This window comes from Paraburkholderia sp. EG287B (assembly GCF_040965595.1).
Classification (GTDB): Bacteria; Pseudomonadota; Gammaproteobacteria; order Burkholderiales; family Burkholderiaceae; genus Paraburkholderia.
Map to the genome: position 1 here is coordinate 283,232 of NZ_JBFRCG010000009.1, position 55,811 is coordinate 339,042.

The window sequence follows — 55,811 nt, forward strand, 5'->3', positions numbered from 1 at the left end:
AGGCCGTGCAGGCCATGCTGCCCGCCGCGAACGACATCGTGCGCACGCCGGTGCCCGTCAGCCATCTGAAGATCGGTCTCGAATGCGGCGGCTCGGACGGGTTCTCGGGCATCACCGCGAATCCGGCGCTGGGCGCGGCGATGGACCTGCTCGTGCGGCACGGCGGCACCGCGATCCTCTCCGAAACGCCCGAGATTCATGGCGTCGAATACATGCTCACGCGCCGCGCAGTGTCGCCCGAAGTCGGGCAGAAGCTGCTCGACCGGCTCGCGTGGTGGGAGCGCTATACGCGCGGCCAGAACGGCCAGTTCAACGGCGTGGTCGGGCCGGGCAACCAGCAGGGCGGTCTCGCCAACATCTTCGAAAAGTCGCTCGGTTCCGCGATGAAGGGCGGCACGACGCCGCTGCAGGCCGTGTATGAATACGCAGAGCCGATCGATCGCGCGGGCTTCGTGTTCATGGATTCGCCCGGCTACGATCCCGTCGCGGTGACGGGACAGATCGCGAGCGGCGCGAACCTGATTTGCTTCACGACGGGCCGCGGCTCCATGTTCGGCTCGAAGCCCGCGCCGACGCTCAAGCTCGCGAGCAATACGCCCATGTTCACGCGCCTCGAAGAGGACATGGACATCAACTGCGGTCTCGTGATCGACGGCGAACGCACGATCGAGGAAATGGGTCAGGACATCTTCGATCTGATCGTGCGCGCGGCTTCGGGCGAGCGCACGAAGAGCGAACTGCTCGGGCTCGGCGACAATGAGTTCGTGCCCTGGCACATGGGCATCGTAAGCTGAGGGCGCGTCACTGCGCGCCTTGAATCGACATCAATAGAACAGGTAGGGAGACAGCAGATGCTCGAATCTGCGCAACGGCATGGCCGCTCGAAGATGCGCTGGTGGGTCGCGGGCCTCATGTGGGCCGCGATCGCGATCAACTATATCGATCGCACGGTGCTCTCGGCGGCGGCGCCGAAAATTCAGTCGGAGTTTCATCTCGACGCGATGCAGATGGGCATCGTCATGTCCGCGTTCTTCTGGTCGTATGCGTTGCTGCAATTGCCTGCGGGCTTGCTCGCCGATCGCCTGGGCCAGAAGAAAGTGCTGGGTTTCGCGGTGCTCTGGTGGTCGCTGGCTACGGCGATGACGGGCCTCGCGAGCGGTTTTCGCTCGCTCGTCGGATTGCGCGTGGCGCTGGGCGTGGGCGAGGCGGGTGCGTACCCGAGCAACGCCGGGATCGCCACGCGCTGGTTTCCGCGCAAGGAACGCGCGACCGCCGCGGGCATTTTCGACAGCGGCTCGAAGCTGGGCGGCGCGATCGCCTTGCCGCTGATCGCGTGGATGCTGGCCGCGTTCGACTGGAAGATGACCTTCGTGCTCACGGGCCTGCTCGGCATCGTGTGGTTCGTCGTATGGCTCGCGAGCTTCACCGATTCGCCCGCCGATCATCCGCGCGTGAATGCGGCGGAACTCGCGCACATCGAAAGCGATAAAGGCGCGCAAAGCGCGCAGCCGCCCGTGCGTCCGCCGTGGCGCAAGCTGCTTGCGCACCGCAATGTGTGGGCGATGTGCATCGGCTTTTTCATGATCAATTACAACTCGTACTTCTTCATCACGTGGCTGCCGACGTATCTGATGAAGGAGCGCGGCATGAGCGTGCTGCAAATGGGCTGGATGGCCTCGCTACCGCTGCTCGTGTCGATCGTCGTCGAGATTTTCGCGGGCTGGGCCTCGGATCGCGTGTTCGCGAGCGGCAGGCTTTCGCTAACGGCAACGCGCAAGCTGTTTCTCGTGATCGGGCTCGTGATGGCGTCGAGCATCGGCTTCGCGGCGTTCGCGCATTCGGCGCTCGTGGCGGTGCTGCTGCTGTGCATCGCCAAGTCCGGCACCACGGTCGCGGCCTCGCAGGTGTGGGCGCTGCCCGGCGACGTCGCGCCGCCCAATGCGGTCTCGATGATCGCGGGCCTGCAAAACACGGTGTCGAATCTCGGCGGCGTGGTCGGCCCGATCGTCACGGGCGCCATCGTCGGCGCGACCGGCTCGTTCGTTGCCGCGCTGCTGTTCTCGGCGGCGCTGATCGGCATTGCGATCGTCAACTATCTGTTCCTCCTCGGGAAGGTGGAACCCATCCAATTCGGCGACCCCTCACAGGAGACACGCATTCATGAACCCGCAGACGTCAGGGCTTAATCCGTTCAAGGCGGCGCTCGCCGCGCGCAGGAAGCAGGTCGGCTTCTGGCTTTCCATGGCCAATCCGTATCTCGCCGAAGTGAGTGCGACGGCGGGCTTCGACTGGCTCCTCATCGACAGCGAGCACGCACCCAACGAGCTGCGCACGATCCTCGCGCAATTGCAGGCCGTGGCGGCGTACCCGGGCGAGCCGGTCGTGCGCCCCGTGAACGGCGATCCGGCGCTGCTCAAGCGGCTGCTCGATATCGGCGCGCGCAACCTGCTCGTGCCGATGGTCGATACCGCCGCCGAAGCGCGCGCGCTCGTTGCCGCCGTGCGCTATCCGCCGCATGGCATTCGCGGCGTGGGCAGCGCCGTGGGCCGTGCGTCGCGCTGGAGCCTGCGTACCGACTACCTCGATATTTCGGATGACGAAGTGTGCCTGCTCGTGCAAGCCGAAACGGCGACGGCGCTTGGCAACCTCGAATCGATCTGCGCGGTGGACGGCGTGGACGGCGTGTTCATCGGACCGGCCGATCTCGCGGCTTCAATGGGCCATCGCGGCAAGGCCACGCATCCCGAAGTGCAGCAGGCGATCGACGGCGCGATCCGCACGATCGTCGCGTCGGGCAAGGCGGCGGGCACCCTCACGTCCGACCCTGCGCTCGCGCGCCATTACCTCGAACTCGGCTGCACGTTCGTCGCGACGGGCGTGGACATCCTGATGTTCGCGAACGCGGCGCGCAAGCTCGCACGCGATTTCGCGGACGTGCGCACGGCGGACTAAGGCCGCGCGCGGTCGGTTCGCCGGTCACGCCCGTCGCGACGGTCTAACGCCGCACGATAACCCTTGTACCAAGGAGCACGCAGTGAGTTTGGAGTTGACGCGAGGCGAACTGCTTCGACAGGATAATTTCATCGACGGCAAGTGGAGCGCCGCCGCCGGTGGCAACCGTTACGCCGTGACGAATCCGGCGACGCAGGCCACACTCGCACAGGTGGCCAGCAGCAGCGCCGCCGACGCTCGCGCGGCGACGGACGCGGCGAGCCGCGCCTTGCCCGCCTGGCGCGACAGGCTGCCCCGCGAGCGGGCGCACGTGCTCAACCGTTGGCACGCGCTCATCATCGCGAACACCGAGGACCTGGCGCGCCTCATGTCGATGGAGCAGGGCAAGCCGCTCGCGGAGGCGCGCGGCGAGGTCGCGTATGGTGCGTCGTACGTCGCGTGGTTCGCCGAAGAGGCGACCAAGGTCTACGGCGACATCATCCCGCAGACGCAGCGCGGCAAGCGCATGAGCGCGATCAAGGAGCCGATCGGCGTGGTCGCCGCAATTACGCCGTGGAATTTCCCGCTCGCGATGATCGCGCGCAAGATCGCGCCGGCGCTAGCGGCCGGCTGCACGGTCGTGGCAAAGCCCGCCGAGGATACGCCGCTCACGGCGCTCGCGCTGGCCGCGCTCGCACAGGAAGCGGGCTTGCCCGACGGCGTGCTCAATATGATCTCGGCCGCGCGGGACGAAGGCATTGCCGCCGTGGCCGACTGGCTCGCCGACGATCGCGTGCGCAAGATCACCTTCACGGGCTCGACGGCAGTGGGCAAGCATCTGGCGCGCGAATCGGCGGGCACGCTCAAGAAGCTCTCGCTGGAACTGGGCGGCAACGCGCCGTTTATCGTGTTCGAGGACGCCGACCTCGACGCGGCCGTCAACGGCCTGATGGCGGCCAAGTTCCGCAACGGCGGGCAGACCTGCGTGTGTCCCAACCGCATCTACGTGCATGAATCGGTGTACGAACGATTCGGGGAGCTGCTGGCGCGGCGCGTCGCTGCGCTTCATGTGGGACCCGCAACGGACCCGAAGGCGCAGATCGGTCCGATGATCAACGAGCGTGCGATCGACAAGATCGCGAATCACGTCGACGACGCCGTGGCGAATGGCGCGCGCATGCTCACGGGTGGCAAGCGGCTCGCCGAGCTGGGGCCGAACTATTACGCGCCCACCGTGCTCGCCGATGCGACCGAAGCGATGGTGCTGTGCTGCGAGGAAACGTTCGGTCCTGTTGCGCCATTGTTCCGCTTCACGGACGAGAATGAGGTGATCAGGGTTGCCAACGATACGCCTTTCGGTCTCGCGGCTTACTTCTACACGAACGACGTACGCCGGATCGATCGCGTGGCGCGCAAACTGGAAGTCGGCATCGTCGGCATCAACGAAGGCGCCGTGGCCAGCGAAGCGGCGCCTTTCGGCGGCGTGAAGGAGTCTGGCTACGGGCGCGAAGGATCGAAGTACGGCCTCGACGACTACCTCAGCGTCAAGTATCTGTGTCAGGGCGGGCTCGACTGAAGCTGGCGGCGCGCGGTCCTTGAGGCGCCGATCGACGGAATACTTCTGGCGGGCGAGTGTTGTATTAAAGGGTAATGACGACGGTGGTGGCCGCCGCAGCGGATCAGGCCGCTGCGGAAAGCGACGCGAACCAATCCACGTCGTAGCTGCCAGTCTGGCATGCCGGGCGACGGAAGCCTTTGTGCGGTGCACGCTGACCGGCCCTAAGCGGCCGGTCGCGCGCCTCGCGCACGCTCATGGGCCGTTACACGGCTACGTGGGCAGAAGGCCGGCTTTTCGGTAGCTATCGATGAGTGCGTCATAGAGCGAGATATCGGAGCGGCTTCTCGCAATGAGCTGCGCGCCGGCGATCGCAGCGAAGATTGCGCGAGCCCGCGGTTTGCTCTCCCGGGGAGCGACAACTTCCGCTGCGGACAAAACCTTGCTCAGCCACGCCACATTCACGTCGGCAAAGGTCCGCACTTCTTTCATCACGACTTCCGGCAGGTCGTCGGTTTCGGCGGCCATGAAGCTGCACAGGCATATGCGATTGCCGGTCTCGAGCGCCTTGCGGAAGGTGTCTGGATAGTGACGAAGGCAGCGCAGCGGATCCTGCGATCTGGCCAGCATGTCATCCAGAGCCGCCGCCGTGTCCTCCCAGTAACGCCTCGCTACCGCTGCGCCGAGATCGGCCTTGCTGTCGAAATGGTGGTAGATGCTCGCGGCCTTGATACCAACCTCGTCCGCCAGATCGCGATAATTCAAACCGCCGTAGCCGTGCGCCTGCGCGAGCCTCGTGGCGGCCGCCAGGATTCTCTCCCTCGAGTTTGAGCTCGCGTCGTTGCTCACTGCATCAGCCTCCGTGAACGGGAAATAGGTGTTGACACCGCGTATTGTACCTTCTATGGTTAATCTAACGAACGTTAGGTAGGTTTGCAGGCGATGTGTCTTCACGCCGCCTGATCCGATGCAGCCGACTATGGAGCGCCCAGGCAATGACTTCGCATACCGTCAATTTCGACGCAACCCAGCTACCCGTGATGAAGATCCACGACTTCCCGACAGGGCCGTATCCGACCCGCGTGCGCATCGCACTGGCTGAAAAGAGGCTGCAGTCGCGCGTCCAGTTCGTAATGGTCGACCTCTACAAGGGGGAGCACAAACAGCCCGGCTTCATCGCCGGCAAGAACTATTCGGGGACGCTGCCGGTGCTCGAACTCGATGACGGAACCTGTATCGCCGAGTGCACCGCCATTACCGAATACCTCGACGCGCTCGATGGCGCGCCCACGCTCACCGGCAGCACGCCGCGCGAAAAGGGCGTGATCCACATGATGAGCAAGCGTGCCGAGCTGGAGTTGCTCGACGCCGTCAGCTTCTATTTCCATCACGGCACGCCGGGACTGGGCCCCGACGTCGAGACGTATCAAAACCCGGAGTGGGGGTTCCGTCAACGCGACAAGGCACTGAGGGGGATGCGCTACTTCGATGTCGTTCTGAAAGGCCAACCCTATGTCGCCGGCGAGGCTTTCTCGATGGCCGACATCACCGTCATCGGCGGTTTGGTCTTTGCGGCGCTTGTGAAGCTACCGGTGCCTGCGGAGTGCGAGGCGCTTCAAGCCTGGTACGCAAGCATGCTGGAGCGCGAGAGCGTAAGGAGCCAGCCGGTGTTTGCTGCCCTGGCCCGGGCGTGACGGTTGCTGACCGGGACGGACCAGTGATGGCCGCGCTGGTCCCGCGCGCTACGTGCGCCAACGCGAACGCCAGCCTTGCTCCGACCTCGGCATTGTGTTTTACGATCGCGATGTTCGTCGCCAGGCTGCGTCCACCGGTCAACGCATTGACGCGCGCTCCAGCAGGAAGGGAGTCACGCCTTACCCGTGATTCCTTTTGCAGTAGCCTCGTCGAGCGCCTGCCGAGTCAGCGCGTCGATCGGCCAGTATGGCCGGCAGGTCACGGCGGCTGACCTTATGCACCCGGTCCGAGCGGCCGATCGGTTCCAGTTCGTCGTCCGTCAGGCCGATGTGAATGCGCCCGTCGATCAGCGCGATAGCCGCGGGCTCAGCGCCCGCGTGACGGATCAAGGCCTCCACTTCGCGCGCAGTGCGAACGTTCTCCAGGTAGGGCATGCCGTGGGCAATGATGGTCAAAGTGCGCGTGGGCTGAAGCGGACCTGCTGGCCTGCGCGGAGTGCAGCATCGATCAAAGCCGCACAGGCCGGCGAGTCGGTCCGGGGAAACGCGTAGAAGCGGGCAACGGGCAACGCGGGCAGTCCTTCCTTACGACCCAGCAAGCGCAAGCCTTCGACTCGCTGACTATCGGCGATGACCGTCACTGCGAAGCCCGATCTCGCCGCCGACAGGCAGCCCGCCATGCTGCTGCTCTCGAACACGAGGCGCCACGCCCGACCGGCCTTGTTCAATGCGGTGATCGCCGACTCGCGATAGATGCAGGGATCGGGGAAAACGGCCAGCGGCAGCGGTTGGTCGAGATCCAGATCTGCATCTTCCGCGTAGGCCCAGACTAGCGGCTCTTCCCACAGCAGCGTGCCGCCTTTGCCGACACGGCTACATTGCTTGCCGAACACGAGATCGAGACGACCGCGCTCCTGCTGACGCACCAGATCGGCCGTGATGCCGACTCTCAGGTCGATTGTCGCTTCGGGATGCTGGCGGCGAAAACGCTGCAACACCTGGGGCAGCCATGCGCCCGCAAAATCTTCCGATGCACCGACTCGCAGCAGCCCGCGCAGCGGCGTGCCGCGTAGTTTCGCGCGGACCTCGCGTTCCAGATCCAGGATGTTTCGGCCGTAGGCGTACAGGGTGTCGCCGGCCTGCGTCAATTCCAGATGGCGAGTCGTGCGTGTCAGCAGGCCAACCCCGGCGATCTGTTCGAGGCGCTTGATATGTCCGCTCACGGCCGAAGGGGTCAGCGCCAGACGCTCGGCGGCCGTGGCAAAGCTGCCGCTGTCCACGACTTCGAAAAAGGTGCGCAGCAACACGGTATCGAGCGGAGCACCGTCGGTAGTGGGCAGCATGTCCATCAGTTCATTCGACACGAAAAATCATCAATGATTAGTAATTATTCACCAATCGGCACGAGGCGTCGAGCTATCGTGGGACTTCCCTGTTTGCACGAGGAACACCATGAACACCTACCAACACGTCGCCACCGGGCGGCTCGACATCGCCTGGCTCGAATGGAACCCGCAGGGGGCGCGCACCGCGGTGCTGGTGCACGGCTGGCCGGACAGCCCCCAGTGCTGGAAGACCGTCGCGCCCATTCTGGCCGATGCGGGTTACCGCGTGCTAGCGCCGGCGCTGCGGGGCTTCGCGCCCACCCGGTTCCGCGATACGGCCACGCCACGCAGCGGCCAGTTGTCGGCGCTCGGCCGCGATCTTCTGGATTTCCTCGACGTGCTGGGCGTTGAGCAGCCGGTACTGGTGGGCCACGATTGGGGCGCACGCGCGGTCGCGAATGCGTGCGGCCTGCGCGACGGCGTGGCGTCTCATCTGGTGATGCTATCGGTCGGATACGGCACCAATGATCCGAACCAGATCCTGACCCTGCAGCAGGTGCGCAATTACTGGTACCACTGGTTCATGGCCACGCCGCGAGGCGCTCGCGTGGTGCGGGACGAACGTGAGGCTTTCGCCCGGCAGATGTGGGATACCTGGGCGCCGGCTGGCTGGTACGCGCCGGCCGATTTCGACGAAGCGGCGCAGGCATTCGAGGGCGACGATTGGGCGGAGGTCGTGCTCCATAGCTACCGGCACCGTTGGGGCTTTGTCGACGGCGACCCCGCCTATGCCGAAGATGAGGCGCGTCTGAATCCGGCGCCGAGGCTGTCGGTCGCAACGTTGGTCGTGCACGGCGGAGCGGACACTTGCAACCATCCCGATAGTTCCGGCGGGCGGGAGTCGTTTTTCCTTGGGCGGTATGAGCGGGAGGTACTCGATGGCGTAGGCCATTTCCCGCAGCGCGAAGCGCCCCGCGACGTTGCCGATGCGATTTTGCGGTTTTGTCGATAGGCGTTGCGCGGAGGGGGCCTGGCGGCGGGCACTTGGCGGCCCGTAGTTGCCTTTCGGCAAGTCAGATAGCTGCCGCTCAACGCCAAGCTTAGCGGCAGCAGGTCGCTGCTGCAGGCTTCTCCCTCATGTCATCCCGATCGGCCAGTTTCTTGTATTTGGGAGGGCGTCCGGATATGAATTGTCAGGCCTCTTGCTCATGCAACCATGGCGCAAAGCTCAAACCGACCAGCAGGCCTTCGGGGCTGATGAATCTCGCTATTGTTTGCCCCCAGGGTTCTGTCCTTGCCTCATGAATAAAATCTTGACCCTTTGCTTTCATTTCCTGAACTGCTAACTCTACCGCCTTAGCATCCGCCAGTTCGAAGTCAATGGTTGCGGTTGGCTCTGGAATAGAGGTTGGCCACTCATCTTGCCCGAAGCATGACTGAGCGGCCATATTCAGAGGCCACACACCAAAGTGATTGGCCCCAGGAAACTTGTCCATGAAACGATAGTCGGGATGTCCGTCATACCGCTCAAGCGGTAAGCCAAGTTTCTCCTGATACAGGGATGCACTTGCATCCGGCTGCTTTGTGATCGCAGCGAACCCAGCAATGCATTTGATATCCATTGAAACTCCTGTGCCTCTGCCGAAGCCTGACTGTTCATCAAGCAGGACGGCTTGCGCCGTCCTGTGTCGCGGAGAGCCGTTACGCAAGGATAGTTATCCGGCCACAAGCCGCATATTTTCGAGAGGCCGACCGATTTAACAGGAAACGTAAGAACCGGCGGAGATGGGCGATCGCCCCGCAAACCCCTCTAGCGCTCAGTATAGGCGGCGATAAGTGGTAGCTCGACTGGCTTTTGCTCGTCTTGGGAAAGAAGGTCGGATAGTTCAGACGCGGAGAGGCGCTTCATCTTCTTTTCGAGCTTGCGATCGTATTGCCGGTCGTTGGGCTCTGTGGCCTGAGCGTTGCGGGCGTCACTATCCCTGCGCCATGACGGGAGAGGCGGGTATGCGACGCATACTGCGGCCCCGTTCAGGCGCGATGTCTGGATGCAACGTGCTGAAACGCTCGAGCGATTGTCGAGCCGCAGGGAGTTTGAAAGCGGCCTACTTCTCGCAAACAATGGCCGAGACCAGCATCGGTCTGGCCGGCCCGACAGCAGCCCGCCGTATCGAAGCTCAATTCAGCGCTTCGGCGGGGCCAAAGAACTCGTATCGACTTCTCTCCTCGGGTACGCCCAGTTCGTGCAGTGAGCGCTTGATGAAAGCCATGAACGGTTTCGGACCCAGGAAGTAGGCGTCGAGGTCGTCGGCGGGCGGAAGCCACTGTCGCAATTGCTCCAGGGTTGGCCGGCCCACTCCGTCGGGAACATGCTCGTTGGTGACCTGCCCGTCGGAGGCTAGCGCCCCCCGTGCTTCAGTCTCTTCATAGACGACGTAAGACTTCAGCCGTGGAAAGCGGGCATGCCACGCCTTGAGTACATCGGCGAAGGCATGCACCAGCGCGTTGCGCGCATAGTGGATGAAAACGACGTCCCGCTTGTTGCCGTCCAGAGCCGCTTGCGCCATGGCCAGCGTTGGTGTGATACCCACGCCCCCACTGATCAGTACAAGCGGCCGGTCACTATCGCGGAGGGTGAATTCGCCAGCAGGCGCAAAGAGCTGTAACACGCTTGCTTCGGGAACCTCGTCGTGCAGGTAGTTCGACGCGACGCCGTTGGGCTCGCGTTTGACGCTGATCCGGTAGCTATGTCCGTTGGGTGCTGCGGAGAGCGAATAATTCCGGCGGAGTTCTTCGCCGTTCACGTTCAGACGAAGCCCGATGTACTGGCCAGGCGCGAAATCGAGCAAGGCGCCGCCATCGATCGGCTCCAGATAGAACGAGGATATCTCTTCGCTCTCCTTGACTTTGCGGACCACGCGGAATGCGCGCTCGCCTCGCCATCCGCCCGGCGCGCTGGCCAGCGCGTCGTAAGCTTGACGCTCGGCGCTCATCAGCATATCGGCAAGCTGCTGGTACGCCACACCCCATGCCTCGCTGACTGCGTCGGTCGCAACGTCCGGACCCAGCACCTCCCGAATGGCGCGCAGCAGGCAGGTGCCCACGATCGGGTAGTGCTCGGGCTGGATTTGTAGCGCAACGTGCTTGCTGACGATACGAGTCGCAAGCGGGCCAAGCGCCTCGAGGTGGTCGATGTTGCGCGCGTATGTGAGGACGGCGTTGGCAAGCGCCCGTTGCTGGGAACCGCTGGCCTGGTGAGTCTGGTTGAACAGCGGGCGCACTTGCGGATACCCGTCGAGCATGAGCTTGTAGAAGTATCGTGTCAGGGCTTCGCCGCCCGATTCCAGCAGCGGAACGGTGGCCTTGATGATGTCGCGTTGGCTGTCGGTCAACATATGAATCTCGCTCAAAAGGGGGGGCGTTGGAGGCAAGGACTACTTGGCCACCGGTTGCTTTGGAATCTTTGTGAAATCAGGCGGACGTTTCTCGAGGAAAGCCGATAGCGCTTCCTTCGCCTCTGCCGAGCCAACCCGCACCATGAACTCCTGGTTTTCAGCGGTCACGGCCTCGTTGAGCGGGTCGATAGCAGCCTGCTTGATCAGCCGTTTGCTGGCCAGCAGCGCGCCACCCGGTTTTGCAGCGAGCTTCCGGGCCGTTGCTGTGGCGGTCGCGAGCAGATCGCCGTCGGGCACCACACGAGTCGCGAGGCCCAACTCCACCGCTCGCTGGGCAGTGAAGGGCTCACCCAGCAGGAACAACTCCGCCGCCCTGAGATGACCCACGCGAGCGGGTATCGAAAAGCTCGATCCAAATTCCGGAACCAGGCCGAGATTGATGAACGGCATCAAAAACTTTGCGCTTTCGCCCGCGTAGACGAAATCGCAGTGAGTCAGCATGGTCGTTCCGCTGCCGACCGCCGCGCCTTGCACAGCCACGACGATCGGCTTGTCGAACGCGATGAGCGCCTCCATCAGGCGGCCCTGTGGAAAGTCGCCCGGCTTGGGCGGACGATCGAGAAAGTCCCCGATGTCGTTTCCCGCGCAGAACGACTGTCCAATGCCGTGCCAGAGCACAACGCGGACTGCGTCGTTTCCGGAGGCTTCGTTGAGGATATCCGCGAGGCGCGAGTACATATCGCCCGTCATGGCGTTTTTCTTCTCGGGACGATTGAACGCGACGCGAAGAACGCCGTCGTCAGTCGATTCGGTAATGATGTCACTCATGGGTTGCTCCAAACTTTCTGCCGCGCTTGTGTCAAGCGACTTGCGTGTTGATGCTCGGCACCGTGCCGGTTTCGCGCAAGCTGTCAATGTCCTTCGCATCGAATCCCAACTCGCGGAGGATCGCTTCGTTATGCTCACCAAGATCGGGCGCGCGCCGCGCCGGCACCTTGGCAACGCCATGCACCTGAATCGGATTGCTGACCGTCGAAGTCAGCTTGCCGCCTGCACCTTCGAGCGGAACGATGACATCGTTTGCGCGCAACTGCGGATCGTCGATGACCTCCTGAGGTCCGCGCACCTCGCCATACGTGACGTGTGCGCCACTGAATACGTCGTGCCAGTGAGTCATCGGTTGCGCGCCGAACACATCGTCGAGAACCGCTGTGAGTTGCGGCATATTCGAAGCCAGCTGCGCCGGGTCGGAAAACCGTTCATCGTTCAGCAGATCCGGGCGGCCGATGGCGTTCGCGACTGCGGTCAGCTTGTCGGGCGTCACGACGAGAACGAACCAGGTGCCGTCGGCCGCGCGGTACACGTTGAGCGCCGCATTCGCGGGATGCTTGCGATCGTGTGGCGGAGCGAACTTCGCGCCGGCTAACGCGGCCTGGATCGCGACGCTCGCCGACCAGACACCTGAGGCAAGGAGGGAAGTCGTGACGTAAGAACCAGCACCTGTGCGCTCGCGCCGGAATAGCGCGGTGACGATCGCGGCATAGATTCCGAGCGCTGTTGCGTTGTCGCCGCTGCCGGCCACGGGCCAGGTCGGCGGTGCGCCGGCATCGCGCGTCATGGAGAGCAGCCCGCTACGGGCCCAGAACGCCGTGATATCGAAGCCGGGCATTTCCGCATCCGGCCCGCTTTCGCCAAAGCCGGTGAGATCCGCATAAATCAGACGCGGGTTCCAGCGCATCACGTCGTCGTATTCGAGCTTGAGTTTCTTGCGCGCGGGGTGGGGCGTATTGACGATGAACACATCCGCCCACGCGACAAGCTGCTGGAGGACCTGCTGCGCGCCGGGCGACTTCAGGTTCAGAGTCATGCTGCGCTTGTTGCGGTTGGCCAGATGCCATTGATACGGTTCGTCCGCCGCCGGCTGTGGCGCGATCTTGTGCCCATGTCGCCACGGGTCGCCGCCCGGTGGTTCGACTTTGATGACGTCGGCGCCGAAGTCCGACAGGATGACGGCGGCGCCCGGCGCCGCGACGAAGCTGGAAAAGTCAACCACTTTGAGTCCAGCAAAAATGTTGTCGCTTGCCATTGAATCTCTCCTGAATCGTGGCACTTGTTTCATCGTCCCAGGAACTGCGGGGCGCGTTTTTCGAGGAAGGCAGACGTGCCCTCCCTTTTGTCCTCTGTCCCGGCGCACAGTCCGAAGCAGGAGGCTTCGAGGGCGAGACCCTCGCTCTGACCCGCGTCCAGTCCCTTGTTCACCGCTTCGAGCGATAGCTTCACGGCGACGGGGGCGTTCGAGGCGATCGTCTTCAGGATGGCTTCAGCGCGTCCAATGAGATCGGCCGCCGGAACGACCTCGTTAACAAGCCCGATGCGCCAGGCTTCCTGTGCGCTGATCGGCTCCGCGGACAGAATGAGTTGAAGTGCGCGGCCCTTGCCGACGAGGCGCGGCAGCCGCTGCGTGCCGCCGCCGCCGGGCAGCAAGCCGAGCTTGACCTCGGGCTGGCCAAGCTTTGCGTGCTCCGCGGCAATGCGAAGGGTGCACGCCATGGCCGTTTCGCAGCCGCCGCCGAGTGCGAAGCCGTTGATCGCCGCGACCACGGGCTTGCCAAGGTTCTCGATCAAGTCGAGCACGGCTTGCCCAAAGCGGCTCGACTGCTCCGCTTCGATCGCGCTCGCGTGCGCCAACTCGCTGATGTCTGCGCCGGCGATGAATGCCTTGTCCCCCGCGCCGGTGAGAATCACGCCGCGCACGGCAGCGTCCTCGCGTGCCGCCTCGAAAGCCGTTCGCAGATCCCTCCATGTCTGCGTGCTCAGAGCATTGAGCACTTTGGGTCGGTTCACGCTTACATAAGCGATCGCATCGCGCTTTTCGTACAGGACATTTGCGAGCGTTACGACTTCTGCCGGTGAGGTATCAAGCACTGCTCGGGGTGAAGACGAGTCCGCAACGGTTGTCGATGACATGATTAGTTTTCCATATCGTTGGCGTGACGACGTGGATCTCACCGTCACGCCTGCGGTATTAAATGAACGCGCTGAACCCGGTGATCATCGTGAGACCGAACAGCAAGATGGGCGGCCCATCCGTCGTTTTCACGGGGGATGCGCAGCTAAATCTCACGATTGATATTTCTCCGGACTGCGAACATTACGACGCAGTTCGAGTAGACCGAGCAGAACTTCATCGCGCTGTGCCTCCAGCGTCTCGATGGAGCGCGACCCGGTCTCGGCGTGAACGCTGTCGACAAGCTTCTTTTGTACGTCGGGGCTCAGAACCGGCGTGCCGAGGGTCTTCCACCAGGCGGTCATGGGGCCGCTGAACTGCTGGAAGAAGTGCTCGATGCCGCCAGGGCCGCCGCCAAGATGGTTGAGCATCATGTTGCCCATTACGCCCCAGCGCAGACCCGGGCCCCAGGAGAGGGCCGTGTCCACATCGGCGGCGCTCACCACGCCCTCGGCAACGAGGTAGTACACCTCGCGTGCCAATGCGGCCTGAAGCCGGTTTGCGACGTGGCCGGGCATTTCCTTGTTGACCCGCACCGTGCGCTGCCCGATCGACGTATAGAAATCCGCTACGCGCTGGATGGTCGCTTCCGAGGTCTTTGCCCCGCCAACGATCTCGACGAGCGGGATCAAGTGGGGCGGGTTGAACGGATGCGCGATGACGCAGCGCTCGGGATGGGTCGCGGCGCCTTTCTGGATTTCGCTCATGGTGAGCCCCGACGAGCTGGATGCAATGATCACGTCGGGATGCAACAGCTCGTCGAGTTGCCCATAGAGCTTCTGCTTGAAATCAATTCGCTCGGGTCCGTTTTCCTGTACCAGATCCGCGCCGGCGAGTGCTTGATCGAGCAGGGGCGTGAACGTGAGGTTAGCGATCGCCGCCCCGGGCGTGAGGCCCAATCTCGTGAGCGCCGGCCATGCGGACTCCACGAATTTTCTCAACGACGCTTCCGCGTTCGGCGCGATGTCGGTAGCCACGACATGCAATCCTTTGGCGAGAAACAGCGCGGCCCAGCTCGCGCCGATCACGCCCGTGCCGATGATGGCGACGCGGCGAATGGGTTTGGTTTCAGTCATGTGATTTCTCCGATGTACGGGTCAGACTTCGGCGAAGGCAACGCCGGTGAGATTGCCTTGGGCATAGAGGAAGTTGCGCAGGTTGCTGCCGTCGAGCTGCGCGGAATAGACCGAGCCGCCCAGATCCGTAACGAACATGCGGTTACCGGCCACGTCGAGGGTGATGCCGATGCCTTCCAGCAGGTGGCTGATCACGATCTCGGGCGTCGTCGCTGCGTCGACCGGGGCGCGATTGACCGTGTTGCCGCGCGGGGGATCACCGCGGTCCGTCCAGTAAAGGACGCGGTTCGCGCTGTCGAACTCGAGGTCGATCGGTTCCGGCAGATGGTCGAACAGCACTTCGATGTCGGAGCGGGTGGCCGGATCTTCGCCATTCGGAATCTCCAGGTTCGCGCGGAAGATACGGCCCTGGTCGCCGTTGTCCGGGCCCTTTTGCGTCCAGTACAGCTTCCCTGCCTTGCGATCGACGGCGACGCCGACGCACCATTTGTTCTGGTCGCGCCGGTCGTTGTCGCCTCGGCCGGACTCGACCAGCGTTTCGACTTGCGAGCCGTCGCAGTTGGCGCGCATCACGCGCATGCCTTCGCGGTCGCACCAATAGAGCCTGGCGCCGTCCTTATCGAGCTGGAGCTGCTTCGGCGTGTGCGTGACGCCTTGCGCGACAATGACCACGCGGTTGCTGCCGTCGAGGTCGGCGCGTTCGATCGAGCCGTCATCGGCGCTCAGGGAACTGCCCATGTTGGTCCAGTAGATGTGACCGGCCTCCGCATCCACTGCGATGCCATCGGGTAGGCGGCAATCTGTGACGATCATCTTGCGGTCGCTGCCGTCCGGATTCATCGAATGAATCGAGTTGCTGCTCAATTCAAGGACAAACAATCGTCCCGAGGTAATCGTTCCCTGAGAACCGTTGCTTGAGATGGTGCGAGTCATAGTCATTTGGCATCCTTACCAGGTTTGAGCGATGTCGATTTTGGAAAGACCTTGCTCATGGACACCAACTTTATGAGGCATCGGCGCGCGGCTCAATTGCACGATGGTGTAACGACACCTTGGTGCAAGTGGAAAGGTTGGTTCAATCCTGCGCCCAAGGTGTAATTGCAGCTGATTGCTGCATACCCTAAGTTGCGCAGGTACCGATAGGTCTCATTGGCGCGGGCGCGATTGCCCAACCTGTGCGTTGCCATCGGCACGTATTGGAAATCGTTCTACATTCATTGAGTGCTTGCCATGAAAAAACCAGGTCGTATCGTTATCGTAGGTGGGGGAATCGCCGGGATTCTGCTTGCAACCAGGCTTGGCGACGGGCTGGGCCGTTCGGGTGCGGCGAGCGTCACGCTGATCGACCGAAGCCCCACGCATATCTGGAAACCGATGCTGCACACCATTGCGGCAGGCACGCGCGATGTGAATCAGCAGCGCGTGATCTATCTCTCTCATGCACGTGAACACGGCTTCACGTATCAACCGGGTGAGATGTGCGGACTGGACCGGCAAAGGCGTGAAGTCCAGCTTGCGGCGATCGAGGCGCACGAGGGCGGATTGATGCTCGAGCCGCGAACCGTGCCATACGACGTGCTGCTGCTGTGCATAGGCAGCCGTGCGAACGACTTTGGCGTGCCCGGAGTCATGGAGCATTGCCATCTGATCGACAGCCAGCAGCAGGCAGAGGCATTCAATGTGGCGTTGCGCGAGCGTTCTCTTCGTTCTGTGGTCAAGGATGAGGGACTCAGGGTGGCAATCGTGGGCGCCGGCGCGACCGGGGTGGAGTTGTCTGCCGAACTCAGTCACCTTTTCGAGCTTGCGGCCGGCTATGGCGATCCCGCGATCCGTGAGAGGCTGAGTTTGACGCTGCTCGAAGCCGGACCACGTGTGCTTCCCGCCTTCCCGCCGGAGATCTCGTCAGCGAGCCAGCAGCGACTCGAAAAGATTGGTTTTCGCGTCATGACCTCGACGGGCGTTTCCGCCGTTGAACCGGGCGGCCTGCGTTACGGAGACGGGAAGCTTGCGGGAGCGGATTTGATGGTGTGGGCTGCCGGTGTGAAGGCGCCTGATTTCATGAACCGGCTAGCGGGCCTCGAAACCAACCGGGCGAACCAGATCGTGGTGTCGGGCACGCTGCAGTCGCTACACGACGAAAATATTTTCGCGCTCGGCGATTGCGCTTCACTGACTCCGGAAGGTGCGCAGCGTCCGCTGCCTCCTACTGCGCAGGTCGCTGCTCAACAGGCGGAGCACCTGGCGCGCCATCTGCCGGAATGGATCCGTGACGACAAGCCGCTTCCGGGCTTCGCATTCCGGGATTTCGGTTCGCTCGTGTCGCTGAGCGAGTACGACTCCTTTGGCACGCTGGGGCGCTTTGGCTTGTTTCCCGGGGGGCTCATCCGGGGCAAACTCGCTCAGCTGAGCCACGCGATGCTGTACCGACGCCATCAGCAGGCGCTGCACGGTTTTCGCCGGGCGACGCTGCTCTGGACCGCCGAACAGATCAACGGGCTGGCTCAACCGGATATCCGGCTCGCTTGACGGGATTTCGTGGCACTACAGCCCTGCATATTTGCCGCTCTTTTGAGCGGCTTTTTATTCTTCGATGCAAGTTGTCTGGGGAAACGACGCTGCAGCGCAGCGTCGCTGATGAGGAGATGAATCCGGATTTCACGCAACGGCGCGCTCAATAGCCGAACGCTTCCACGGCGATCATCGCCGCTGCGTTCGAAGGGGCAGGGCGTTCGGCGGGACGAAAGACCGCATCGCCGCGACGGATTGTGCGTCGAGACACAACGCACACGCCAGACGCGCGCGCATGGCGGCGACGCCAGCGCTGCTCGCCATAATGGCATCGTCCGGGCTCTACCCAGCGAATGACGAGTATGTTTTCGGACCGTTCGAGGATTTCGATCTGGACTTGTGCGGTGTCTGCCGCGGCGTACTCTCTCGTCTTCATGGATTGCTCCTGGAATCGAGTCGTTTCGATGAATTCGCGTACCTTCACGCGCGGGTCGTGTCGATCACCTTGCCGCGGAAAACCGCGTACTGGTACAGGTTGTAGCCGATCATCACAGGGAACACGAGGCCAATCCCGATCAACATGAACGCAAGGGTCAGCGTGTCCGATGCCGCTTGCCAGATCGTCAGCCGACCGGGTATGAAGTCCGGATAGAGGCTGATGGCAAGGCCGGCGAACGACACCATGAAGAGCGTCACCGCCGCCCGGAAGGGCTGGCGCTCTCGTCCGCGATAGAGCGACGCGAGGAGCCACACGAACGAGAGGACCGCGAGCGCGCCAAGTACCGCAAGGGGGGCGAGGACGCCCGGCTGGAACCAGCGGGCATGGACCGCCACGCCGCCAAACCAGGTCGCTGCGGTGAGAACGATTGCGGCAGCCACGGTGAACTGCGCGCTCACCACGGCCAGCCGTCGCGCCCAACGCTGGATCGGGCCCGCCGCCTTCCTCGCGAGCCAGGTCGCGCCCAGCAGGGCATAGCCGCTGACAACCCCAACGGCTGTCACCGTGATGAACGCGGCGCTGGGGCCATCAGGCAGGAAGCCCGTGATTACCTTGCCGAGTACGATGCCCTGCGAGATGGCCGCGACGAGGCTGCCCACGCCGAACACGGTGTCCCAGAGCCTTCCGTGCTGCGAACTGTGGCGGAATTCAATGGCGGCGCCCCGCATGATCAGTCCGGCGATCATCGCCATGACGGGCAGATAAAGCGCTTGCATCAGGATCGCGTAGGCGGCGGGAAACGCGCCGAACAGGCCGCCGCCGACCACGACCAGCCATGTTTCGTTGGCGTCCCACACGTGACCGATGGTTTGAATCATCACGTCGTGGTCCTCGCGCTTTCTGCTCAGCAGCGTGAGCATGCCTACGCCGAGATCGAATCCGTCCGTCACGACGTAAAAGACCAGCATCAGGCCGATCAGGCCGAACCACGTGAGCGTAAGCAGGGTATGAGTCGTGCTGTCCATCGAACCATCTCCTTTCGGTTGGAGAACGAAGTTTCAGTATTCGGTCGCCGCCGGTTGAGGCGGGACGATGGTGGTCGCGGGCGGTGTGGCCGTGAGATCGGGGCCGTTCTTCAGCCAACGCCGCGCGAGAAGGAAGAATGTGATGAGCAACACGACGTCGAAAGCGAAGAACATCGCCATGCTGGCCGTGACGGATGAAGCGGGTACCGCCGATACAGCTTGACTCGTTCGCAGCAGGCCATACACGACCCATGGCTGGCGTCCTACCTCGCGCACGATCCATCCGGCCTCGACAGCGACGTAGGGCAGCGGGATGCACAGCACCCACGCGAGCAGGAGCTTGCGTTGCGCGACAAGGCGCTCGAGACTGCCGCGCGCCTTATGCAGTGCGTATGCGGTCCAGAACGCGAGCAGCATGAACGCGAAGCCGATGCCGGCCATCAAGCGGAACGCGTAGTAGAGAAGCGGCACCATGGGCGGCTGGTCGGTGCGGGGGAAGTCCGTGAGACCCGAAACGCGTCCGTGCAGCGTGTGCGTGCCGAGGATGCTCAGGAGTCCCGGTACTTCGATTGACCAGTCGTTACGCTGTTTTTGCTGATCGGGCCACGCAACGAGCGACCAGGCGGCGCCCGTGCCGGGCTTGTTGGTCTGCCAGTGACCTTCGATTGCGGCGCCTTTCGCGGGTTGCGTGGCGAACACGCTGGTGCCGCTCGAGTCTCCCAGCCAAACCTGAAGCGGCGTAATGAAGACGAGCACGGCCAGTGCGACCTTGAACGAACGCGCAAAGAATTCGGCGTGCCGTTGGCGGAACAGGTGGTACGCGGAGATGCCGGCGATCACGAACATGCCGGTTTCGATCGCGGCCGTCCACATGTGCGAGACGGCCCATACCATGTCGGGGTTGAAGATGGCCGCAAGATAGTCTGTCACGACGATCCTGCCGTTGACGACGGCGAAACCGGCGGGCGTTTGCATCCACGAATTGGCGACCATGATCCAGAATGCGGAAATGCTCGACCCAAGCGATACCATCGCTGTGGCAAACAGGTGGACGCCACGCGGCACGCGCCCCCAGCCGAGCATCATCACGCCGACGAATCCAGCTTCGAGCATGAACGCCATCGCGCCTTCGAAACCCAGGATGTTGCCGACGAACTGGCCACTGTACTGCGCAAAACCAGACCAGTTGGTGCCGAACTGAAATTCCAGCGGAATACCGGTGACCACGCCGACGGCGAAGTTCAGCGCGAGCAGCTTGCTCCAGTAGCGTGCATGGCGGTAGTACATCACGTCGCCGGTACGGATCCATAGTGTTTCGATGAGCAGCAGGAATGCAGAGAGACTGATGGTCAGGATCGGCCACACGATGTGGAAGATCGTCGTCATCGCGAACTGGGCTCGCGAAAGGTGGAGTACGTCAGTGAGCATGATGGCCTTTCCCGTTACGGTGTGCGAATGGCTGCATTTGAGCAACGCCAGCGTTGGCAGACGTTGCCCGTGCAGAGCCACTTTAGGCAGCGGGGGTGTGCGGCTCAATTGCACGATGGTGTAACGCAGTGGGCGCGGCGCGCGGCCTCCTGAACAGCGCGTACGAATGCGGCGGTGACCATACTCGTCACCAGTACTCCTTGCACGCCGATCAATACCGAATCGATCCGGCCGAGGAGCGTGGTGGGCACCACGTCGCCGTAACCGATCGTGAGTGCGGTGATCGTGCAGAAGTAGAGGGTGTCCCCAAACGCGGATGGCGTCCTGCTCCCCGTATCGATTGGGCCGCCGGCGTAGTACATGGCAGCCGATAGCAGTAGAAACAGCACAAATAGCGCTGCAAGCGGGGCACGCAGATACCAGAGGGTCCTCGCAAACTCTTCGAATACGTGGCTAGCCTTCAGTGGGGCATGCGTGGAATGCCTGACTCGCTCGTGCATGGATCAACTCCAGAAGGCTTCATCCGCAAAGTGAACGGTAGGCCGAAGGCGGTGCGGGGCGCCATTGCACGATGGTGTTAGCCGCACCCGCGCATGCCTGTAATGGCGCGGCCTGAACCCAAGGTGTAATTGCGGCTCGTCCGGGCACCCCCTAGATTGATTCGCATGCCGACACCCGCCGGAGCTGGAGCAAAGCCATGGACCGAGACCGCCGCCAATCAGGCAGTGAACGTGACCCACGATGCACGGCCGCTTGTACGCCTGCGGATGTCTCACTTGATGGATCGAATGGCGAACTCGCGCTCGGTGCCCACCTGGTCACGAAACGCCACGGCTACGAACATCACGGCATTTATGTCGGAAGCGGCAGGGTCATTCACTACGCGGGTTTCGCGAAGTTCGTGTATCGCGGCCCTGTCGAAGAAGTCCCAATCGAGCAGTTCGCCGATGGTCACACCGTTTCTGTGCGCTCGCGTGAGCTTACGAGATATACAGGCGCGCACGCCGTGTTGCGCGCCCGCTCGCGGCTCGGCGAAAACCGCTATCGCCTGTTGACCAATAACTGCGAGCACTTCTGCACCTGGTGCGTGCTCGGTGAGAGCCGCAGCGAACAGGTCAATGCATGCCTCAGACATCCGTTCGCGGGCGTTCACGCGCTGCTGTGTCTCGTGAGCACCTTCATCGGCAACCGGAGCAAAACCGGTCACGCCGTGGTCGCCGCGAATCCTGTTACCCAACCTTGATGTAGACAACGACGCGAAGGATGCCACCATGAGCCCGACCGAAATGACGCTGCACTGGGCCGTCGAGAAGTGGCTCGCGCCCACGCCTGCAACGCCCGCACATGTCGTGCGGGTTCGCCATACCCGGAGGGATCGGCGCTGCGTGTGTATCGAGGCGGTGCGCCCCGGCGGTCTGCTGTCGATCTTCCTTTTCCGTCACGACGATGGATCGTGGAATGTGTATCCGCCCGCGCAAGCTCGGCCGGCCATGTCCGTGTGGAGGACTGCGTGATGAACTACGGCTCTGGCAATCTGACGAAGCGTGCTCGCGGCAGGCATGGGATGTTGTCGGGATTCCGGGCGGATGCCGGCGACCTGGTGTCCGGAGCCGGGCGCCCATTCAAGCTGTCTGTCGTTGCGGTCTGCAGCTGGGTACTGTTCGAGACGCCGCTGGAACTCAGCGGATCGATCAGTTCCATCTCACTGCTCGCGGTGCTGGTTTCGAAGGCACTCGTGTGCCTCACCGGTTTTGCCGCCATCGTCCGCGTGCGCTTTACCCGTCACGTCTTCGTTTTCATTTGCGCGGCGAGTGTGTTGGCCGTAGCGCCGGCGTTGCCTCTCGAGTACGCGCACAGCGTTGCCATAGCGCTCGCCTCGTCGGTCGAGTGCATTGTCAAGACCGCATGCGTTGTCGCGTTCGCAATCGCGTCGGCTAACGACCCGAATCGGGCCTGACGAACGCTCTTGGGTGCGCTGACGCGGCACTCACGCGGATGCGTCCTCAACGTGCAGTTTTCCCGCAATGTTGACCAGTTCGGCGAGCGAGCGGGCGTCCATCTTGCGCATGACGTGACGGCGGTGCACCTTCACCGTGATCTCGCTGATGCCCAGCTCCGCGCCCACCTGCTTGTTCAGCAATCCCGAAACCACCAGCGCCATGACTTCCCGCTCGCGTCGGCTGAGCGACGTGTAGCGCTCACGGATCGACTGCATGCCCGCTTCCTTGCTCAATGCCGCGCGGCTGCGCTCGATGGCGTGCCGGATGGCATCGAGCAGGACCTGATCGTCAAACGGCTTGGTGAGAAATTCGGCTGCTCCGGCTTTCATGGCTCGTACCGTCATCGGTACGTCGCCGTAACCGGTGATGAAGATGATCGGCATGTCGGTGCGCTCGGATGCGATGAGATTCTGCAAGTCGAGGCCGCTCAGGTCGGGAAGGCTCACGTCCAGCACGAGGCAGTTCGGGACCATCGCGCGTGGGCGTCCGAGGAAGTCCTGAGCGCAAGCGTAGGTCTCCGCCCTGAGACCCGCAAAACGGATCATGGCTTCGAGCGACTCGCGCACCGAGACATCGTCGTCGACGACGAAGACGACCGGCGCGGCTTGCGACGACGACGATTTCGATGCGAATTCAACTGCATGTACGGGTGTCATTACGAACTCCATTCACAGGCCCCGAAAGGAATCACTCGACCTTGAGCGCGGCCTGGATCGCCCCGAGCAGGGCGGTGTCGCTAAAGGGTTTGAACAGACAGTCCACGGCGCCCTGTTCGAGCATGTGTGGGCGCAGTGCCTCGTCTCCATGCGCCGTGATGAAGACGACCGGAACGGCTTGCTGGCGCCGTGCGAGCTCGTGCTGCAGGTCCTGGCCGGACATGCCGGGCATGGCGACGTCGAGGATCAGGCAGTGCGCTTCGCCGGCACAGCCAGATGCCAGGAACTCCTCTCCCGACGCAAAAGCCCGTGCTCTGAAGCCGAACACGCGCAGCAGGTCGGGCAGCGATTCGCGCACTGATTGGTCATCGTCTACCACTGCGATTAGCGGGCGTTCGGCCATCACAGGTTCCTTTCGGTCTGCTCAGCGTCTGAACTCGCGGGCTGACCCGTCGGTACGGGCCGGCGGGCAGCGGCCGCGCTGTCCGTCGTAAGCGGGATGGAAAACGTAAATGTGGCGCCCGGGTCGGCGTTGGACGAGGCCCACAGGCGGCCGCCGTGACTCTCGATGATGCGGCGGCTCACGGACAAACCGATGCCCATGTCTTCGCGCGTCGTCGTAAAAAACGGATCGAAGAGCTTGGCCGCGTGTTGCGGGTCGATGCCCACGCCGGAATCGGTCACGGCGAGGCGCACGCAGCCGCCATCGTCGCGCTCGATGCTCACCCGCATCTGCCGTGGGCGTTCATCGACACCGCTCATCGCTTCCACGGCGTTGAGAAGCAGGCTCAGCACCACTTGCTGGAGCTGGATCCTGTCTCCGGCGACCGGCGGCAGGTCGTTGGCCGCCTTCACATGGAGCACGATCCGCTTGTTGCGAATCTCGCACTGCAGCAGTTCGATCACCTCGTGTGTGGCTTCGACCAGATCGACTGCCTCCGTCGCCACGGCTTTCTTGCTGAACAGCGCACGCAGGCGGGCCATCACCTCGGACGCCCGGTGCCCGTCACGGATCGTGCGCCGTACGGTCTCGAGCGCGCCTTCGACATTGGGCGGCTGCGCACTCAGCATGCGCAGTCCTGTGCTGGCGTTGGTTACGATGCCGGCCAGCGGCTGGTTGATTTCGTGCGCGATCGAAGCCGTCAAGGCGCCCTGGCTATTGACCCGGCTCAGATGCGCTAGTTCGGCGCGCAGCGCGACGAGCGCCCCCTCGGAGTCCCGGCGTTCTGTCATGTCCTGGGCGGCGCCGATGTAATCAAGGCCGCCTTGTGAGTCGCGCGTGGGGTGTGCCTGGATGTGAATGTGCCTGACCGAGCCGTCGGGCAGCAGCAGGCGGTGTTCGAACTCCAGATCCTTGCCTGCTTGCGCCCGCTCGATCATTTCATCGAGTATGAGACGGTCGCCGGGGTGGAAGCGCGCCGCGATCATGTCCAACGTAATCGGCACGCCGGGTTCGATGCCGAAGATGCCATACAGCTGCTCCGACCACGTGATCGAGCCGGTCTGCGGGCACCAGCAAAAGCTGCCGCTCGAGCTGAGCTGCTCCACTTTGGTCATCAGCGCCGCGCTTTGCCGTAAGCGCTCGTCGGCTTGTTGACGTGCCGCGATGCTGTGTGCCCGTTCAATGGCGATGCTCGCAATGTGCGTGAGCTGTGCGATCAGCTCATGCTGCAGAGGTGTGGGATTGCCGGTATCAGACCGAAACAGGGTGAATGTTCCGAGCACTTCGTTGGTACGCGACAGGACCGGTGTCGCCCAGCAGGACCGCAGTCCGTGCGCGAGGCTGCGCTCCCGCCACGCCCTGGTCCAGCGTACGTCTGATGCGACATCGGGCACGATCACCTGTGCCTTGAGGGACACCGCCATGCCGAGTGGGCCAGAGTCATGCGAGGCGGCACGTGCACCAGGACGTGGGAGCAAGCGCTTAGGCAGGCCGGGGGACCCCAGGTGCCGGCACGCCGTGCCGTGGGCATCCTGAAAGGTGACTCTGCAAACGCAATCACTCGCGATCTCTTCGACGAGCCGGCACAAAGCATCGAGCACGGTTGGCAATGCCTGCCCCGTGGCGATCATTTCGAGCAGGCGATTCTCGCCCGCAAGCAGCGCCTCCGCTCGCTTGCGGTCGTCGATATCCGTCTGAAGGAAATACCAGAGGGCGATTCGCCTCTCGCTGTCACGCAACGGAAAGCCCTGCACGCGAAACCATCGGTAGCCGCCATCGGCGCCGCGATGGCGCGACTCCGCGTCATAGGGATCGCCGGTGCTGATCGACGCATGAAACCGCGCGATCACAGCGTCCCGATCGTCCGGGTGGGTCAGGCCATTGGTCTTCCACGCTCGCAACTCGTCGAGGGTCACACCGGCGTATTCGAGCGTATGGCGGTTGGCGTGCAACACGTCACCGTCGGGTGCAAAAAGGACGACCCGGGTGGGGAGGCTATCGACGATCAACTCAAAGCGCTGCTCTTGCGCGCGCAGTGCCGCTTCGGTCTGCTTACGGTCCTCGATGTCCGAGTTGATCCCGCACCACTTTACGACATTGCCGGCCGCATCGGTAATCGGACTGGCCCGGCATGCAAACCAGCGATACGTGCCATCGAAGCGGCGCATTCGCGCTTCCGCCTCGCCTTGCTCGCCGGAGGCGACGACGGTCCGCCATGCTTCGAGCAGCGCGGGCTGGTCGTCGGGGTGGAACGCCGTCTGCCAGCCTTCGCCCGCCGCCTGGCTCACGGAAAGCCCGGTATATTCGCACCAGCGGCGATTGACGAACTCGATGCGGCCATCGGGAAAGGCAGTCCATACCAGCCCCGGGAGCGCATCCACAGTCTGACTGAGTTCGTTGTCCATCTCCGTCCCTTTGCGGCGCGCCTGACGCTTCAACAATCGGCTTTTGGGAACGGGGAGTCAATATACCTTGGTGTCGGTTTGGGGGCGGCTTACGAAGAATCGGCGAGGTTGACCGGCAACGTGAACCGAAAGAGCGCGCCGCGGGGGACGTTGGCGCTCGCCCACAACCGGCCGCCATGCGCCTTGACGATCGAGTGGCATATCGAGAGCCCCATACCCATCCCGCTAGCCTTCGTCGTATAAAACGGCTCAAAGAGGCGCTCGATGTTCTCCGGAGCGATACCCGGGCCGCAATCGCGCACCGCCACGAGGACGGCGTCCGGCTCATTCATGGCGGTGCTGATCGTCAATTCCCGCGGCCCGTCTTCAACCGCGCTCATCGCGTCGATTGCATTGATAATAAGGTTCAGCATCACCTGCTGGATTTGCACCCGGTCGCCTTTGATGGGCGGTAACGCTTCCGTAAGCTGCAGCCGCACGGAAACGCCGTTCCGGTTCGCTTCGCTGGACGCGAGCGCGAGGACCTCGCGAATCGCCTCGTTGATCTGCAGGATCTCGCTGGTCGTCGGGGCCTTGACGACGAGGCCATGAATCCGCTTGATCACTTCGCTTGCCCGCCTCGTGTCACGAACGATACGATCGAACGCCTGGCGGGCCTCGCCGACGTTGGGCGGATCGATCTCGAGGCAGCGCAAACCCGTTGACGCATTGACTGCCGTCGCTGCGATCGGTTGCTTCATTTCGTGGCTAATCGACGCCGCGAGCTGCCCAATGGCCGTGACGCGGTTTGCATGGGCCAGCTCGAGCTGCATTTGGCGCGCCTGCGCTTCCGCCCGTTTCAGCTCGCTCAGATCGAGCACAAACGCGATAGCTTGAGCCGCGCTCTCGCCCAGCATGGCAATGCCGATCAGTACCGGCACGCGGCTGCCATCCTTGCGGAAGTATTCTTTCTCGTAGGGCTGCAAGATCCCGGTTTTCTCCAGTTCCTCCCACGCTGATTTGCTGCGCTCGACCCACTCGGGTGGTGTGAGGTCCCTCCAGCTGGGTTTCCCACGCTGCAGATCGTGACGGTCGTATCCCAGCATACGGAGGAACGCGTCGTTGGCTTCGAGGATGCGACCCTCGACATTCCCAATCAGGATGCCGACGATGTTGGCGTCGACGAGGCGCCGGATCTTCGCTTCACGTTCGGCGAGATCGCGGTACAGGCCGGCGTTTTCCAGTGCAATCGCCGCCTGCGAGGCGAGCAGCTTCAACATGGCGATGCGCTTCGGGGCAAAAACGCCCGACGCGAGGTTGTTCTCGAGGTAGAGGACGCCGATCAGCCTGGCCTGCTTGAGCAACGGCAGGCAAAGGACGGAACGCGCGCGTATCTGGCGGATATAGGGATCGGCGGAAAAGCGGTTTTCGGCAGAGGCGTCGTCGATGATGACGGGCTCGCGCGTGCTCGCGACGTAGTGCAGGAGCGACTCGGGCAGCGTGGCCGAGCCCGGCGACTGTCGCGGCAACTGCACGACGACCTGGGCGCCTCGTATCGTGGCTTCGGCCTCGATGCGCAGGTGGGCGCCCTGCGGAAGGATCAACAAGCCGCGTTCGGCACCGGCGTGCTCGACCGCGGTCACCATCAGGGACTTGATCAGATTCTCGAGCACCATTTCGCCTGTAATTGCCTGAGCCGTCTTCACGATTGTCGCGACATCCAGTTGCTCGGCGTACTCCTCGATAGTCACGCGCGAGACAGACATCGCTTCGGGCTTGTTCAAGGGATAGCGCTGCTCCAGCTGTTCGATTTTGCGGTGTGCGCCCCATTGCGAATAACAGTCCCGCGCCTCGCGCAAATAGGCGTGCGCGGCGCGCTCGAGGCCGGCGGCGAGGCAGCACTGCCCGGCTAACTCGTTGGCCAGCGCCTGATCCTGAACGAAGCCTCGCTCGCCTGACAGGCGCGCGGCATCCTCGTAAAGCCGCATGGCCTGCAGGGCGTCTCCTTTCAGACGGGCCAGTTCCGCGCGCAGCAGCAGATGCTTGTGCGCGAACGTGACCGGACCGCTTTGCGCCCATCTTTCGAATGCCTGAATGTTTGCGGCGATATCGGCTTCGATCGCGGCTTGTCGCTCGCTCGACGACGTGTTGTGAACGGCAGCGAGTGCAAGCGAATAGTAAAGGCAGTAGTTGGAGAACTGGAGGTGGCAGCGTGCGGACCAAAGAATCGGCTTGACCCGGGCGGCACACGCGAGCGCTTTCTCGTGCTCGCCCAACAGATAGTGGCGCTGCACCCGCAAAATCCAGTAGAAGCAGTTGACCACGGCAATACCGCTTTCCGTGATTTGCGCTTCAATCGTCGCGTCTTCGATGACCGTCTGGTCGCCCGAGCGCCCACGAAGCCGCTGAATGAATTGCTGGATGCCCGTGAGAATATCGTGCACGTGCCGGAAATTGATTCGCTCGACGAACGCAACGGCCTTGATCGATTCGAGCCACGCCTCGTCGAGGTGCACACCGTGCGCCAGAAGATCCGTTAGCCGATGTTCGAGACTGAAGCTGGCATAGATGACCTCTCCTGTCTCTTGCGCATACCGAATGGCAGTATCGACGCACCCTAATGCGGCCTCGATCGGTTGCGTCCAGAGAACCGCCATTTGCATGAAGAAATGTGCGGCCACATTTTGAGTGGAGAAGCGGTGCTTCTCCGCCACTGCGACTGCCAGTCGGGCGAACGCTTCGCCCTCCTGGTATCGATGGAAGAACGGGCCCAGCAGGATGGAAATGAACGCATAGGCGATGACAGCCGAATCGGTTGTGCCGTATTGCAGCGTGATGGCGACCATTCGGCACGCAATTGTCTGGGCGAGGTTGATGTCGGTGAAGTAGGCCGTCTGCCCGAGCATGTGGAAGATGTTCATGACCTCCCGCATCTCCGGGTCTTCCATCATCGCGAGGTCAACAAGGCTTTCGATCGGGCGCGCGCCGAGATGCGCCCAGACGGCTTCATACTCCGCCGATACTTCGTTATCCGCAGGATGATCGGGCAAGTCGATATCGAACATGCCCAGGCATTCGCGGGCGGTCCTGACTGCGGACGCATTATCGCCGGTCACCAGCTGCAGGACCATCCTGAGCCGGTAAGCTTCGGCGCAGTGGATCTTTGATCGCGCTCGAAGCAATATTTCATCGATCCATTCAGTAGCCTCGTCGAGGTGGGAGAGAAGAAACTCGCAGTCAGCCCGCTCGAACCAGACGCTGAAGGTTAGCTCGTAACAATCGTTCCATCCTTGCTGCGAAAGCAGTGTCGCAGCGGTCGCCAGGTAATTGCAGGCCGAGCGGTAAGCGGTGGAGGCTTTCGCCTTTTTCGCGGCTTCGAGGTTGAGGGCGGCTACGCGATGTCGTTCAGGCCGCTCGATCATCAGCTCGCAGCCAGGATTCAGCTGGTTCACGAGATCGAAAATCCTGGCCGAAATGTCCGCGTCGTCGAGACGCGACAACAGCAGGCGGCCGATGCGCAAGTGATGCCCGGCGCGCGCAGCGGGCGGGATCAGCGCATACGCGGCTTCTTGCACCCGGTCATGCACGAACCTGAAGCTGCGCTCCATTGAGATGATCGCGCCGGCCCGGACGGCGTCGGCGAAATCCGCATGGACCTTGGCCTCGGAGCCGCCCCAGACGCTCGCGAGAGTGCCGACGTCGGCCTGGCTGCCGAGACAGGCAAGCAGCATCAACGCGTCCTGTGCGGTGGGCGAAAGCCGCTGCAGCCTGCGGATCATCAGATCCACGACGTTTTCGGTGAAGCCTTTTGCCTCGATGTGTTCGAGATTCCAGCGCCACGAGGCCGAATTCGACTCGAACTCGAGGAGACCTTCCTCCGCGAGATTCGTCAGAAACTGGCCCGCAAAGAATGGATTGCCGCCGGTTTTCCGGTGAACCAGCGTAGCCAGAGGCAAGGCTTGCTCGCGCGTGCATCTGAAAGCGTCGCAAAGCAACTCGCTGAAATCATGCGGCGAGAGCGGCCCGAGTGCGATCTTGTTCACCGCCGTTCCGGCCTTGCGAATCGAACCGAGCGTACTCAACAAGGGATGCCCGGGCGCGACTTCGTTGTCGCGATACGCGCCGATCAATAGCAGGTGGCGCGTCTGGGCATGCGTGATCAGATATTCGACCACGGTCAAGGTGGCCGGATCGAGCCACTGGAGGTCGTCGACGAAAATGACGAGCGGATGCTCCGCGCGCGCGAACACGCCAACGAACTTTTGAAAGACGGATTGAAACCGCAACTGGGTTTCGAGCGGCGAGAGGGCGGGAACAGGGGGCTGTGGTCCGATCAGGCTGGCGAGTTCGGGGATCAGATCGGTTAGCAATCTTCCGTGCTGGCCAACGGCTTCTTCGATCGCGTCGCGCCAACGCGCGACGTTGGCATTCTGGTCGTTCAGGATTTGTCGGATCAACTCGGCAAATGCCTGAGCCAGGGTGGAGTAGGGAACGTCCCGCAGGCGCAGGTCGAACTTTCCCGAGATGAAGATCCCGCGGGGCAGCACGATAACCTTGTGCAATTCGTTGACGACGGACGACTTGCCAATGCCCGAATAGCCGGACACGAGGACCAGTTCCCGCGTGCCTTGCGTGGCGACGCGCTCGAAGGCATCCAGTAGCGTCGCGATTTCCAGGCGGCGCCCATAGAGCTTTTCGGGAATCAGGAGCTGTCGGGTCGTATCGTGCGTTCCGAGTGGGAAAGGCGCGATTTGACGGGCGGCTTCCCATTCCGCCAGGCACCTCCTGAGGTCCCACTCCAGGCCGCTCGCAGTTTGATAGCGATCCTCGGCGGGTTTCGACAACAGCTTCATAACAATGGCCGAGAGCGGGGCAGGGATGCCTTTGGCGCGCTCGTCCGGCGCAGCGGGCTGCCGCGCGATGTGGCAATGCACCCATTCCAGCGGGTCCAGCGCAGTGAAAGGAAGGGTTCCGGTCAACAACTCGTACAACGTGACTCCGAGCGCGTAAAGATCGCTGCGCGAATCGATCGACCGGTTCATCCGGCCGGTCTGCTCCGGCGCCATGTAGGCGAGGGTTCCCGCGATCAATTCCGGGTGTTCCGGGCCCTGGCGTTCGCGCGGAAGTCGCGACGCGATACCGAAGCCGGTGAGCCTGACCTCGCCTGTTGCGTCGTTCACCAGGATATGCGTCGGCTTGATGTCCTTGTGAATGAGACCGCGCTGATGAGCCTTGCCCAGCGCAGCAACGATATGGATGGCGAGTTGCAGGAAGCGTTCTAGCCGAAGCGGCGAGCCAATCAGCCGGTCGAGCGGAGCGGCGCCCGAATCCTCGAGCACCAGTACGATTTGACTGCCATCCTGCACGAGTTCGAGCGGCTGCACGGCCCAATCGGCGGAAAGCTCGTCTTTCAACTGGTATTCGTGCGCGAGGCGTTCGAGGCTCGCGGGTGTGTGGCCGGCGGCGGAAAGCCGCAACTCCATGACCGAAGTCTGCGCGCCGTCCAGGCTCAAGCGCCACGCACGGGAAAAGACCCGGTCGCCATCCTCCCATAACACCTGGCTGCTATCTGCAATCGAGTTGGACCGAGTCTCAGATGACATGCTCTGAATGAGTCGCTTATGGATTCAGATTCCGCTTCTGCGCGCTACGCAACGCCATGTCATAGTCCATATTTTTTTGAAGTTATGCCGCAGGACTGTCGATTCGAATGGTAGCAGATGCGTCAATGCACTTGAGCACGGGAAAACTCGAAAACTCGCGAGGCGAAGCGCCGAGCTGTTCCTTCAATGCTGCGGCAACGCGTGCATTTATAGTGAGGGGAGTCGATCGTGCGAGCTGTGCGCAACGCCCTTGAGTGCTACCGGATGCAGTCAAAGCTTACATAAATATTCTCAGCCGTTGAGCATTTATCTCGCCGGGTGGGATGAGGCGGCGCCACCCGCCGCAATGACTCACCGCTTCATGTACTTGCGAATGGCCTCAGGGGTGACCGGTGTAAACAAGTTGACCAGATTGCCGTCCGGATCCTGAACAAGCAGCGAGCGATTGCCCCATGGCTGGGTGGTAGGTGCCTGTACAACGTCTTCGAGCCACCCGCCGAGCCGGCTGTAAACCTCATCCACATCGTGCACATGAAATTCGAGAATCATCGAGTGATTGCTTGCCGGTATCGCGGCCCCTGACCCGAACAGGTCCATGGTGCGCTTGCTGCCAATCGCCAGCGTGCAGGTCGCGGTCGACAGTTCTGCGAATTCCTCCGTGTACCAGATAGCCTTGAGCCCGATGTCCTCGTAGAATCGGACCAGCCGTTTGATGTCATCGGTGATAATGCGAGCGGAGACGAAGTCCATTTTCTTGTCCTTTATTAGGCAAACCAGTATCCGGACCCGCGTTGGCAAGCGCGAGGTCCGTCGATAAAGTCGCCGCTAACGCGGTAGACGACTTTCCAGCATCCTACAAAAGGCCTGCTGCCACCATTCTGGCAGCAGCGAAACTCCGTCATGCGCCGAGCCGACCGACTCTTCCAGATCATCCAGATTCTGCGACGCGCAAAGCGTCCAGTGACCGCGCGCGCTCTGTCCGAAGAACTGGAAATCTCCATGCGGACTGTTTATCGCGACATCGCCGATCTGATGGGACAACGCGTGCCCATTTCTGGCGAGGCAGGCATTGGTTACGTGCTCGACCGTCACTACGACATGCCGCCTCTCATGCTGACGCCCGATGAGCTGGAAGCCGCCGTGCTCGGCGCACAATGGGTCGCCCACCGAAGCGATCCGGTGCTGGCAAGAGCCGCTCGGGATCTGATCGCCAAGATCACGGCGGCGGTGCCGGACTCGTTGAGACCATTCATCGCGGAGCCGACAGTCAGCACGCCCCCGCCACAATCGCTGCCGGCCGATATGCTGAATATCGCGCAGGTTCGCGAGTGGATTCGCGTGGGTCGCAAGCTTCGAATCCGTTACCGCGACGAACGCGGACGCGCGAGCAAACGCACAATCTGGCCGCTGCTCATTGGTTACGCGGATGCGGTCCGGTTACTTGTTGCGTGGTGCGAATTGCGTCAGGATTTTCGTCACTTCAGGACCGATCGAATCGTCGACGCCACGTTTCTTGATGAGCCGCACGAGATGCGGAGAGGAACACTGATGGCACGATGGAAACAGCATATGAAGCAATCGCGCGGGATCGATCTGCCGGAATAAATTGGGTTCGCGCCGTGCTCGCGACGGCGCTGCCTGCTGCCATGAAGGCAAAGCGCCTCCTGACTGCGAAAGCAGTCAATCCGGCGTTGGGAACGAGTGACGGCTCCTTGCCGCCTGCCGTCCGACGCGCTCGCCTGCAGGCACTGTTCAGGCGTTGATCCAGGCGCGCGCCTGTTCCAGCTCGCTGACGTGGAACGCCTTGATTTCGGCCTTGGTAAAGAATCGCGCCAAATGCATCGAGGCGCGAATCCAGCCCGCGTCGGCCACCACCGCGGCGCGTGTGACCTTGCGGGCGAGGGGGACGCCGAGCGTCATGTCGGTCCACAGCGCCTTTGGCTCGATACCGCTGAAATGCTCGATGCGTTCGAGCACACGGGTCTTACCGTTGAGTTCGAGATCGCCACGCATGCGCTCGATGGCTTCGCGCAGATCGTGGTCGGTGATTTTGCCTTCGACGGTGATTTCGACGACCGGCGAATCGGGCGTGGAGTGATACTGGATCATGGCGGGCCCCCTGGGTACGGAGACGTTACACGCTCAGGCCCGGATAGGCCTGGCGTTCGATTGTTTTCTCATGGTACCCCTTTTCACGTGCTACGGTGTTCCGTCCACGGCGTTTTGCAAAGCGCCTCAAATGTTTGCAGTGCAAAAAAAGGCCGCATACAGGGACGCGGCCGAGGGGTGCACCTGACGGGGGCTATTCCGTCTTTAGGCGCATCGCCAGATTACTCAAGGCGTGTGACATTCATCTAGCCGACAAAAATAGCGGTGCGTCGTGTCTGCACGGCACAACAACAAAATTGGGGAATCTTGCGGTGCGCTGCCGTCTGGGCTAGATCGGGCGCGTCGCCTTTAGCGAAGCTTCCTGCTGGTCAGCCGTTGCTGGTGTGCACCGCAAAACGTAAGGTCGTGGCGCCCATCGGTCAGTGGAATCGCCTGAAAGCCGTCTTCATGGCAGTACGACGATCTTCCCTCCGGCCTTGTTCTCTTCCATGCATCGGTGCGCTTCCACGATATCGTCGAGTCGAAACACCTTCCCAACCGGGATGCGAAGTGTTCCGGCCTTCACCTGCGCCAGCAGTTCGTCGTACGGGGTCGCCATGAATTCATTGACGCCGCCGTCGTAAATGGTGAGTTTCACCGTGCTCGGTATCACTTCCATCGGGCTGAAGGTATCGAACGACCACTGGTTGCCGACAATGCCCGTCATGCACACCACGCCGCCTTGTTTCGCACAGCGCAACGAGTCCTTCAGTGTCGTGGTTCCGATGAGTTCCAGCACTTTATCCACGCCGCCGGGCGACACTTCGCCGATCTCTTGCGCGATTGCGCCCGAGTCGATGACGACACGGTCGGCGCCGTTGGCACGCAGCGCGTCGCCTTTCTGCGCATTGCGCGTCGTCGCTATCACAAACGCACCGTGCGCTTTGGCGATTGCCGCAGCGGCAAGTCCAACCGATGTCGTTCCGCCGCGAACCAGCAGCCGGTCCCGCTGTTGCAGCGCGAGGGCCTTGAACAGCGAGCCCCATGCGGTTTGCAGCATTTCCGGCATTGCGCCGAGCGTTTCCCAAGGCAAGCCGGTGACCAGTTTTTGCACCTGCCGGGCAGGTACGCAGGTGTACTCCGCATAGCTGCCGTCGAATTCACGCCCCAGGCCTCCCATCGCGGTGGCAACCGTATCGCCCTTGGCGAACTCCATTCCCGGTGCGTCTTCCACGGTGCCGACCGCCTCGATTCCCAGCACGCGCGGAAACTTCACGCTCTGAGAGAATCCCTGCCGCGTGAACATTTCGGACCGGTTGAGTCCGAACGCCTTCACGCGGATCAGCACCTCGCCGCGCTGCGGCGTCGGTATCGGACGCTGTTCGAGCTTGAGCACCTCAGGGCCGCCCGGCTCGTGGATCACTGCTGCTTTCATGGTCGTCATCGACGCCTCCTTTGCGGCTCGCAGGTGTACATGCAAAACCATAGAGCAGCTGCGATTTTCCGGTAGGCGGTAAAGCAGAAAATCGTTTTCCAGTTCCGGGAAGATCGGCGTGCCATGACATGTCGCGTGCGCGCTCGTGCTCCGGGTTCGCGCTCGTCCTTGCGACGCCGCCGACGATTGGCGCACAATGGTTTTCCAATGATGGAAAAGCGATGGCGAACCTCAACTCGCTGGTGATATTCGCAAGGGTGGTCGAAGCGGGCAGCCTTTCCGGAGCGGCACGCCGGCTTGGCATGCCGGTCTCCACGGTCAGCCGGCACATCGCGGAGTTCGAGCAGGCACTGGGCGTTCGGCTCCTCGAACGCTCCACGCGTAATCTCGCGCTCACCGACCTCGGCAAGGAGGTGTACGAGCAAGCCGTGCGAGGCGTCGAGCTGGGTGAGGCCATCGACAGCGTCGCTTCCAACCATCTCTCGGACATGTCCGGGCTCTTGCGCCTTTCGGCGCCGCCGAGCGTTTCGGATACCTTGCTGACGCCGCTCGTCATGGAATTCCAGAAGCACTATCCGAACGTGCGTTTTCAGATTCTCGTCACCGAGCGCTACGTCGAACATATCGCGGACGGCGTCGACCTCGTGTTCCGGGTGGGTGCACTGCGCGATTCGTCGCTGGTCGCGCGGCGCCTTCTGGCCTATCGGCATCGCATCGTGGCAACGCCCGCCTGCCTCAGGCGCTGCGGGGCGATCCGCAAGCCGCAGGATCTGCTCGAGCATCGCCTCCTTGCGTTTTCGCACTGGAAGCCGGATTGCAGCTGGTGCTTCATGCACGAGAATGGAGGCGAAAAGCAGACGCTCACGTTCCAGCCGTTATTCGCCATGAACGATTTTTCCGGCCTCGCTTCCATGTTGCTGGCGGGTGCCGGCATTGGTGAGTTACCCCCTGTGGTTCGGCCCGATCTCGTCCGCGAGGGCAAGCTGGTGGAGGTGATGCCGCAGTGGCGCCTTCCGACATACGACCTCTCACTCGTCTACCTGGGCAACCGGCACATTTCAAAACCGTGCAGACTCTTCAAGGAGTTCGCGATCGAAATGGCACCGGTGTTGTTTCCGGATCTTCCGGATTAGGGAGTCGAAACATTTGAACTCCTTACAGAGATTGAGAATGGTTGAAACAGGTTCGTTGGCATCGCCTGTGTTCGCCTTTCAGGAAGGTAAGGTGCCAAAGATCCCGGGCACCATCTTCGACGCGAAGTCCCTGAAGATGCGAACCTGCCGGGGCAGATAGCGGTCGCGCCGGTTGGCGAGGGTCAGGTCGAACACGGGCAGATGCCAGTCCGGCAAGACCTCGACGAGCTGCCCGCTGCGCACGAGGTCCGGCTGGACGATGGGCGGCAGCTCCCCGATGCCGCAGCCTTCGAGCAGCGCCACGATGAGCCCGGTGTAATCGTTCATGGCGATTGCCGGCTGGAAGGAAACCGTTTCGGTATCCCGGCCGTTGACGTGAACGAAGCTCCAGCGATAGTCCGGCTTCCAGAAAGAGAATGCGAAAAGCCGGTGAGCGGGAAGGTCCTGCGGCGATTCCGGAGGGGGGCATCGGACAAGGTACTTCGGACTGGCAACGACCTGATGCCGATAGGTCAAGAGCGTGCGGGCTTCGAGCGTCGGGTCGGTGAAGGTTCCGACCTTGAACGCGATATCGACGTCCTCGGCTATCTGGTCGACGATGCGTTCGGTAATGAATGCCTTGACTTCCACGTTCGGGTAAGACTGCTGAAAGGCTTCGACGACAGGCACGATGAGCGAGTCGGAGAGGTTTGGCGGCGCACAGAGCCGCACGGCGCCGGACACCTCGGGCAGACGGTTCGAGATGACGTTGTCGACGGCTTCGCTGACCTCCGTAGCCTGTTTTGCGAGCTCGAATACTTCGGCGCCGAAGTCCGTGAGCCTCAGGTGATGCGTGGATCGATCGAGCAAGCGAACGCCCAGCTGATTTTCGAGTTCGGCGATACGGCGGCTCACCGAGGAAATGGGCATCTTGAGTCGCCGCGCGCCTTCCGAGAAGCTGCTCGCCTCGACGACCTTCGCAAAAATCAGCAGCGTATTCAGATCTTTCATTACCGTTACGCTCCGTCCGACCGGCATCTTGCTGGCGATCTGCGGCCTCCATCGTCTGACGCAGATTACTGCCGCAACCGGGCGGCAGCAAGGCAGCAGTGCGCCCGTGGCGACGTGAAGGAGCCGGTCGCGAAGGTGTCCTCCATGAACTGGCGATACGCATAGCGGCCGCTCGCGTGAGCTTTCCAGAAATGGAAATCCAATTTCCGGAATGTCCGTTAGCGGTCAGCCGAACGCTTGGCTACCATCCAGAACACATTGCGGTTCACGAGTCCGCGAAACGGTCGCCTGAGCGGCCGTGCTGTTCTATGCAGCGGACGAAGCGCAGGCCGGCAATGTCGTGGCAAAACGCATTGCCGTTAGCGGGTTTTCGCCCGTGCGCACCGTGCATCAGCTCATGGAGGAACGACCCATCGTGAACACCGAAACGCGCAACGTCTCCACGCTCGCCGAATTGCAGACGGCGGTCGACGACGACCAGGTTCTGCATATTGTCGTTTCAGCGCAGATCGATGGGGTGGCGGCCTTTCGCCTGCGGCCCGGTCTGGCCTTGACCGGCATCGACGCGCAAGCCGCCCTGCGCTTCGCGCCCGGCAGCGACGGGCTGGAGCTTTCGGCAGACAATCGGGTCGAGGGCTTGCGGCTTTCCACGGACCCCGATCGGCGCGCCATTTTCAACGACACCCGTGTCGACGGATTCGGTCGGCTCGTGCTGCATGATCTGAGCATTGCGGGCGTCGTGCAGCTGCTGGCCCGCGACAGCGTGACTGGCGGCCATGTCGAAGCACACGATATCGACATTTGGTCTGCGGACGCTCGTGGCTATGAAGAGCGCCCGAAGGGATACGGCGTCGAAGTCGTTCCGGGTGTCTTCACGCTCTGGAATCAGCGCGAAGACCGCGGCGTGGTCATCACGGCGGACCTCAGCGGGCTTTCGGCGGGCCGTGCCGGTGCGCCGGTTCGCGGCAGCGGCATCTTCGTTGGCGGCGCCGGAGAGACGGGCGGACGTGTCGTCGCGCATCGGCTGGAGACGGGCGCCGTCCACAGCGATGGCGGCATCGCGCCCGGCACGCCGGATCGCATCACCGGCGGCGTGTTCGTCGTGTCGGGCGCATGCGTCGCCAGCGTGCATAACCACGGCCCGGTGACGACCTACGGTCCGAATGACATGGTGCTCGACAACTGGGGCGCCGTCGATCGCTGGATCGTCGACGGGAAAGTCACGTCCTATGGGCCGAGCGGCATCGGCTTCGTGAATTTCGGCTCCCTCGAGCGGCTCGAAGTCAACGCGTTGATCGAGACGTTCGGCCAGGGATCGCGCGGCTTCAATGTCTACACGGGCACCGTGCGGTCTGCGCAATTCGAGCGCGTCGTCACGCATGCCGATGGCGCAGTGGGCATCCAGATCAGCCAGCCCGTCGGCGAGATCGCCGTCCGCCGCGGCATCGAGACGTGGGGCGGGACGGGCGACTCACTGGTCAAGGGCGTCGTTGTCCGGCTTGCGGCGACGGCGCTCAGCATCAAGCCCGGAGGATCGGCGCGCAGGATCGCGATCGCCGGCGGCCTGATCACGCATGGCGAAGGCGTCAATCCGCTGGAGCTGCATGGCGCAATCGATGCGCTCGAGGTCAGCGGTGGATTGACGGCGGCCGGCGGCGGATTCGCCACCATCTAGCACTGAACGTTGACGCGACAACCAGGGAACGCAATGGACCACACGACAACATCCGGTATGGCGGACGATGTCCGTTCGCGGCGCGAGTTTCTGCGGGCTGGCTCGGCCTCGGCACTCATGCTTGCCTTGTCCGGCCCGGCGCTGGCCGGGGGTGAAAAGACCAGGGCCGAAGTGGAGGAGGCCGGCTCGCCACGGCCGGGCGGTCCGCTCCAGTCCGCGGGGGCCCTCGAGTTCGGGCCCGGCAATGTCCTCTTCGTCGGCGACATCACGGGCGCGGCCGTTCATGCGTTTGCGCTGAGGGAGTCGGACGTAACCTCTCAGGCCGACGTGGAGATGGGGAATTTTCATAACTTCGAAGGCCGCGATCTGGTCGTGGGTGTGGATCAGAAGCTTGCTGCGCTCTTCGGCACGACGGTCGGCAATATTGTCATTAACGATATGGCGGTCCATCAGCCGTCGCGGCAGATCTTCATGTCGGTCGAACGCGGCAGTGGACCAGGCGCCATGGCGGCGATCGTGAAGGTCGATCACGGCAAGCTCGAGTTGCTCGAACTCGACGGGATTGCGCACTCGAAAATGGCCATTCCAAACGAGCCGGACCAGAAGGCGATGCTGGAGTTCGAGCCCCAACAGGTCTATGCGATCACGGACGTCAAGTACTACAACGGCGAGGTTTTCGTGACGGGAATCTCGAATCAGCGCTTTGCATCGACGCTGTATCGCATCCCATACCCGTTCAGTTCCCGGCTGTCGACGAGCACCGTCGAAATCTGGCACCCGACGCACGGAGAGTTCGAAACGCGCGCCCCGATCGTGCGGCAACTGATCCGGGAGATGGATGGAAAACCGTACCTGTTTGCGGTGTACGGTTGCACGCCGCTCGTTCGCTTCCGCCTGGATGATTTGAAGGATGGCGCGCATGTGCGTGGGGACACGATCGGCGAGCTGGGCTATGGGTCGAATCCGCTGGATATGCTGACTTATACCGATCCGACCGACCATAAGGACTACTTGCTGGTGACCATCGATGTGCGCAGCGCGTCGCGTATCGAAGCTGCGGAGTTGACGACCGCGAAACCCGAGCCGACCGGTGGCCCCATCGACTTCGGGCCGGGCGGCCTCGGGCGCACGCAGCGCGATCTGCCGATCCGGGCGGAACATATCGCGATTCTCGATCCACGGTGGGCAGCCGTCATCTGGCGGCATCCGAAGACGTCCTGGCGACTGGACATCGGTACGCTGATGGTTCCGTACTTCTTCGACCGCAGATTGGGAATGGCGGAAATGAATTGGCCGAATGGTCCCGATCCGTTCCACTACCGCGAACATCGCAACGAGATCGACCACGCGTAGCCGGTGGGCAGATCGCACAACGAGACTGCGTGAGGATACCGATGACGCTCCAGCCAACATTGCGGGTCGAGCACGAGACACGGCCGGGCGGGGTAGCTTGCGTCGGCGTGCGCAACCTCGATGCGGATCTCGTCGAGTTTCTCGTCGAACACCAGGGAACGGCCCGCCAGTTGCGATCCGTGCTGCGTGTGAACGTCATCGATGCAGCCATGCCGGGCGGCGACGAACTTCCCGACGTGGCCGGAGGCCGGGGTGCGATTCATTCCGCGTTTTCCGTTCGAACCGGGCCGTCGCTATCGGGCAAGCTTCGATCCGCGGCCGCTCGGCCGACCTGAGTACGCGGACGTGCTGACGCTCGAATTCTCGCTACCGAACCCGATCGGCGCCGACCCGGCTTCGGTGACGGGTGTCTTTCCCTCCGCTGATGTGCTGCCGGAAAACCTGCTTCGCTTCTACGTTTGCTTTTCCAGCCCGATGCGGCGTGGCGGTGCCGAGGCGCAGATCCGCCTCATCGGCCCCGATGGACGGCCTGCACGCGACGTGCTCTATCGGCCAGCGGTAGAGCTTTGGGACAGGAGCATGCGATGCCTGACGGTTCTGCTTGATCCGGGCAGGCTGAAACGCTGGGTAGGCCCCAATCGGGAACTGGGCCCGCCGCTGACGATGGGGCAACGCTACGCACTGGCCATCGGCTCGGCAATGCTCGACTCGTCCGGTCGTCCTCTACGGCAGAATTTCTACAAGCCTTTCGTTGTCGGGCAGGCGGTTCGCGAGCCCATTGCGGTCGTGCATTGGACGGTGCTGCCGCCTGCGGTGCAGAGTTGTCAACCGCTGGAGATCGTGTTTCCCAGGCCGCTGGACTGGGCGTTGCTCCGGCGTGCGATTACGGTCGTGGGGGACGACGAACGGCCGCTATCAGGGCGCGTCGCGATCGAGCGGGGCGAAAGGCGCTGGACCTTTACGCCGGATTCGCCCTGGACGGCGACGCGGCCCGTCATTCGTGTCGCGCCGGACCTTGAAGACGTCTGCGGCAACAACCTGTTCGAGGCGTTTGACGGGCCGCTGCGAGCGCAGCGCGAATCGAGCGTCGAACGCACCCACCGCACGATTCGCTTGGAACTCGCACAAGCGGCGAGTTCCGCGTAACGAGCGTGGAGACAACCGTTCGCCTTCGGCGGCCCCTCGCTCACCACGGAATCGTCTGATTTTCCCAGCGGGTGAATGTCCCCGACGGGCCGTTCGGTCCCAGCAGAATGACGCGTACCGCTTCGCGCGCACCTTCCTCGACGGTCTCCGTGCCCGTATAGCCGTTCAGGTTCGTGCGGGTGTAGCCCGGCGAGACGGCGTTGACCCTGATGCCCTCCGGCTCCAGCTCGATCGCCATCGCAACGGTCAATGCGTTGAGCGCCGTCTTGGACGCGGGGTAGACCGGGCCGAAGATCGAGCGCCATTGGAACGCAGGGTCCGAGTTCGTCGTGAGCGACCCAACGCCACTCGACACGTTGAGGATGCAAGCGGCCGCCGATTTGCGCAGGAGCGGCAGCATCGCCTGATAAACGGCCAGCACGCCGAACACGTTGGTGTCCCACACCGCGCGCATTTCATCGATAGAGAGATTGCTCGGGCGGGTAGTTTTCGCGAAGTCCTCGACGGACTGGCCGGGCTGCCGGTTCGTGCTCGAAATCGCGGCGTTGTTGACGAGCACGTCGAGGCGGCCATGCTCGTCGCGAATACGCTGCGCGGCGGCAGCGATCGAAGCCTGGTCCGTCACATCGAGCTGGAGCGCACGCGCGTTCGGCCCAATCTCCTTCGCCGCGGCCTCACCGCGTTCGAGATTGCGCGATCCGACGAGCACCGTGAGGCCGTGTGACGCGAGATCCTTCGCGATCTGCAGACCGATTCCCTGATTGGCCCCGGTGATGAGGGCGATGGCATTGTCCTGCATGCAAATCTCCTGATGTTGATTAGCTCACCTCGGCTGCCCATGCTTCGGCATCGGCGCCGGCGGGAATGCGCATCGGAGTCGAAGGGTCGGTCGCCGCGCGCCATACGGCCTCGGCGACGTCCTGGGCCCGGGTGAGGGGGGACGCCGTGTCCTCCAGATGCGCGAGGACTTGTTTGACGAGACCGGCGTAGGCCTCGTTGTCGAAGCCGTGGATGTGGGCACGCGCGTTATCGCCAAAGCGTGTCTCCAGTGAGCGGCCCGGCAGCACGAGGCGTACCCGCACGCCGAACGGCTCGAGTTCCAGCGCCATCGACTCGGTGAACGCGTTCACCGCCGCCTTGCTGGCGCGGTACGCGCCGATCAGCGGCAGCGCCTTCAACGTCACACTCGACGTCACGTTCACGACGACGCCCGCCTTGCGCTCGCGGAACTGGGGCAGCACGGCCTGCGTCACCGCGATCGTGCCGAACGTGTTGGTCTCGAAGACCTCGCGCACGGCCTCGATCGGAACCAGTTCAGCCGGGGAAGCCGCGCCGTAGCCCGCATTGTTGACGAGGACGTCGATCGGGCCCGCGGCCATGACGGCCTCGCGTATGCTCTCCGGCTTCGTGACGTCGAGCGCGAGCACGCGCAGGCGTTCCGAAGGCGGCAGCACGTCGTCACGTGGCGTGCGCATCGTGGCGACGACCCGCCAGTCACGGGCCAGAAAGTAGCGGGCGATCTCGAGCCCGAATCCGGAAGAGCAGCCGGTGATCAGCACGGTTTGCATGGAATCTCCTTTGGCAAGGTTTGCGTGTGTCCATACGATAGATCGCGCAGACCGTACTTGCTACAATCAAAGATCCGAATTTCGTTTGCAGGAGTCCGGCCATGATCGATCCGTTGGCTGAAGTCGTGACGCTGCTGCAGCCGAGCGCGCGGTTCTCCAAACTCGTCCTCGGCGCCGGCCCCTGGCGCATCAGTCGTTCGGGTGCGGGCGAGCCGTTCTATTGCGTCATCCTCGACGGCGGGTGCTGCATCACGATCGACGATCACGCGCCGCTCGAACTCGTGGCCGGCGACTTCGTCCTGATTCCCGCGTCCTATGGCATCGAGGTGAGCAGCCTCGAGCCTCCGCCGCCGGACGTCGAGCCCGTGACGCCCGTCGCGCTGGGCAACAACGAATTCAGGATCGGCGCTGCGGACCACCCGGTCGACTCGCGCATGGTGGCGGGCCACTGCAGCTTCGGATCGCCGGATTCGTCCCTGCTGGTTTCGCTGCTGCCGCAACTCGTGCATGTCCGCGGCGAGGAGCGGCTGGCCACACTCGTCAAACTCGTGCGCGAGGAGTCGAGAGCGCAGCGGCCTGCGCGCGAAGTCGTGCTCTCCCGCCTGCTGGAAGTGCTCCTCATCGAAGCACTGCGATCCACGGCGGGAACGTATGCGCCACCGGGGCTCGTGCGCGGGCTCTCCGACAGCCGCCTCGCGGCCGCTATCCGGGAGATGCACGAGCACCCGACGAAGCCATGGACGGTTGCGGCGCTCGCGAAGCAGGCCGCGCTCTCGCGTTCGACGTTTTTCGAGCGCTTCAGCCGCGCGGTCGGCGTCGCGCCGATGGAATACCTGCTGACCTGGCGCATGGCGCTCGCGAAGGATCTGTTGCGTCGCAATCACGGCCGCATCGCCGAGATTGCGCAACTTGTGGGCTACAGTTCGGCCAGCACGTTCAGCGTTGCCTTTACGCGGCACGTCGGCCGGCCGCCCACGCAGTACGCGCGTGAGGAGCAGATGGCCCCGGATGGCGCGTAAGCAGGCGCAAGCGGGTTGCCGGCAGGGCTTGGGGCGCGCGCACTGCGAAGATCAACCCGGTCGCCTCTCGGAAGCCGGATCGGTAATGAGTCGCGTGCTGCGTCGGTAGGTGACGTAGGCCCAGAGCCAATCCAGCATGACCTTCGCCCTGTTCGGCCCTCCGGTGAGAAACGCGATATGTGCGGCGCCCCAGAACCACCAAGCCGGCGCACCCCACATGCGGATGGGGCCGATTTCTGCTACCGCGGCCTGACGCCCGATCGTTGCCAGGCTGCCGAAATGTCGATATCGAAACGGCGGCGGAGGACGGCGACCCGCAAGCTGTGCGTCGATCACGCGCGCGGCATATCTTCCCTGCTGTTTGGCGGCAGGCGCCAACCCCGGCACCGCTGCTCCGTTCCAGCCCAGACTCGCAGCGGCGTCGCCAATCGCATAGATGCCTTCAGCTGCCGCAACGGAGAGGTCGTCGTTCACCTTGATACGTCCGGACGCGTCTTCTGGCTGGTTTAGCCATCTGGCGACCGGAGACGCTGCCACTCCGGCAGCCCACAGGATGGTGCGGGAGGCAATGCGATCCTTGCCGAGGTCGGCGCCCTCCTGATCGACGCCCAGCACCCGGGTATCGAGGTAGATCGTGACCCCCAGCTTGCGAAGGGAACGTTCCGCGGCGGCAGACAAGGAAGGCGGGAACGTCGGCAGAACGCGGGGACCGGCATGAACCAGAATGACGCGCGAGGTCGACGGATCGATCGTGCGATATTCCTGATCCATCCCATGGTGCGCCAGTTCCGCGATGGCGCCGGCTAGCTCGATGCCCGTCGGTCCTCCGCCGACGATGATGAACGTCAGCCACGCGGCACGGGCTGCTTCGTCGGCGGCCGTTTCCGCTTCTTCAAATGCACGTAGCAGACGGCTCCTGATCGAGGTCGCGTCCTCGATGCTCTTGAGCCCGGGCGCGTACGGTGCCCAGTGATCGTTGCCGAAGTAACTGTGACGCGCGCCGGTCGCGAGTACGAGATAGTCGAATTTCAGGCTGGCTGCGCCGATCAGCACTTCGCGGGTGGCGGTGTCGATGCCTGTGACGCTTCCCAGACGGACCTGGACGTTTCGCTGTCCACGAAAGAGGCTTCGGATCGGCGTCGCGATTTCGCCGGGCGACAATGCCGCTGTGGCGATCTGATAGAGCAGAGGCTGAAACAGATGATGATTGCGCTGGTCGATGAGGGTGATGCGGCAGCGCGAATTGCGCAGGCCGCGAACGGTCTCGATCCCGCCAAAGCCACCGCCGACCACGACGACATGTGGACATTCATTGAGCGTGCCTTCTTCTTTCTCCGGGCGGTCGAGCACCCAGCGAGCGAGCCAATGATCCACCGAGATGACGCCGGGCCCCGTGGCGACGAACATCAGCAGCAGAAGCAGCATGGCCAGCCGGTCGTCCATGGACATGGCGATGCCGGCGAGCGGAACCATGGCGGCATAGATGAGCATCGCGGGCCGCGTCATGCAGCCGAAGGCGATGCTCAATGCGAGCAGCGCAGCGATCCATGAGGGGTACGCGAACAGTGCCGCGAGATCTTGATGGGCAGCCTGCCCGAAAAGGGAAGGCGTCAATGCGGAAGCGAGACTGAGCGACGCCGCTATGCCTGCGCGCGAGACGAGCAGGAGCACAGGGGACACATACCGTTCGATCAGCGCATAGCATTTCCTGACCTGTCGGGCCGGGCCAAGTGGCGCCCACGCCAGGCCTCGCGCCAACATCGCGTCGAGGGAGAAGGTTCCCGGACCCAGCACGACCAGCCACGCGAGCAAAACAAGCGTTGTGCCGCCCGGACCGAGGGCGATCGATCCGTAGCCGCCAACGAGCAACACGAGCGCGATGGGCCGGGTCAGCAGGCCAGCGGTGAGCAGGAGCGGCACGATACCGTGCAGTGCTGCCTCCACGCTGGACGGCGCATGTAATCCGGCGCCGGTTGAGCCGCCCGGATTGCCTTGCGCCATGGCCATGATCTGATGCACGAGCACGACCTGCCCGAACCAGACGCGAGTGGCAAGCAGCAGCCACGGCATGCAAAGCGCGCGTACTGTGGGCGCGAAGCGGACCAGGGGTTTGAAGGCGTTCCAGAACATACGGCACCCTTTCGAGCGAACCATCACGGCGCATGCGGCGTCGACGCGAATCTCACCAGCGCAGACAACGCGGCGCCACGGCCGAGCCGACTACGGTCGTGATGACGATGGCGAGCACGTACCAGACTCCCCAGAACGGGACCGCCATCTCCGAGCAATACAGCGAGTACACGAGCAATCCCTGCGCGCCGGCCAGCAGACCCGCGCCTGCGCCGGCCAGGGCGAGGCGCGTCGGCGCGAGTTGCTTCATCGCGCGCAATATCGCAGCGAGCGAGGGCAGCGAGAGCAGCACGACGTTCGCCGTCGCCGTGCGCCATGTCGTCCCGAGCATCAACTCGAGCCGGTAGCCCGGCGGCGTCGCCAGCAGAACGCAGCCGGCGGCGAGCAGCATGGAGGCCACCGGCAGCGCCGCCGCGAGCCCGGCGAGCCTCAGGCGCGCGCCGGGGCGGCCCAGCCGCTCGGCGAGCGCCACGGCCGCGGCGATGATCGCGAGCGGGAACGCGAGGCGCACCCAGAACATCGTCGTGAGGATCAGCTCGGGCATGTCGCTGCGCACGCCGTACAGCGCAACCAGCAGGGCCGCGCTGCCGGCGAGACCGTGCAGCAGCGCGCGCGTGAGCAGCCTCGGAACGGCGTTGCGCTCGATGGGCGACACGTCGCTCGCGAGCCGGGTGACCAGCTCTCGCGTTTTCATGACCGGTACGCGCGGTCTCCGAGCAGGTAGTCGATCGATATCACGCCGGGGCCCCAGGCGGCGATGCCGAGCGCCATGGCGGCCCATGTGATGTGGATCGGCCAGCCGTCCGGCACCGTCAGCTCGATGATGCAGGTCATCAGCAGCAATCCGGCGGCTGCGAAGCGCGTGCCGAACCCGAGCACGAGCAGCACCGGGAAACCGACCTCGCCGCACGCGGAGAGGAACGCGAAGAGGGCCGGCGCCGGAAACGGATACGGACCGCCGGGCAGATGGAGCTTGAATTCGTCGGTGAAGAGATCGATGGCCGTGTCGTTGAGCTGCAGGAAACCGTGCCACTTGAGAATGCCCGATTTCCAGAAAGGCACGGCCAGCGCAATGCGCAGCACGAGCTGCACGAACGACGGTTGGGCGAGCCGTTCGATGAAGCGCCGGGCGCGGCCGATCGCGTGCGCGACGTTGCCCGCGAAAGACGGTCTGGAGTCCTGTCGAGTTTGCATGATGGTTACGCTCCTGGTTGAACGGCGGCGAACACGCCGGCCGAAATCATCGCGGCCAGGCTGGCCGGCAGGTCGAAGGCCTCGCTCTCCTCGAAGGCTGCCTGCGCGGCGGCGCCGAGCGGCATGCCCTCGATGAGAGCGAGCAGAAACGCAGCGCCGCCCGCAGGCAGGCGCGAGACGATCACGTCGTAATCGGGCCGCGTGACGAGCGCGTCTTCCGCATCGCTCGAATGCAGCGCGGTGACCGGGCCGGGCGCCCGGTTCATCGCGAAGATCGCGACGGCAGGGTAGCGCGAGCGCACGATGCGCGCGGCCGGATGCGGGACAAAGCGCAGCTGCGCGAGCGAATCCGCATCGATGCCCGCGAATGCGTCGGCCGCAAGCGGTGCGGCGTCCCGGGCGTGCCAGGCGTCGAGCCACGCGCGCTCGATGCGTGCCGTATCCGCAAGCCACGGCATGTCACGCGCGTACTCCCAGCTTTCGATGAACGACGGAAAGTCGCGTCCGTACTCGAACAGGAGCGGCGAAGCCGGCGGCGCGGCGCGCACGTGACAGCGCGCCATCGCACGGAAGAACTCGACGCCCGTGATGCGCTGCACGGCGGGATAGATCGCGGCCAGCGCATCGATGAGGCTGACCGTGACGTTGTTGCGATAGACGTTGTAGCGCTTGACGACACCCTTGCCGTGCGCCGCCACGACACCGTTCGGTGCGGCGAGGTCGGGGTTCGTCAGTCCCGGCGCGAAGGCCGTCGCGTAGTCGCTCGTGGCTTGTTCAGGCTTCATGGCCGGTGCGCTCCAGGAGGGATGTATCGGACTCCGATGCATTGTCGAGAAAAAGTTCGGAGACGATGCGACGGGCCGCCAACGCTTGCGCGCGCAGTTCGGGCCACGCAGGCAACTGGCTGTCCCATTCGATCAGTGTCGGTATGGGCCCGGTGCGCGCGACCACGTCGCGGTAGAGCGCCCAGACCGGATCGGAGACGGCGCGGTCGTGGCTGTCGATCAGCAGTGGCGCGTGCTCGTCGTCGTGCTGCTCGCTGTAGCCGGCCAGGTGAATCTCGCCGACGTATTCGAGAGGAAAATCCGCGAGATACGCGCGTGCCGCATAACCGTGATTGGTCGCCGAAACGAAAACGTTGTTGACGTCGAGCAGCAGCCCGCAGCCCGTGCGCTGCGCGACCGCATGGATGAATTCCGTTTCGCTCATCGTCGACGCGGCGAACGCCACGTACGTCGACGGATTCTCGAGCAGCATCGGACGTCCAATGGCTGCCTGCATCTCATCGATGTGTTCGCAGACCTTATCGAGGGTCGCCTTCGTATAAGGCAGGGGCAGCAGATCGTTGAAGAACGTGCCGCCGTGCGAAGACCACGCGAGGTGTTCGGAAACGACTGCGGGTTCGTAGCGCGCGACCAGCTCGCCAAAGCGCGCGAGATGGCCGGCGTCGAGGCGGTCCGGTCCGCCGATCGACATGCACACACCGTGCAGCGAGACCGGATAGCGCTCGCGGATCGCGTGCAATGCGCGGTGCGGCGGCCCGCCAGCGCCCATATAGTTCTCGGCGTGCACCTCGAAGAAGCCGTCCTGCAGTCCGTCTTCGAGAATCGCCGCGAGATGCTCATGCCTGAAGCTCGTGCCTACGAGCGCAGCCGCGCCGGGCGCCGTGCGAAAGGGGCGGCCGGACCTCGCCGCTGATTGCATGGAAGTGTTCATGACCGTCCCCTCTCGTGGTCGTAGCGATCAGGACTTGATCGGCGTGAGCGAGCCGTGGCCACCGCTGGGCACGACGATGCTCGCGCAGGTGCCGCCCTGAACGAACTTCCACGAGTTGCCCTGGAAGTCGACCGTCGAGGTCCCCTGACAGGTCGTGCCGGGACCGGCGGCGCAGTCGTTTTGCCCCTTCAGCGCGACGCCGAAGCACTTCTCCTTGTGAGCGGCGACGGCGGCGCTCATCTCTTCCTTCGTGAGCGGTGCGGCATGCGCGACTGAAGCCAGCAGGCTGGCAACGGCACCTGCAAGCAGGGCGGAACTAACAGTGGTCTTTGCGGACATGGACGTTCTCCAGTGATTGAGATTTGAGGTATCCGTCGCGGATACACCAGCTAATTCGCGCGACGCTGGAGGCCGGTTACACCGGTCGATTTTTTTTGCGTGAAGATATTCGAAGGGAGAGGGGGGAGCTTGCGAGCGCAAAAAAAAGCGCTTCCGGCTGTAACCGGAAGGCCTGAACGAACGAACTAACGCGCGATGTCGATCGCGGCGGTAAAACTTCTATGCGCTAGCGCGACGACTACTGTCCGAGCATGGAGAGCGCCTCACGCACCGGCGCGAGGGAGACGGCAACGATTCCGCCGAGCGGCGTGTTCATTTCCAGGATCAGAAAGATGGCGATGGAGGTGGATATCGCGCCCAGAAAGAACGTGACGACGACAGTCGCGTTGGGTGAGGTGAACAGCCCGAACGAGCCGAAGATGATGCACAGCCACAACACGAGCGTCAGCAGTAGCGGCATCGGGGTCGAGCCTGCCGCCTGCAGCAGCGCAAGTTCGCGCATCGCCAGCACGTCGCCGGCGATCTGAATGGCGCGCGACTGTAGCCGGCGTTGCGTTTCGCTGGTCGGCGACAGTTCCGCCAGCTTGCGTTGAATATTTTCCCCGCGTTTGAGCTCCTCGGGGCTGCGCATGCCCGACAGCTGAGCCGGATCGCCGGAACTGATCTTCTGGATGCCGGTGGCGAGGCCCTGCTTCAGCAAGGCCCGGATCTCCTGCGTCTCCGGACCGTACTGGGCCAGTGTGCGATCGAGCAGAATGATGTCGGTGGCGTCGCGTACGACCGCGGCGTTCGCGGCATCGAACGAGCTTTTCGCCGACGAGATCAGCAGCCCGAGCACCAATGCGGCCATGGTGGCGATCAATCCAATCGTCAGCTTAATGACGCTGACCGATTCGTCGCCGAGATGGCGTTCCGGCAGCCTGGTGTGCAGATACAGGCCGAGCAGGGCGCTGGTGAACACGCAGGCAAACACAATGACCGCAATGCCGAGATGGTGCATTGTTCGACTCTCCGTTTTCGCGTGCAGGCGCGGTTGCTTTCGCTGGATGCCTGAACGACTATCTTCTATTACACGCCATGTAATTGGCGAGGCTGCGGCGCATCACTACTCTTCGCTTGTCGTGTCATCGCCCCTTGATGCACGTGTCCACCTCCCAAGGAAATATCATGGCTAACTTCCCCGTATATACACTCGAATCGGCACCGGAAGGCTCGAAACCGGCATTTCGAGGTCTTGCCGAAGCATTCGGCATGGTCCCCAACATTGCCGGCGCAATTGCCGGTTCGCCAAAGCTGATCAATGGCCTGACCGCCGTGTTTCAGCAGGTTCACGGCGGCAGCTTTACGGAGGCACAGGTTCAGACCCTGTTGCTCACGAATGCCGTCACCAATGGCAGCACCTGGCCCGTCGCCTTCCACACCTTCCTCGCACTCAAGGAAGGGCTCAGCGAAGCCGACGTGCATGCCATTCGCGCCCGTCGTCTGCCGGCCGACGCGAAGCTGGCGGCGCTTTCGCATCTCGCGCGCACGTTGATCGACAAGCGTGGCCGTCTCGACGACGAGGATGTTGCGTCCTTCACTGCCGCCGGCTTTGCTCCGGCTCTGGTGCTCGAGGTCATCCTGGTTGTCGCTGCGTCGACGATGACGAACTATACCGGCAGCGTTGCCAACCCGCCGCTCGAGGAGATGTTCCAGCAGTACGCGTGGCAGGGTTAAGGACCGGGCGTTGATGCGCCAGAGAGGGGGCGGTAGTCGACCGTTCGCCTCCTCGATGGTCACGCCCGGTGTTCTGCATTCCAAACGGAGACGGTTATGACGATTCCTCTGGACGTTCACCTGAAACTTGGCGGGATCATCTTCCCGAACATGGACCAGTGCGATTTCACGGGACCTTTCGAGGCGCTGGCGCGAGTGCCGAATTCGTCGTTCATGACGCTCTGGAAGGACAAGAACCCGGTTCGCGATCTGGCGGGCATGCAGTTGCTCGCCGACACCACGTTCGAAGAGGCGCCGCAGCTCGATGTCCTCCTCGTGCCGGGCGGACACGGCCAGGAGGCCTTGATGCACGACGAAACCGTTCTGTCGTTCATTCGCAGCCAGGCAGCCGGCGCGCGCTACGTCTTTTCGGTCTGTACCGGCGCGCTGCTCTGCGGTGCGGCTGGCCTGCTGCATGGCAAGCATGCCACGACGCACTGGACGGCAATGGACGTCCTCCCGCTCTATGGCGCGATTCCCAGCGGCGAGCGTGTGGTGATCGACGGGCAGATGATCAGCGCGGGCGGCGTGACGTCGGGAATCGATGGCTCCCTGATCGTGGTCTCGCTGCTGCGGGGAGAGACGGTCGCCCAGGAGCTGCAACTGTATATGGCTTATGACCCGCAGCCACCGTTCCAGTCCGGCTCTCCTGAAAAGGCACCGGCGCACATCCTGGCAACGGTGACCGAACGGGCGCAAGCCATTACCGAAAAGCGGATGGCTACCGGACGCGTCTACCAGGACCGAATGCGCATGTCTGGAAGATGAGGCAGGCGCGGAATAGTGTTCGCCCGCAAGGTGTTCTGTTGACGCAAAGAAGATTCGCGCAGCGAAGCAAAGCCATCGAGACCCTTGGTCATCTGAGAAAGGAGGCAAGACAATGGAAACGCAATCGGGCACCTTGACGTCTGAAACCGGGAACGCAACTGCCGCTTCCCCGCAAAAGCTGCTGCAGCTGGCCATGGGTTTCTGGGCCTCGAAGACGCTGCTGTCCGCAGTCGAACTCGACCTGTTCACCGTTCTGGGCAGAGGGCCGCGCACAGCAACACAACTGATGGAGCAAATGCAGTTGCATCCGAGATCGGCACAGGATTTTCTCGACGCGCTGGTCGCGCTAGGGGTCCTGGATCGAGACGACGTTCTATACCGGAATACCCCTGAGACCGGTGCATTTCTGGACCGAGCGAGGCCGGGTTGTATCGCCGGATTTTTGCTCATGGCCAACAACCGCTTATATCCGTTCTGGGGCTCGCTGACCGAGGCGTTGCGCACGGGGCTGCCGCAGAACGAAGCAAAGCAAGGCGGCGACCCGTTCGAGGCAATCTATCGCGACGAACGCGGGCTCCGTGAGTTTCTGGGCGCAATGAGCGGTGTCAGCCTGGATCTGGCGAAGGAGATTGCGCAAAAATTTCCCTGGCAGAACTATCGCTCGGTCGTCGATGTCGGCACCGCGCAGGGCGCCCTCGTGGCGGAGATTACGCGTACGCACGAGCATCTTGCGGGAATTGGGTTCGATCTGCCCGCGGTCGCTCCGGTGTTCAACGACTACATCGCCGCGAACGCGCTACAGGATCGAATCCGCTTTCATCCGGGCGACTTCTTCAAGGACGCGTTGCCTTCCGCCGACGTCCTCGTGATGGGACACATTCTTCACGACTGGAATCTCGAACAGAAGCGCGAATTGCTCGCGAGGAGTTATCAGGCGTTGCCCGCCGGCGGATGTCTGATCGTCTATGACGCGATGATCGACGACGAGCGCAGGCACAATGCGTTCGGCTTGCTGATGAGTCTGAACATGCTGATCGAGACGCCCGGCGGTTTCGACTATACCGCCAGGCAGTGCCGCGAATGGATGGCCGAGGCGGGCTTTCGGGAGATCAGAGTCGAACCGCTGGGCGGGCAGAACGCGATGGTGATTGGCGTCCGCTAGCGGTCGAGATGTGACAGCATGGGCGGCAGGTAACGTGTGCCTGCGGTCTGGTGTCCGGCAAGGAAACTCCGGATGCGATCCAGTTCCGCAGGCGTCAGACGAACTGACGCTGCGCTCACGTTTTCCTCGAGGTATTTGCGCCGCTTGGTGCCGGGGATCGGGACCAGATCGTCACCTTGCGCGAGCAGCCACGCGAGCGCGAGCTGGCCCGGTGTCACGGACTTCTCGTCGGCAAAGGCCTTGATGAAATCTGCGAGCTTGACGTTCGTATCGAAGTTGCTGCCCTGGATGCGCGGATCGTTGGCGGCCCGCCAGTCGTCGGCGGGAAGGTCCTCCGCCCGCGTGGCGTTGCCGGTCAGGAAGCCCCGGCCAAGCGGACTGTAGGGCACAAAGCCGATACCCAGTTCGCGCAGGGCCGGCAACACCTTGTCTTCGACGCCGCGCTCAAAGAGCGAATACTCGCTTTGCACGGCCGAGACGGGTTGCACGGCATGGGCGCGCCGGATGGTATCGACGCTCGCTTCCGACAAGCCGAAATAGCGAACCTTGCCCGCGGCGATCGCATCCTTGACCGCGCCCGCCACATCCTCGATCGGTACGGCGGGATCCACGCGATGCTGGTAGAGCAGATCGATGTGACCGGTCTGCAACCGGGCCAGCGACGCGTCGATCACCGCCTTGATATGCTCGGGGCGGCTGTCGAGGCCGCGTACTCCGTTGTCGATCTTGAAGCCGAATTTCGTTGCGATCGTCACCGCGTGACGACGCCCTTTCAGCGCGCGTCCGAGCAGTTCCTCGTTGGCGAAAGGACCATAGATCTCCGCGGTATCGAGGAATGTGCAACCCAGTTCGATCGCCCGATGGATCGTGGCGATCGACTCGGCGTCATCGGGTGTGCCGTACGCGTAGGACATCCCCATGCATCCCAGCCCGATCTCCGAAACGACGAGTCCTTCACGTCCAAGCTTGCGCGTGTTCAGCATATTGCCCTCCTGTGATGGCTAGCTACCTAGAATGGCACGCGCGTCGGAGACGTGTTAGCACGATACTCTTGATTCCTTGCACGATTCTTCGATGGCTGTTTCAGTGGGCGGCAATACGCCCGGCGGTCATCGCACGCTGCAACCTTTGCTAACGTACAACACGCATGCGCGCCTGTTGCTGCCCCGGGGGAGCACCGAATCAACCTGCGGCATTACATCGCGTTTGCATCTTCCCAGCGGCATTTCTCGTCCAGTCCATATAAGATGCATTGCAAATGAATGTATTGGCGAGAGCGATCATGACCGTCTTTCGAATCGAAGAACCCACCCCCGCGGCCCGCGGCGGTTTCGCGCTGTGGGCGCTCGGCTTCCGGCCGTTCTACCTTGGTGGCGCGCTCTTTGGCGGCGCGGCGCTGCTGGCCTGGATGGCCGCGTATGCCGGTCATCCGTTGCCGGGTTTCAGTTCGTACTTGCCCGGCATGTTCTGGCACGCCCACGAAATGATTTTCGGCTTCGGCGCAGCGATCGTGGCGGGCTTTTTGCTGACCGCCGTGCGCGCGTGGACGTCGGTCACGCCGGCGCAGGGCAAGTCGCTGGCGGCGCTGTGGCTGCTGTGGCTCGCCGGGCGCATCACCGTTGCCTACGCACCGTCTGGCGTCGCCGCCGTGGTCGACAGCCTCTTTCTCCCCGCCTGCGCGCTCGTGCTGCTGCGCGTGCTCATCGGCGCAAAGAACAGCCACAACATCTTCTTGCCGGTCGCGCTCGGCATGCTCGCCGCGCTCAACGTAGCATTTCATCTTTCGATGCTGGCCGGCCGCGCGGACTGGACGCTGCACAGCGCGTATCTCGCCGTGGGCATGCTGGTGCTGTTCATCACGATCATCGGCGGGCGCATCATCCCGTCGTTCACGGCCAATGCCGTGCCCAACTACGCGGCGCAGCGCTGGAACGCGATCGAGCGCGCGGTGATGCCGCTCAGCGCGCTGGCGTTCGTGCTCGACGCCGCGCTCGGCTCCGGCGTGCTCGTGGCGATCGCCGCGTTCGCGGCGGCGTGCGCACAAGGCGTGCGGATCTGCGGGTGGCGTTCGTGGCGCGTCGGCAACCGCCCGATCCTGACTATCCTGCACGTCGCCTATGCCTGGATACCCGTCGGTTTCGTGCTGCTCGGGCTCGCCGCAATGGGTTCAGTCGCGCATACGCTCGCCATTCACGCGTTCACGGTGGGCGCGATCGGCTGCGCGATCATGGCGATGATCACACGCACGGCGCGCGGACATACGGGCCGCAAGCTGGTGGCGGGCGGCTTCGATACCGCCTGCTATGTGTTGCTCGTGCTCGCCGCGCTGATTCGCGTGGTGGGACCCTGGCTCGCGCCGCAGTGGCTCACATTCTGGATCGAAGCGTCGGGCGCATGCTGGGTCGTTGCGTTCGCGGCTTACTGTTATCGCTACGCGGGCTGGCTCGTTGCGCCGCGTGTCGATGGTAAGGAGGGCTGATCCATCGGCCTTGCACACGGCGTATCGCGCGAGTATGTTGGCTGCGAGGGCCGCACGCGCGTAACGCCTTGGGTCCGCCGATGAAGGAGGGTGTGCAATGCATCACTCTGTTCAGATCGCAGGCGCGGCCTGTCTCGTCTTTGTAACCTCCGTGCAGGCTCAAACGTCAGCTTCTGCGCCGCCAGCGGCTGAGGTTCCCGAGCGCATGCCTTACGACATTCCTTACGGTTCGCCTATCGGGCTCGATGCGGCGAAGCATCTGCTTGCGCTTGCCGAAGCCGAGGCGCGCAGGCACGACTGGAAAATGAACATCGCCGTGGTCGATCCGCATGGCGATCTCGTTGCCTTCGAGCGCATGGATGGCGCGCAATACGCCTCCGTCGAGATTTCGCA

At 63.1% G+C, this 55,811-nt stretch carries 53 protein-coding genes and 1 pseudogene (2 of these 54 running past the window's edge); 21 read left to right on the forward strand and 33 right to left on the reverse strand.

Features of this window, described 5'->3' with window-relative positions:
* From AB4Y40_RS18480 to AB4Y40_RS18495, 4 genes are all read left to right on the forward strand, one after another.
* Positions 1 to 794: the 3' portion of a UxaA family hydrolase gene (locus AB4Y40_RS18480; RefSeq protein ID WP_368688970.1), read on the forward strand. 754 nt of this gene lie to the left of the window's left edge; 794 of the gene's 1,548 nt are visible here — the last part of the coding sequence; its start codon lies beyond the left edge, outside the window; it ends in the stop codon at positions 792 to 794.
* A 57-nt stretch (positions 795 to 851) separates the two neighbouring features.
* Positions 852 to 2,186, forward strand: a complete 1,335-nt coding sequence (locus AB4Y40_RS18485; protein WP_368688971.1) for an MFS transporter — start codon at positions 852 to 854, stop codon at positions 2,184 to 2,186.
* Positions 2,161 to 2,952 (forward strand): 4-hydroxy-2-oxoheptanedioate aldolase, encoded by a 792-nt coding sequence (gene hpaI, locus AB4Y40_RS18490; protein WP_368688972.1) that lies wholly within the window; start codon positions 2,161 to 2,163, stop codon positions 2,950 to 2,952. The genes AB4Y40_RS18485 and hpaI overlap by 26 nt, the downstream gene beginning before the upstream one ends.
* A gap of 82 nt (positions 2,953 to 3,034) precedes the next feature.
* The gene (locus tag AB4Y40_RS18495; RefSeq protein WP_368688973.1) at positions 3,035 to 4,507 is read left to right on the forward strand and encodes an NAD-dependent succinate-semialdehyde dehydrogenase; all 1,473 of its coding nucleotides are present in this window, start codon (positions 3,035 to 3,037) and stop codon (positions 4,505 to 4,507) included.
* Positions 4,508 to 4,759: 252 nt separating this feature from the next.
* Here AB4Y40_RS18495 and AB4Y40_RS18500 read toward each other — a convergent pair whose 3' ends face one another.
* Positions 4,760 to 5,335 (reverse strand): TetR/AcrR family transcriptional regulator, encoded by a 576-nt coding sequence (locus AB4Y40_RS18500; RefSeq protein ID WP_342924323.1) that lies wholly within the window; start codon positions 5,333 to 5,335, stop codon positions 4,760 to 4,762.
* A gap of 146 nt (positions 5,336 to 5,481) precedes the next feature.
* On the opposite strand from AB4Y40_RS18500, the gene AB4Y40_RS18505 reads away from it, so the two are divergent.
* Positions 5,482 to 6,180, forward strand: a complete 699-nt coding sequence (locus tag AB4Y40_RS18505) for a glutathione S-transferase (protein ID WP_368688974.1) — start codon at positions 5,482 to 5,484, stop codon at positions 6,178 to 6,180.
* 40 nt (positions 6,181 to 6,220) lie between these two features.
* Here AB4Y40_RS18505 and AB4Y40_RS18510 read toward each other — a convergent pair.
* Positions 6,221 to 6,633 (reverse strand): annotated as a pseudogene (locus AB4Y40_RS18510) (pseudouridine-5'-phosphate glycosidase); the annotation flags it as partial.
* Entirely contained in the window at positions 6,633 to 7,529 is an 897-nt protein-coding gene (locus AB4Y40_RS18515) for a LysR substrate-binding domain-containing protein (RefSeq protein WP_368689080.1), read from the reverse strand. The gene AB4Y40_RS18515 and the pseudogene AB4Y40_RS18510, both read right to left, overlap by 1 nt.
* Before the next feature lie 103 nt (positions 7,530 to 7,632).
* On the opposite strand from AB4Y40_RS18515, the gene AB4Y40_RS18520 reads away from it, so the two are divergent.
* The gene (locus AB4Y40_RS18520) at positions 7,633 to 8,517 is read left to right on the forward strand and encodes an alpha/beta fold hydrolase (protein WP_368688975.1); all 885 of its coding nucleotides are present in this window, start codon (positions 7,633 to 7,635) and stop codon (positions 8,515 to 8,517) included.
* 181 nt (positions 8,518 to 8,698) lie between these two features.
* Here AB4Y40_RS18520 and AB4Y40_RS18525 read toward each other — a convergent pair whose 3' ends face one another.
* The 7 genes from AB4Y40_RS18525 to AB4Y40_RS18555 form a co-directional block, all read right to left on the reverse strand.
* Positions 8,699 to 9,127 (reverse strand): VOC family protein, encoded by a 429-nt coding sequence (locus AB4Y40_RS18525; RefSeq protein ID WP_368688976.1) that lies wholly within the window; start codon positions 9,125 to 9,127, stop codon positions 8,699 to 8,701.
* 555 nt (positions 9,128 to 9,682) lie between these two features.
* On the reverse strand, positions 9,683 to 10,900 hold the full coding sequence (hmpA, locus tag AB4Y40_RS18530) for an NO-inducible flavohemoprotein (protein ID WP_368688977.1): 1,218 nt from the start codon (positions 10,898 to 10,900) through the stop codon (positions 9,683 to 9,685).
* 39 nt (positions 10,901 to 10,939) lie between these two features.
* Positions 10,940 to 11,728 carry an enoyl-CoA hydratase gene (locus AB4Y40_RS18535; RefSeq protein ID WP_368688978.1) on the reverse strand — a complete coding sequence of 263 codons (789 nt, stop codon included), beginning with the start codon at positions 11,726 to 11,728 and terminating at the stop codon, positions 10,940 to 10,942.
* Between the two features lie 31 nt (positions 11,729 to 11,759).
* Positions 11,760 to 13,094 carry a CaiB/BaiF CoA transferase family protein gene (locus tag AB4Y40_RS18540; RefSeq protein ID WP_368688979.1) on the reverse strand — a complete coding sequence of 445 codons (1,335 nt, stop codon included), beginning with the start codon at positions 13,092 to 13,094 and terminating at the stop codon, positions 11,760 to 11,762.
* Positions 13,016 to 13,744 carry an enoyl-CoA hydratase-related protein gene (locus AB4Y40_RS18545; RefSeq protein ID WP_368688980.1) on the reverse strand — a complete coding sequence of 243 codons (729 nt, stop codon included), beginning with the start codon at positions 13,742 to 13,744 and terminating at the stop codon, positions 13,016 to 13,018. The genes AB4Y40_RS18540 and AB4Y40_RS18545 overlap by 79 nt, the downstream gene beginning before the upstream one ends.
* Before the next feature lie 276 nt (positions 13,745 to 14,020).
* A complete protein-coding gene (locus tag AB4Y40_RS18550) occupies positions 14,021 to 14,983 on the reverse strand; it encodes a 3-hydroxyacyl-CoA dehydrogenase NAD-binding domain-containing protein (protein WP_368688981.1) in 963 nt (320 codons plus the stop codon).
* 21 nt (positions 14,984 to 15,004) lie between these two features.
* Positions 15,005 to 15,823, reverse strand: coding sequence for a 3-hydroxyacyl-CoA dehydrogenase (locus AB4Y40_RS18555; protein WP_368688982.1), 819 nt, complete (start codon positions 15,821 to 15,823; stop codon positions 15,005 to 15,007).
* Positions 15,824 to 16,213: 390 nt separating this feature from the next.
* On the opposite strand from AB4Y40_RS18555, the gene AB4Y40_RS18560 reads away from it, so the two are divergent.
* On the forward strand, positions 16,214 to 17,509 hold the full coding sequence (locus tag AB4Y40_RS18560) for an NAD(P)/FAD-dependent oxidoreductase (protein WP_368688983.1): 1,296 nt from the start codon (positions 16,214 to 16,216) through the stop codon (positions 17,507 to 17,509).
* A gap of 145 nt (positions 17,510 to 17,654) precedes the next feature.
* Here the strand turns inward: AB4Y40_RS18560 and AB4Y40_RS18565 are convergent, their stop codons facing one another.
* The 4 genes from AB4Y40_RS18565 to AB4Y40_RS18580 form a co-directional block, all read right to left on the reverse strand.
* Positions 17,655 to 17,927, reverse strand: coding sequence for a DUF3331 domain-containing protein (locus AB4Y40_RS18565; protein ID WP_368688984.1), 273 nt, complete (start codon positions 17,925 to 17,927; stop codon positions 17,655 to 17,657).
* Positions 17,928 to 17,971: 44 nt separating this feature from the next.
* Positions 17,972 to 18,955 carry a cytochrome d ubiquinol oxidase subunit II gene (gene cydB / locus AB4Y40_RS18570; protein ID WP_368688985.1) on the reverse strand — a complete coding sequence of 328 codons (984 nt, stop codon included), beginning with the start codon at positions 18,953 to 18,955 and terminating at the stop codon, positions 17,972 to 17,974.
* A gap of 33 nt (positions 18,956 to 18,988) precedes the next feature.
* Positions 18,989 to 20,383, reverse strand: coding sequence for a cytochrome ubiquinol oxidase subunit I (locus tag AB4Y40_RS18575; RefSeq protein ID WP_368688986.1), 1,395 nt, complete (start codon positions 20,381 to 20,383; stop codon positions 18,989 to 18,991).
* 104 nt (positions 20,384 to 20,487) lie between these two features.
* Entirely contained in the window at positions 20,488 to 20,883 is a 396-nt protein-coding gene (locus AB4Y40_RS18580; RefSeq protein ID WP_368688987.1) for a potassium channel family protein, read from the reverse strand.
* A gap of 197 nt (positions 20,884 to 21,080) precedes the next feature.
* Between AB4Y40_RS18580 and AB4Y40_RS18585 the strand changes: the two genes are divergently transcribed.
* From AB4Y40_RS18585 to AB4Y40_RS18595, 3 genes are read left to right on the forward strand one after another with little or no spacing between them, the layout of a single operon-like run.
* Positions 21,081 to 21,626 carry a lecithin retinol acyltransferase family protein gene (locus tag AB4Y40_RS18585; protein WP_368688988.1) on the forward strand — a complete coding sequence of 182 codons (546 nt, stop codon included), beginning with the start codon at positions 21,081 to 21,083 and terminating at the stop codon, positions 21,624 to 21,626.
* A gap of 28 nt (positions 21,627 to 21,654) precedes the next feature.
* Positions 21,655 to 21,897 carry a hypothetical protein gene (locus tag AB4Y40_RS18590; RefSeq protein WP_368688989.1) on the forward strand — a complete coding sequence of 81 codons (243 nt, stop codon included), beginning with the start codon at positions 21,655 to 21,657 and terminating at the stop codon, positions 21,895 to 21,897.
* Entirely contained in the window at positions 21,897 to 22,340 is a 444-nt protein-coding gene (locus AB4Y40_RS18595) for a hypothetical protein (protein WP_368688990.1), read from the forward strand. The genes AB4Y40_RS18590 and AB4Y40_RS18595 overlap by 1 nt, the downstream gene beginning before the upstream one ends.
* 30 nt (positions 22,341 to 22,370) lie before the next feature.
* On the opposite strand, the gene AB4Y40_RS18600 is transcribed toward AB4Y40_RS18595, so the two are convergent.
* The 5 genes from AB4Y40_RS18600 to AB4Y40_RS18620 form a co-directional block, all read right to left on the reverse strand.
* Positions 22,371 to 23,039, reverse strand: coding sequence for a response regulator transcription factor (locus AB4Y40_RS18600; protein ID WP_368688991.1), 669 nt, complete (start codon positions 23,037 to 23,039; stop codon positions 22,371 to 22,373).
* Positions 23,040 to 23,070: 31 nt separating this feature from the next.
* Positions 23,071 to 23,442 carry a response regulator gene (locus tag AB4Y40_RS18605; protein WP_368688992.1) on the reverse strand — a complete coding sequence of 124 codons (372 nt, stop codon included), beginning with the start codon at positions 23,440 to 23,442 and terminating at the stop codon, positions 23,071 to 23,073.
* On the reverse strand, positions 23,442 to 25,886 hold the full coding sequence (locus AB4Y40_RS18610) for a PAS domain-containing protein (protein WP_368688993.1): 2,445 nt from the start codon (positions 25,884 to 25,886) through the stop codon (positions 23,442 to 23,444). The genes AB4Y40_RS18605 and AB4Y40_RS18610 overlap by 1 nt, the downstream gene beginning before the upstream one ends.
* A gap of 89 nt (positions 25,887 to 25,975) precedes the next feature.
* Positions 25,976 to 31,348 (reverse strand): AAA family ATPase, encoded by a 5,373-nt coding sequence (locus AB4Y40_RS18615; protein WP_368688994.1) that lies wholly within the window; start codon positions 31,346 to 31,348, stop codon positions 25,976 to 25,978.
* A 471-nt stretch (positions 31,349 to 31,819) separates the two neighbouring features.
* Entirely contained in the window at positions 31,820 to 32,218 is a 399-nt protein-coding gene (locus tag AB4Y40_RS18620) for a VOC family protein (RefSeq protein ID WP_368688995.1), read from the reverse strand.
* A gap of 150 nt (positions 32,219 to 32,368) precedes the next feature.
* Here AB4Y40_RS18620 and AB4Y40_RS18625 point away from each other — a divergent pair, with 150 nt between their 5' ends.
* The gene (locus AB4Y40_RS18625; protein WP_368688996.1) at positions 32,369 to 33,073 is read left to right on the forward strand and encodes a helix-turn-helix transcriptional regulator; all 705 of its coding nucleotides are present in this window, start codon (positions 32,369 to 32,371) and stop codon (positions 33,071 to 33,073) included.
* A 147-nt stretch (positions 33,074 to 33,220) separates the two neighbouring features.
* Here the strand turns inward: AB4Y40_RS18625 and AB4Y40_RS18630 are convergent, their stop codons facing one another.
* On the reverse strand, positions 33,221 to 33,577 hold the full coding sequence (locus AB4Y40_RS18630) for an STAS/SEC14 domain-containing protein (RefSeq protein WP_368688997.1): 357 nt from the start codon (positions 33,575 to 33,577) through the stop codon (positions 33,221 to 33,223).
* Positions 33,578 to 34,022: 445 nt separating this feature from the next.
* Positions 34,023 to 35,000: a zinc-binding alcohol dehydrogenase family protein gene (locus tag AB4Y40_RS18635; protein ID WP_368688998.1), complete on the reverse strand. Its 978-nt coding sequence runs from the start codon at positions 34,998 to 35,000 to the stop codon at positions 34,023 to 34,025.
* A gap of 212 nt (positions 35,001 to 35,212) precedes the next feature.
* Here AB4Y40_RS18635 and AB4Y40_RS18640 point away from each other — a divergent pair, with 212 nt between their 5' ends.
* Positions 35,213 to 36,124: a LysR family transcriptional regulator gene (locus AB4Y40_RS18640; protein ID WP_368688999.1), complete on the forward strand. Its 912-nt coding sequence runs from the start codon at positions 35,213 to 35,215 to the stop codon at positions 36,122 to 36,124.
* A 78-nt stretch (positions 36,125 to 36,202) separates the two neighbouring features.
* Here the strand turns inward: AB4Y40_RS18640 and AB4Y40_RS18645 are convergent, their stop codons facing one another.
* Positions 36,203 to 37,114, reverse strand: a complete 912-nt coding sequence (locus AB4Y40_RS18645; protein ID WP_368689000.1) for a LysR family transcriptional regulator — start codon at positions 37,112 to 37,114, stop codon at positions 36,203 to 36,205.
* Between the two features lie 454 nt (positions 37,115 to 37,568).
* On the opposite strand from AB4Y40_RS18645, the gene AB4Y40_RS18650 reads away from it, so the two are divergent.
* Positions 37,569 to 38,789 carry a hypothetical protein gene (locus AB4Y40_RS18650; RefSeq protein ID WP_368689001.1) on the forward strand — a complete coding sequence of 407 codons (1,221 nt, stop codon included), beginning with the start codon at positions 37,569 to 37,571 and terminating at the stop codon, positions 38,787 to 38,789.
* Positions 38,790 to 38,822: 33 nt separating this feature from the next.
* Entirely contained in the window at positions 38,823 to 40,142 is a 1,320-nt protein-coding gene (locus AB4Y40_RS18655; RefSeq protein WP_368689002.1) for a hypothetical protein, read from the forward strand.
* Here AB4Y40_RS18655 and AB4Y40_RS18660 read toward each other — a convergent pair.
* On the reverse strand, positions 40,106 to 40,405 hold the full coding sequence (locus tag AB4Y40_RS18660) for a hypothetical protein (protein WP_368689003.1): 300 nt from the start codon (positions 40,403 to 40,405) through the stop codon (positions 40,106 to 40,108). The two genes, AB4Y40_RS18655 and AB4Y40_RS18660, sit on opposite strands and share 37 nt — an antisense overlap.
* Here AB4Y40_RS18660 and AB4Y40_RS18665 point away from each other — a divergent pair.
* Entirely contained in the window at positions 40,395 to 41,288 is an 894-nt protein-coding gene (locus AB4Y40_RS18665) for a hypothetical protein (RefSeq protein ID WP_368689004.1), read from the forward strand. The two genes, AB4Y40_RS18660 and AB4Y40_RS18665, sit on opposite strands and share 11 nt — an antisense overlap.
* Before the next feature lie 40 nt (positions 41,289 to 41,328).
* Here AB4Y40_RS18665 and AB4Y40_RS18670 read toward each other — a convergent pair whose 3' ends face one another.
* Entirely contained in the window at positions 41,329 to 42,087 is a 759-nt protein-coding gene (locus AB4Y40_RS18670) for an SDR family oxidoreductase (protein ID WP_368689005.1), read from the reverse strand.
* A gap of 19 nt (positions 42,088 to 42,106) precedes the next feature.
* Entirely contained in the window at positions 42,107 to 42,856 is a 750-nt protein-coding gene (locus tag AB4Y40_RS18675) for an SDR family oxidoreductase (RefSeq protein WP_368689006.1), read from the reverse strand.
* A 101-nt stretch (positions 42,857 to 42,957) separates the two neighbouring features.
* Between AB4Y40_RS18675 and AB4Y40_RS18680 the strand changes: the two genes are divergently transcribed.
* Positions 42,958 to 43,875 carry a cupin domain-containing protein gene (locus AB4Y40_RS18680; RefSeq protein WP_368689007.1) on the forward strand — a complete coding sequence of 306 codons (918 nt, stop codon included), beginning with the start codon at positions 42,958 to 42,960 and terminating at the stop codon, positions 43,873 to 43,875.
* Between the two features lie 51 nt (positions 43,876 to 43,926).
* Here the strand turns inward: AB4Y40_RS18680 and AB4Y40_RS18685 are convergent, their stop codons facing one another.
* The 7 genes from AB4Y40_RS18685 to AB4Y40_RS18715 form a co-directional block, all read right to left on the reverse strand.
* Positions 43,927 to 46,005 (reverse strand): NAD(P)/FAD-dependent oxidoreductase, encoded by a 2,079-nt coding sequence (locus tag AB4Y40_RS18685; protein ID WP_368689008.1) that lies wholly within the window; start codon positions 46,003 to 46,005, stop codon positions 43,927 to 43,929.
* Positions 46,006 to 46,057: 52 nt separating this feature from the next.
* On the reverse strand, positions 46,058 to 46,699 hold the full coding sequence (locus AB4Y40_RS18690) for a DUF1109 domain-containing protein (protein WP_368689009.1): 642 nt from the start codon (positions 46,697 to 46,699) through the stop codon (positions 46,058 to 46,060).
* Positions 46,696 to 47,199, reverse strand: coding sequence for a DoxX family protein (locus tag AB4Y40_RS18695; protein WP_368689010.1), 504 nt, complete (start codon positions 47,197 to 47,199; stop codon positions 46,696 to 46,698). The genes AB4Y40_RS18690 and AB4Y40_RS18695 overlap by 4 nt, the downstream gene beginning before the upstream one ends.
* 5 nt (positions 47,200 to 47,204) lie before the next feature.
* The gene (locus tag AB4Y40_RS18700; protein ID WP_368689011.1) at positions 47,205 to 47,984 is read right to left on the reverse strand and encodes a putative DNA-binding domain-containing protein; all 780 of its coding nucleotides are present in this window, start codon (positions 47,982 to 47,984) and stop codon (positions 47,205 to 47,207) included.
* Positions 47,974 to 48,903, reverse strand: a complete 930-nt coding sequence (locus tag AB4Y40_RS18705) for a DUF692 domain-containing protein (RefSeq protein WP_368689081.1) — start codon at positions 48,901 to 48,903, stop codon at positions 47,974 to 47,976. Before AB4Y40_RS18705 ends, AB4Y40_RS18700 begins: the two co-directional genes overlap by 11 nt.
* A 39-nt stretch (positions 48,904 to 48,942) precedes the next feature.
* A complete protein-coding gene (locus tag AB4Y40_RS18710) occupies positions 48,943 to 49,254 on the reverse strand; it encodes a DUF2282 domain-containing protein (protein ID WP_368689012.1) in 312 nt (103 codons plus the stop codon).
* A 238-nt stretch (positions 49,255 to 49,492) separates the two neighbouring features.
* Positions 49,493 to 50,254 carry a hypothetical protein gene (locus AB4Y40_RS18715; RefSeq protein WP_368689013.1) on the reverse strand — a complete coding sequence of 254 codons (762 nt, stop codon included), beginning with the start codon at positions 50,252 to 50,254 and terminating at the stop codon, positions 49,493 to 49,495.
* 167 nt (positions 50,255 to 50,421) lie between these two features.
* Between AB4Y40_RS18715 and AB4Y40_RS18720 the strand changes: the two genes are divergently transcribed.
* The 3 genes from AB4Y40_RS18720 to AB4Y40_RS18730 all read left to right on the forward strand — a co-directional run bounded on the left by AB4Y40_RS18720 (position 50,422) and on the right by AB4Y40_RS18730 (position 52,939).
* Positions 50,422 to 50,970, forward strand: a complete 549-nt coding sequence (locus tag AB4Y40_RS18720) for a carboxymuconolactone decarboxylase family protein (RefSeq protein ID WP_368689014.1) — start codon at positions 50,422 to 50,424, stop codon at positions 50,968 to 50,970.
* Positions 50,971 to 51,066: 96 nt separating this feature from the next.
* Positions 51,067 to 51,777, forward strand: coding sequence for a DJ-1/PfpI family protein (locus AB4Y40_RS18725; protein ID WP_368689015.1), 711 nt, complete (start codon positions 51,067 to 51,069; stop codon positions 51,775 to 51,777).
* Positions 51,778 to 51,889: 112 nt separating this feature from the next.
* Positions 51,890 to 52,939, forward strand: a complete 1,050-nt coding sequence (locus tag AB4Y40_RS18730; protein WP_368689016.1) for a methyltransferase — start codon at positions 51,890 to 51,892, stop codon at positions 52,937 to 52,939.
* Here AB4Y40_RS18730 and AB4Y40_RS18735 read toward each other — a convergent pair.
* Positions 52,936 to 53,922 carry an aldo/keto reductase gene (locus tag AB4Y40_RS18735; protein ID WP_368689017.1) on the reverse strand — a complete coding sequence of 329 codons (987 nt, stop codon included), beginning with the start codon at positions 53,920 to 53,922 and terminating at the stop codon, positions 52,936 to 52,938. The genes AB4Y40_RS18730 and AB4Y40_RS18735 overlap by 4 nt on opposite strands.
* 299 nt (positions 53,923 to 54,221) lie before the next feature.
* Between AB4Y40_RS18735 and AB4Y40_RS18740 the strand changes: the two genes are divergently transcribed.
* Together AB4Y40_RS18740 and AB4Y40_RS18745 are read left to right on the forward strand one after the other, a co-directional pair.
* A complete protein-coding gene (locus AB4Y40_RS18740; RefSeq protein WP_368689018.1) occupies positions 54,222 to 55,418 on the forward strand; it encodes an NnrS family protein in 1,197 nt (398 codons plus the stop codon).
* A gap of 205 nt (positions 55,419 to 55,623) precedes the next feature.
* A protein-coding gene (locus AB4Y40_RS18745; protein WP_368689019.1) for a heme-binding protein crosses the window boundary here: on the forward strand, positions 55,624 to 55,811 show its start. Its footprint extends 229 nt past the window's final position; the window shows 188 of its 417 coding nt (coding positions 1-188); the start codon lies at positions 55,624 to 55,626; its stop codon lies off the right edge, out of view.

Coding starts and splice junctions, on each gene's coding strand:
- AB4Y40_RS18585 (WP_368688988.1), top strand. CDS start 21,081: ATGGACCGAGACCGCCGCCAATCAGGCAGTGAACGTGACCCACGATGC.
- AB4Y40_RS18515 (WP_368689080.1), bottom strand. CDS start 7,529: ATGGACATGCTGCCCACTACCGACGGTGCTCCGCTCGATACCGTGTTG.
- AB4Y40_RS18505 (WP_368688974.1), top strand. CDS start 5,482: ATGACTTCGCATACCGTCAATTTCGACGCAACCCAGCTACCCGTGATG.
- AB4Y40_RS18640 (WP_368688999.1), top strand. CDS start 35,213: ATGGCGAACCTCAACTCGCTGGTGATATTCGCAAGGGTGGTCGAAGCG.
- AB4Y40_RS18560 (WP_368688983.1), top strand. CDS start 16,214: ATGAAAAAACCAGGTCGTATCGTTATCGTAGGTGGGGGAATCGCCGGG.
- AB4Y40_RS18695 (WP_368689010.1), bottom strand. CDS start 47,199: ATGCAAACTCGACAGGACTCCAGACCGTCTTTCGCGGGCAACGTCGCG.
- AB4Y40_RS18675 (WP_368689006.1), bottom strand. CDS start 42,856: ATGCAAACCGTGCTGATCACCGGCTGCTCTTCCGGATTCGGGCTCGAG.
- AB4Y40_RS18535 (WP_368688978.1), bottom strand. CDS start 11,728: ATGAGTGACATCATTACCGAATCGACTGACGACGGCGTTCTTCGCGTC.
- AB4Y40_RS18550 (WP_368688981.1), bottom strand. CDS start 14,983: ATGACTGAAACCAAACCCATTCGCCGCGTCGCCATCATCGGCACGGGC.
- AB4Y40_RS18680 (WP_368689007.1), top strand. CDS start 42,958: ATGATCGATCCGTTGGCTGAAGTCGTGACGCTGCTGCAGCCGAGCGCG.
- AB4Y40_RS18625 (WP_368688996.1), top strand. CDS start 32,369: ATGCGCCGAGCCGACCGACTCTTCCAGATCATCCAGATTCTGCGACGC.
- AB4Y40_RS18615 (WP_368688994.1), bottom strand. CDS start 31,348: ATGGAGTTGCGGCTTTCCGCCGCCGGCCACACACCCGCGAGCCTCGAA.
- hpaI (WP_368688972.1), top strand. CDS start 2,161: ATGAACCCGCAGACGTCAGGGCTTAATCCGTTCAAGGCGGCGCTCGCC.
- AB4Y40_RS18525 (WP_368688976.1), bottom strand. CDS start 9,127: ATGGATATCAAATGCATTGCTGGGTTCGCTGCGATCACAAAGCAGCCG.
- AB4Y40_RS18630 (WP_368688997.1), bottom strand. CDS start 33,577: ATGATCCAGTATCACTCCACGCCCGATTCGCCGGTCGTCGAAATCACC.
- AB4Y40_RS18735 (WP_368689017.1), bottom strand. CDS start 53,922: ATGCTGAACACGCGCAAGCTTGGACGTGAAGGACTCGTCGTTTCGGAG.
- AB4Y40_RS18620 (WP_368688995.1), bottom strand. CDS start 32,218: ATGGACTTCGTCTCCGCTCGCATTATCACCGATGACATCAAACGGCTG.
- AB4Y40_RS18575 (WP_368688986.1), bottom strand. CDS start 20,383: ATGCTCACTGACGTACTCCACCTTTCGCGAGCCCAGTTCGCGATGACG.
- AB4Y40_RS18600 (WP_368688991.1), bottom strand. CDS start 23,039: ATGACACCCGTACATGCAGTTGAATTCGCATCGAAATCGTCGTCGTCG.
- AB4Y40_RS18595 (WP_368688990.1), top strand. CDS start 21,897: ATGAACTACGGCTCTGGCAATCTGACGAAGCGTGCTCGCGGCAGGCAT.
- AB4Y40_RS18690 (WP_368689009.1), bottom strand. CDS start 46,699: ATGAAAACGCGAGAGCTGGTCACCCGGCTCGCGAGCGACGTGTCGCCC.
- AB4Y40_RS18635 (WP_368688998.1), bottom strand. CDS start 35,000: ATGACGACCATGAAAGCAGCAGTGATCCACGAGCCGGGCGGCCCTGAG.
- AB4Y40_RS18520 (WP_368688975.1), top strand. CDS start 7,633: ATGAACACCTACCAACACGTCGCCACCGGGCGGCTCGACATCGCCTGG.
- hmpA (WP_368688977.1), bottom strand. CDS start 10,900: ATGTTGACCGACAGCCAACGCGACATCATCAAGGCCACCGTTCCGCTG.
- AB4Y40_RS18670 (WP_368689005.1), bottom strand. CDS start 42,087: ATGCAGGACAATGCCATCGCCCTCATCACCGGGGCCAATCAGGGAATC.
- AB4Y40_RS18605 (WP_368688992.1), bottom strand. CDS start 23,442: ATGGCCGAACGCCCGCTAATCGCAGTGGTAGACGATGACCAATCAGTG.
- AB4Y40_RS18705 (WP_368689081.1), bottom strand. CDS start 48,903: ATGCAATCAGCGGCGAGGTCCGGCCGCCCCTTTCGCACGGCGCCCGGC.
- AB4Y40_RS18485 (WP_368688971.1), top strand. CDS start 852: ATGCTCGAATCTGCGCAACGGCATGGCCGCTCGAAGATGCGCTGGTGG.
- AB4Y40_RS18655 (WP_368689002.1), top strand. CDS start 38,823: ATGGACCACACGACAACATCCGGTATGGCGGACGATGTCCGTTCGCGG.
- AB4Y40_RS18565 (WP_368688984.1), bottom strand. CDS start 17,927: ATGAAGACGAGAGAGTACGCCGCGGCAGACACCGCACAAGTCCAGATC.
- AB4Y40_RS18555 (WP_368688982.1), bottom strand. CDS start 15,823: ATGAATCCGGACGGCAGCGACCGCAAGATGATCGTCACAGATTGCCGC.
- AB4Y40_RS18660 (WP_368689003.1), bottom strand. CDS start 40,405: ATGAATCGCACCCCGGCCTCCGGCCACGTCGGGAAGTTCGTCGCCGCC.
- AB4Y40_RS18730 (WP_368689016.1), top strand. CDS start 51,890: ATGGAAACGCAATCGGGCACCTTGACGTCTGAAACCGGGAACGCAACT.
- AB4Y40_RS18700 (WP_368689011.1), bottom strand. CDS start 47,984: ATGAAGCCTGAACAAGCCACGAGCGACTACGCGACGGCCTTCGCGCCG.
- AB4Y40_RS18740 (WP_368689018.1), top strand. CDS start 54,222: ATGACCGTCTTTCGAATCGAAGAACCCACCCCCGCGGCCCGCGGCGGT.
- AB4Y40_RS18590 (WP_368688989.1), top strand. CDS start 21,655: ATGAGCCCGACCGAAATGACGCTGCACTGGGCCGTCGAGAAGTGGCTC.
- AB4Y40_RS18710 (WP_368689012.1), bottom strand. CDS start 49,254: ATGTCCGCAAAGACCACTGTTAGTTCCGCCCTGCTTGCAGGTGCCGTT.
- cydB (WP_368688985.1), bottom strand. CDS start 18,955: ATGGACAGCACGACTCATACCCTGCTTACGCTCACGTGGTTCGGCCTG.
- AB4Y40_RS18645 (WP_368689000.1), bottom strand. CDS start 37,114: ATGAAAGATCTGAATACGCTGCTGATTTTTGCGAAGGTCGTCGAGGCG.
- AB4Y40_RS18715 (WP_368689013.1), bottom strand. CDS start 50,254: ATGCACCATCTCGGCATTGCGGTCATTGTGTTTGCCTGCGTGTTCACC.
- AB4Y40_RS18725 (WP_368689015.1), top strand. CDS start 51,067: ATGACGATTCCTCTGGACGTTCACCTGAAACTTGGCGGGATCATCTTC.
- AB4Y40_RS18685 (WP_368689008.1), bottom strand. CDS start 46,005: ATGTTCTGGAACGCCTTCAAACCCCTGGTCCGCTTCGCGCCCACAGTA.
- AB4Y40_RS18610 (WP_368688993.1), bottom strand. CDS start 25,886: ATGGACAACGAACTCAGTCAGACTGTGGATGCGCTCCCGGGGCTGGTA.
- AB4Y40_RS18580 (WP_368688987.1), bottom strand. CDS start 20,883: ATGCACGAGCGAGTCAGGCATTCCACGCATGCCCCACTGAAGGCTAGC.
- AB4Y40_RS18720 (WP_368689014.1), top strand. CDS start 50,422: ATGGCTAACTTCCCCGTATATACACTCGAATCGGCACCGGAAGGCTCG.